Origin of the sequence: Psychromonas sp. 14N.309.X.WAT.B.A12, from assembly GCF_030397575.1 — a bacterium.
Lineage (GTDB): Bacteria > Pseudomonadota > Gammaproteobacteria > Enterobacterales > Psychromonadaceae > Psychromonas.
This window is the reverse complement of sequence record NZ_JAPNXS010000015.1, coordinates 1-57671: the sequence shown is the minus strand read 5'-3', so window position 1 is coordinate 57671 and position 57671 is coordinate 1. Positions and strand designations below refer to the sequence as shown.

Below are 57671 nucleotides of genomic sequence, written 5' to 3'. Positions count from 1 at the left end.
TACGCTCACTTAGCGCTTATCAGATGTACCGTCAAGAGATGAGCGTGCGAGTACAGCGTTCTGATGTTATTGAATTTATCATGCACAGTGAGGTGTTCCCTCGCTCGATATTGTTCTGTTTACAAGAGTTAAAAGTATTAATCCAACCTTTACCGAATGCATCGGAGATTAATCAATCCATCGACCATGCGATTGATGAGTTAAAAAGCGAAGACGTACGTGAGTTGGAAAAAGGTTATCTACATGACTATATTGATAACATTCAAGTTGAATTAGCAGCTATTCATAATGGTTTAGCTGAGCTTTATTTCTTGAAGCCTGCAGAGTAACTACCTCCACATCAATAAGTTTGGTGAAGTGTTACGTGATATGACGTTCGCTTCATCTTTTTAAGCTTTTTTCACTATGGCCATTATTCACTTTTTAGATGAGTAAATTTTACAGGGTTATTTCAGGTTACTGTAAAAACTACATTACTCATTAACTATAATTACATGAGCCAAAACAATTAATATGTCTTAAAATCAATATCTTATATTTTTATTGATTAGTTGGCATGACTTTCGCAATAGTTATATTGAACAATCGAGAATAGGGGAATATAAACCCTCTATTATTTTTAACATGATAGAAAGCGACATACTCTATTATTAAGGAGATTGAAAAATGGCTACTACAACTACCAAAGCAAAAACTCAAGAGACTCAAAACAAAGTAGAAGATGCTTATCATTCAGCTGAAGAAGCTGCGACTGAAGCTGTTCACTCTTTAAAAAATAAAGCACAAGAATCATTAGCGGAAGGTTCAGAAAAAATTAAAACGACAACAGCTCAGGTTGAAAACGTTATTAAAGAGCGTCCGCTGTTAAGTGTTGGTTGCGCATTCTTAGCAGGTTGGGCTATATCTAAATTAATTAAGTAATTTAATAATCGGAGATTTTATGACAAACAACACCGAACCAGTTTGCGATGAAAATAAGATCTCTGATGATGCTAAGCCAGATAACTTATTAGATACTGAAAAAATTAATCAAAAAATCGACGAAGTAAGTAGTTTATTTAATAAGTTATCAGACACAATAGATACACTTGGTAAATGGTCTGAATCGACGATACAAGTGTTCTTTATGGAGCTGCTACGTAGCGTTAATGCTAGTAAGCAGTTCTTGCTCTGCCAAGTCCTATTTATTCCTTTATTAATCCTGTTTGTTTTTAGTACATGTATTGCTGTTGGTATCGTTTTTTATAGTTTAACAGGCCAGCTATTGATTGGAGTAGGTACATTTTTATTATCAATGATCGCCGTACTTGGTGCATTAGCTTATTGGCAAAAACGTTTAATGAAAATGATTGGATTTAAAGAAACAATTGCACAAATAAAGGAGGGGGTAGATGTCGTCTCTAAAGCGTCTAAATCACTCGATTAAATTAAAAAGATTAGAGGGTAAGGATAATATAAGACAGGTTGATTTATCCTTAAAGCTACTTTTAAATGACGTAAATAAACATACCCAAAAACACCCACTAGTCGTGACTATCGGTGGTGTATTGACTGGTTTTATCTTAAGCAAATATAGACGAAAAATAAAAACCTTTTATCCACTTGCCTCATTAGGCTTTAACTATATTAAACGCAATAATCAGTAAAAAATTCAATAGAAAAGCAATGTAAATACAGGTCTTTTTTGTCTGCCAGTACTCTCAATGGAGTTAAAACCTTGAACGATGGAATAGAAAAAACATCCACAGAAGCCACCCCTAATACTACTGAACAGCCTATTTACGTTAATGAAAGCGCAGACTTAAGTAAATTATACTCAATGGGGTTTGGTTTTATATTTTTCATCGTGCTGATGGTTAGTATCTATTTTGCTAAATCTATTCTGTTGCCGATTATCGCGAGTACTTTTATCGCTTTATTGTGTAGCCCAGTAGTTAATTACTTAGTTAAAATTGGTTTACCAAGATTAATTGGTGTATTGGCGGTTATTTTTGTGATTGTGGGGCTAATATTTGGTGGGTTAAGTCTATTGAGCGGACCCGCACAAGAATGGTGGGTTAAACTACCGACTTTGGTAAAAGATGTTTCTCAAGAGATCAGTACTGCAGCCAATAATACCAGCTTTAATAGTGCGGCTAATCAGGCCATTGTGAATGACAGTAATGTTGGTGAATTTAAAAGTGATACCATGGTGTCTTTAGTGAAAAGTATTGCCATGGCAACACCCACTATGCTTACTCAATTTATGATGGCTTTGTTCATGGCTTATTTCATGCTGAGTTATGGCCGATCGTTGTTTACTGGTTTATTAATGCAATTTGATAGTTTTGAGAATAAACGCAAAACTGTTGAGCTAGTTAGAACTATTCAGCATGATTTATCTCGGTATATAGGGACCGTCACACTCATCAACATATTATTAGGTGTGGTGGTTGGTATTGTATTTTCAATACTAGGCGTGGATGACCCATTTTTATGGGGAGCTTTAGCCGGCATTATGAATTTTGCCCCTTATTTAGGGCCGCTGATTTCGATGATCTGTTTTGCCGTTGTGACTTATGTTCAGTTTGACTCCATGAGCTATGCCTTTATCGTTATTTCAATATATCTGTTTATTAATATGCTAGAAAGTCAGTTTGTGACTCCTACTTTATTAGGTAAAAGCTTTAATCTTAATCCATTAATTATTTTTATGTGGCTGATTTTATGGGGATGGTTATGGGGTAGTATGGGGATGCTAATTGGGGTTCCGTTATTGGTTTGTGTTAGTACAGTATTAGAAAGGTTGGACATATTTGGCCGCATTCATCTTATTTTAAAAGAGAGATAATATGCTTAAATATTATCTCTCAATCTTTTTATACTGCAGATTCAAATTATAAGAGCTATTAAAGGTTATGTTTTAACATTTTACTGTTATTACATAACCAAGAGCTTAAGGAACTTCATATTTATCTAGCTTATTATATAAGGTCTTAACACTGATCCCTAAATCTTGAGCTGTTTTAGTTTTATTGCCTGCATTGTTATTCAATGTATTTACTATTGCCGTTTTTTCTATTTCAGTTAAAGGAATTCCAATTGGAACCAATCTTTCAACGGCATTTTGCGTTTCTAAAGAAGGCGTTTCTGAAATAATATGCTCCGCTTTAATCACTTCATCGGCGAGAATAAAAGCTCTTTCAATGGTATGTTTTAATTCTCGAACATTACCAGGCCAATCATAATTCGCAATTTTTTCTATGGCAGAATCTAAAATGGTTTTTGCTTTTGTTTCTTGCGCATTTTGATGAGCAATAAAGTGTTTTGCTAAGCCAACAATATCCGAACCTCGATCTTTTAAAGGAGGTACTGTAATTGGAAAGTGTGCAAGGCGAAAATATAGATCTTCACGTAATGTATGTTCTTCAATCGCTGTTTGCGGATCGCGGTTTGTCGCTGCAATAATTCGTACATCAGATAAATGAGCGGTTTGTCCACCAACACGACGGTATTCACCTGTTTCCAATACACGTAATAATTTAACTTGATGCTCAATAGGCATTTCAGTGACTTCATCAAGAAATAAAGTACCACCTTGTGCTTGTTTAAATACACCTTGGTGCGGCTTATCAGCACCTGTAAAAGCACCTTTATCATGACCAAATAATTCACTATCAATAAGGTCGGGGCTAATAGCTCCACAGTTAATAGCAACAAAAGGTTGATTACTTCGCTCACTCGCTTGGTGAATAGTTTGTGCGACTAATTCTTTACCTGAGCCACTTTCACCAATGATTAAAACGGACGCCTCGGTTTTGGCAACACGTCTAATAATACGATAAAGCTTGTGCATTGGACTAGAGGAGCCAATTAATTGGCCAAACTGGTCTAAATCGCTAGTGGCTACTTTTTGTCCCACCGGGCTTTTTAACAGATGTGATTGTCTTACATCTTGTAATGTTTCTGACAATATATCTAGATCTAAGGGCATACGGTAATGAAAAATAGCCCCCAATTGCATTAATTTATCTAGGTTTATATTGGGTAAGCCAGAACTTATTAGGATAAGATCCATTTCATTTAGTATTTCAAGCTCAGATAAAGCTTGGTAATCGGCTTCACTAAATTCATTAACGCCTATCACAGCAACAGCAGGGCAGGTTTTTTTTAGTTGTGATATCCAATCCTGGTGTGTTGGCAATTTGATAACATCGAATTGATTTAATTCGTTATTATTTAATATAGATTGGCGTAATGATTCGTTCTGTACGCTTAGTAATAAGCTTAATTTATTCATTAATTTGATCTCACGATAACGAATCAACTCTTGATAGGGGATTCTTATCATCGCGATGCAAAGTAAATTTGTCAAATTTTATAATGATTTCATTTTTCACAGAGGCGTGAAAGTTGTGTCATTGTATTAGTTAAATAAAGGCGTTAATGTTTGAAGAGAGCTCGAAAAAGTAGAGCAGGTATAAATAACCTGCTCAATAAAAAGGGAAAATGTGGGGGATTAAGATTTTACGACGGCTTTTACTTTTAAAGATGAAGGTAAAATACTGAAAGAAATATGTGAAGCAGAATATTGTTCACCATCTACAACGTAGTTTATTTCATGTTTAGCAAAAATATCGATATGGTTACCTGAGCGATATTCAAATTCAGTAGACTTATCTTGCATGCCTAAACTTGAAAATGCTAAGTCAGATAACGCCAGTACTCTTTCCGAAATACTATTTCTATAATCCAAATAAGTGACATGTAATTTGCCATCATCTGGTTCAGGTACATCGCCACCATGTGCTAATACCGTACTGAACGGGGCGATGTTAGCAACAACTAAACTTTGTACATCTACCTCTGTTAATGGTTGGTCATCTATTTTAATCGTTAATTTTTGCGGGTTATCAGAGGCAATAGCATTAAAAAATCCGCTTAAATAAGCCATTTGACCATATTGGTTTTTATTTTCACGATTCGCCGATTCAATCATCTGCTGCTCGAAACCTATGCCCATTACTAACAACATCAATTTATCATTACAACGTGCTGTATCAATCGTACGAACTTGATCTGATAAAATTGCCTTACAGGCACTTTCGACGGGAGAAAATTTAGCTTCAAGCCCGTACAGTACATGGCATAGCGCATTAGCAGTACCAAAAGGTACAATACCTAATACAATATCTGTCTCTATAATTTGCTCAGCAACCTCTGTTACTGTGCCATCTCCACCACAAACAATGATCTGTTTAGCATTTTCTTTGACGGCTTGTTTTGCTAAGGCTGTCGCCGTTGTTTGTCGGCTGGTTTCTATAATATTTAAACAGTATTTTTTGGTGAGTTCTCTGATCAACTGTTGTTGATGTTGTTGCCATTTTCTAGATCCAGATACCGGGTTAACTATCATCCAAGTCGGTGTTGGTAACAGTAGCTTTTGTTTTTGATGTATCGAGGTGAGTACTTTGTATTGCCGTTTATTTAAATTAGCCGATGAACGAATAGAGTGAATATCCGCTAAAGCCTGGTCGACAGTTAACTCTGGGTCTTGACTTAATAGGTAAGCTGCCATCACAAATACTGAGCGGCCGCGGCCTAATGCGCAGTGGATCACAACGGATCGTGACTGTGAACGCTGTGCATCAATCCAACAAAGTGCATGTCGTAATTTGTTTAATGATGGTGCTTTATGGTCTAAAACAGGCAGTGTTAAATATTGAAAATGTTTATCCGTCATAGCGCTTTCAAGTCCAGCGAATTCAGCCGTTAAATCTAAAATACAATCAATATTCTGGGATTTTAAATAATCGAGATCAGAGGGAAGCAAGCGTCTTGAAAGATATAGGTCATCACTTATTTTTTGGATGGCAGGGACTGAGTCATATTTTCTTGCCCAAGCGTTATAACCTCGAATTCCCAACATAAAAGGGATAAAGGCCCATTGTATCCAGTAGACAATTTTTCCATCACTATTTTTTCTAAAAACAGAAGGGATATTAAAAAGATATGCGAAGCTAACAATGGCTAAAGATAGGGCTACCCATGTAAATAATAATTTCAATACTAACCAAGGTGTAAACCAGGCTAGTGCTGCGCTTAGTAAAACGCCGAGTAAATAATATTTAGTAATAAACATGGGCTCCCTCACTGATATCTAGGTTATAGATATTAATTATCATAGGTTAGATAATGAAAATTGTGACCATAAAAGGATGACTAGCTAACCATCTCTTTGTGGTATTGGGCCGCTAAATTGAGTTTTTGATCTTCAGTAAAGACCTTACCTGCCATTTGGAAAAAACGATGTTCTTCTTCTTCTAAATGATGCAGTACTTTATGTTGTAACGATTGCATAATGGTTAACCAAGCTGGTGAATTAAACTCTGTATTGTCCAATCGCTCAATAATTTTATCGATGGAATGATGTTCGGCAATGCCATGTCGAGATAACTCAACGGTTTTATCTTTTTGAATTAAAGGGGCATAAAAATAACGCTCTTCAGCAATAGCATGTTGCTGTAATTCTTCTTTTAAATCTGCATAAAAAATTTGACGAGTTGCAGAGTCACCTTTTGTGCTAGTTAATGCATCCATTAATAGGCGTTGTTTTTCGTGGCTTTCGCGTAGTTCTTCAAAAATATTACTCATTGTTTATTCCTTGTGTGTATATGAATGGGAATAGTGGGCTCAATGTAAAAAGTAGGCGTACGTTAGTACGCCACTAATGAGTAACAGTTATTAACAATCTTTATCTTCTGTATTCAGTGAATCTTTTACATCTTCACATGTATCTTCAATACTATTTTGTACATCTGTTACAGCATCATCTACTTTTTCACCTGTTTTTTCAGCAGGCCCTTCACTACATGCACTCAATAGCATGAATGCGGCACCGATTGCGGCGAATGATCTATATGTGTTTGAATTATTCATTGTGTCTCCTATTTCTTCGGACTAATTAAGTTAAAAACGACTGATACAACAAACAGTATTGCGAATAGATAAAATATAATTTTAGCAATACTCGCAGCTGCACCTGCAATACCGCCAAAACCCAGTACAGCTGAGATTAAAGCGATTATTAGGAATATAAATACCCAGCGAATCATGTTGTAGCTCCTAGTTATATAAGGTTGTTGGTTAACTTATGGTTAATGGAAAGTTAATAAATGGTTAAGAAATATGAGTCTACTGAGTGACTTCAAGTTTATCGATAACTGATGTTACGTCGTCGGTATTACGAGCTAGGTTCATTGCTAAATCATGCTCTGCATCTGTTTTTACATTACCTGCTAACAACACCACATTGTCAGTTGTTGTTACTTCAATATCCATGGCACTGATATCATCAGCCATTAATAAGCGTGTTTTCACGACAGTAGTGATTTTGGTATCAGTTAATGCTGATAGTGCTTTATCATCGATATCTGCATCAGCATCTTCATTTAAAATGGTTAAGTTATTATCAACACTTTTAACACCTTCTAATCCAGTTACTAATTCGCCAGCTAACGCTTTTTCAATGCCGCTATTAACATCACCTGTTAATGTCACTACACCGCCTTCTACTTCGGTATCTATATCAAAAGAGTTGAGATTGGTATTAAGTAGTAAAGTGGTTTCAGCTTTACCATCTATCCATGCATCAAGTGATTCATCTTTCCAATCTTGTTGGCCTGCTAATGCAAGTGTTGATGAAGTAAGTAGTACAGTCGAAAGTGCAATAGTTGTCATGCGCTTCATATTTTGTCTCCTTTAATTGATGTGTATTGATAATATAGCGAATACTGTGCCAGTTTTTTATCTATTTGTTTTTAAAGGCTTTTTGTTTTTCATAGGGACTGTTGAAGCGGTTAGGTATGAACTATTTACAGGGTCAGATGTAATAGTTATCAGGTTTAATTGAAATGAAAAAAGTTCAATATAAATTATTGTTTTTTATATAAATGAAGACAACAATATCATGCATATTCCTAGGAATGATATTGTTGTTAAAAGTGAGTTACTGTTGATATAACTGTTCAAAATTTGGAATAGATTGTTCCCAAATTGGTACTTCTTTACCAATGTGTTCACGAACGGCATCAAAGAATAAACGTGTTCTTACGGGTAAATCACGATGGGGATAAACAGCATACATTGGGTGATAGTTTTCTAATATTAAATCAGGTAATAACGGCACTAGTAAGCCATCCTTAATTTCATTATTGATCATAAAGGCAGGGGTAACTGAATAAGCACTACCCGATAATACTTTCATCAACAGTGTTTCAGGATCGTTACTACGAAAAATACTGTTAATTTTTTGTTCCTTAGAAAGTCCATCTTTATCAATATATTTAATATCTCTGACACGAATGGTTGCATTCGCAAAGCTGGCCGCGGGTAAAGGTAACAAATCTTCAATTTTTTCTGGTTTACCATAATGCTGAATAAACTCCGGTGCAGCTAGAATAAGTAAACGATTACGTGCTAATGGACGAGAAATTAGCGAAGAGTCTTTAGGTTTACCGATACGAAAGGCCAAATCAAAGCCTTCTGCAATAATATCCACTACGCGATCGTCTAAACGTAATTCAACTTCAACCTGTGGAAAGCGTTTTTGAAAGTCATTAATAACAGGTTGTAAATAACGTCTGCCAATAATAGATGAGCTAGTAATTTTTAAGATGCCTCGTGGCTCTTGGTGAAAGTTTTCAGCTAGACGTAGTGTTTCACCTAATAGTTCACGTATTTCTACTGCTTTTTTGGTCATTTCAGCTCCAGCTGCAGTCAGCGAGAAAGAGCGGGTTGAACGATTTAATAAACGTACTCCTAATTCATCCTCTAAACGACTGATCTGTTTGGATATTACGGAGCGGTCTATGTTTCTGATTTCCGCTGCTTTGGCAAACGATCCTTGTTCTACTACTTCGAGAAAAATTAAAAGGCGACTGGTAATATCCATTTTGAACTCCTACATGTTTATTGTTGTCATTTTGGCACTAATGAATTTAAAAAACGATGCTTTTTGTGCACTAATTTATTCCGTATTATGCGTCCATCAGAAAAGGAGCATCGTTATGCGCAAATATTTCATTACAGCAATGATCGCTGTTACAACTCTTACACTCATTGGCTGTGGTGAAGCACCTAGTCAAGCCGCAACTAAACAACCTTTACAACCAATTGATGTAGCTGAAGTCTTAGTTAAACCAGTTCAAAAATGGCACACCTATACGACACGTTTAGAAGCACCTGAACAGGTCTCTTTAATGCCACGTGTATCTGGTGTGATAGAGCAAGTTTCTTTTCATGAAGGTGACCATGTTGAGCAAGGGGATCTGTTGTTTAAAATCGATGCTCGACCATTTGCAGCAGTGGTTGCAGGTTTAAAAGCACAAGTACAGAGTTCTGAAGCATCATTACAACAAGTGCGTAGTGAAGCAAAACGTGCATCACGTTTGATTGAAAAGAAAGCTATTTCCACTGAATTAGCAGAATCAAGAGCATCTGCTTTAACACAAGGGGAGGCGCAACTGGCTGCATTAAAAGCACAATTAGTTGCTGCTCAGCTTGATTTAGACTTTGCCACTATTCGTTCTCCTATCGACGGTATTATTTCACGTACCAACGTGACTAAAGGTAATAATATTCTTGCTGGGCAAACGGTTTTAACATCAATCGTTTCTAATAAAAGCATGTATGGTTACTTTGATGTGGATGAGCGTACTTGGAATCGTTCATTTAATGATGTGACTGCGGCAAGCCAACAAAAAGTAGTGATGCAAAAAGTTGGACAAGAAGACTTCCCATATTCTGGTTATATCAATTTTATCGATAACCGCATTAATGCAGCCACGGGTACATTGCGTGTACGTGCTGTATTTGAAGCACAAGATGATAGTTTACGTGCGGGGTCATTTGCACGTATCAGATTAGCTGCAAACAATATTACCGACCAAATTGTTATTCCAGATAGAGCGATTGGCACTGATTTGAATAACCGTTTTGTATTAACGGTAGGTGAAGATAACGTACTGCAATATAAACTAGTAGAAGTGGGGGATCGTTATGGCCATTTACGCGTGATCACATCAGGCCTTACGGCAACGGATAAAATTGCTGTTAACGGTCCTGCACGTGTGGGGCCAGGTATGCCAATTGATCCTAACCTAGTTAACATCGATACTAAGGATGTGACTTTTACTCTGTCTGCATCAACTAAGCATTTGACCGCAAGTACTAAGGAACTGTAATGAAGTTTTCTCATTTCTTTATTCAGCGCCCTATCTTTGCGGCGATGTTATCGCTAGTTATTTTAATTGCTGGTGGGATTTCATTATTCCAATTACCAGTGAGTGAGTATCCTGAAGTTGTACCACCAACGGTTGTTGTATCTGCAAGTTATCCTGGTGCAAACCCTACTGTTATCGCTGAAACCGTGGCAACGCCATTAGAGCAAGAAATCAATGGTACAGAGAATATGTTGTACATGTTCTCACAGGCAACCAGTGATGGTGCAATGACACTAACAGTGACCTTTGCTTTGGGTACAGATTTAGACCGTGCACAAGTACAAGTTCAAAACCGTGTGAATAGTGCTTTGCCACGTTTACCTGAAGAAGTTCAACGTTTAGGTGTTGTTGCTGAAAAATCTTCTCCAGATTTGACAATGGTTGTGCACCTTTATTCACCAGAAAATACATTAGATACCGCATACTTATCGAACTATGCTGACCTTAATATTAAAGATGAAATTGCACGTTTACCGGGGGTAGGTGACGTGCGTTTATTTGGTGGTGGTCAATATGCTATGCGTGTGTGGTTGAATCCAGATGCATTAGCAGCAAGAAGCTTAACTGCAAGTGATGTAGTTAATGCATTAAGTGCACAGAATCAACAGGTTGCCGCAGGTAGCTTAGGCGCGCAACCAGTCCCTACAGATAGCCAGTTCCAAATATTATTAAATGTGAAAGGGCGTTTAAATAATATTGATGAATTTCGTGAAGTGGTTATTAAAGTTGGTGAAGAAGGTCAGTTAACACGCTTATCAGATGTTGCTCGTGTTGAATTAGGCCAAGATAGCTACTCTTTACGAGCAGAGTTAGACAACCAACCAGCACTCGCAATGCCAGTATTTCAACGTCCAGGTTCAAATGCCATTGAGTTATCGAACCAAGTACGTGAAACCATGGCTCGTTTGTCTGAAGATTTTCCAAATGGTGTTGAATACGACATCGTATACGATCCAACTGTGTTTGTACGTGGCTCTATTGATGCAGTTATTAGTACGTTATTAGAAGCGATTGTACTTGTTGTATTAGTCGTTATTGTGTTTCTACAAACATGGCGTGCATCTATCATTCCATTAATCGCTGTACCTATTTCTTTAATTGGTACCTTTGCTGTTATGCAGTGGTTAGGCGTGTCGATTAACACCTTGTCATTATTTGGTCTTGTACTGGCCATTGGTATTGTTGTCGATGATGCGATTGTTGTCGTTGAGAATGTAGAGAGAAATATCGAGAAAGGCTTATCTCCACTTGAAGCAACCCGTGTTGCTATGAGTGAAGTAACAGGGCCGATTATTGCGATTGCTTTAGTATTGTCTGCCGTATTTATTCCAACTGCTTTTATCAGCGGTTTATCAGGACAATTCTATAAACAGTTCGCTTTAACGATCACTATTTCAACAATCATTTCAGCCTTTAACTCATTAACGTTATCGCCAGCATTATCGGCACTATTACTGAAATCACACGATAGCAAGCCAGACTGGTTTACTCGTGTGTTAAATAAATTATTTGGACGTTTTCTGTTTAAACCGTTTAATCGAATTTTTGATAAAGGCGCAACTGGTTACGAAAAAATAGTCAAAAAACTGATCCGTTTAAGTGTGATTGTTATGGTTGCTTATGTCGCGTTAGTTGGGGGCACTGTTAAATTATTTGATGTAGTGCCGGGTGGATTTATCCCACAGCAAGACAAACAATATTTAGTTGCGATTGCCCAATTACCAGATGCGGCGAGCTTAGATCGTACACAAGATGTATTATCGGAAATGCAAAAAATCGCCTTAGAAGTGCCGGGTGTTGCACATACCGTTGCTTTCCCTGGTCTATCAGTAAATGGTTTTACCAACAGTCCAAATAGCGGGATTGTATTTACAACGCTGGAAGGCTTTGATAAACGTACTGATCCAAGTGAATCAGCAATGGCAATCGCGGCACAATTAAATCAACGTTTTGCCTCTATTGATGAAGCCTTTGTAGGGGTCTTCCCACCTCCACCAATTCAAGGTTTAGGCACAACTGGCGGCTTTAAACTACAAATTGAAGATAGATCAAATCGAGGCTTTGATGCGTTGTTTGGTAGTTTACAAGCGGTGATTGCTGAAGCACGTAAAAACCCTGCATTAGTTGGGCTTTACTCAAGTTTCCGTATTCAAGTACCACAGATGGATATTAACGTTGACCGTGAGCAAGCACTAATACAAGGAATACCACTGGATGAAGTGTTTAACGCATTACAGATCTACTTAGGCTCTGTGTATGTGAATGACTTCAATCTATTTGGCCGAACTTATCAAGTGAATGCGCAGGCTGATGCTCAATATCGTCAAGATCCTGAACAGATTCTTAACCTGCAAGTACGCAATAATACAGGACAAATGGTGCCACTGGGCTCTGTGTTAACTGTTGTGCCGAGTATTGGGCCTGACCGCGTCATGCATTACAACGGTTACCCAAGTGCTGAGCTAAATGGTAGTCCTGCACCAGGTTATAGTTCTGACCAAGCGCAAGCTGCCATTGAGAAAGTATTAGCAGATACGTTACCAAAAGGCATTGAATATGAATGGACTGAAGTAACTTATCAGCAAGTACTTGCTGGTAATACCATGGTCTATGTATTCCCGCTGGTGGTCTTATTGGTCTTCATGGTGTTAGCTGCGCAATATGAAAGCTTACGTTTACCATTAGCGATTATATTGATTGTGCCTATGACTATTTTTTCTGCCTTGTTAGGTGTGTGGTTAGTGGGTTCAGACAATAATATTTTCACCCAAATCGCCTTGATTGTTTTAGTGGCATTAGCGTCTAAAAATGCCATCCTAATGGTCGAGTTTGCAAAAGATCAAAATGATAATGGGTTATCTCATATCGAAGCGATTTTAGCAGCTTGTCGCATGCGTTTACGTCCGATATTGATGACGTCAATCGCCTTTACCGCTGGGGTTGTCCCATTGGTATTAGCGACTGGTGCGGGGTCTGAAATGCGCCACGCTATGGGGAATGCAGTATTCTCTGGGATGATTGGGGTAACCGTATTTGGTTTGTTACTAACACCAGTGTTTTATATGCTAGTCAGTAAAACCAAAAAAGAGGCTAATGGCTCTGTAAAGCAAGTTGAGTCCCTAGATAAATAATCTACTCCTTATCTTGATATCTCCTTCTGTGAACTTGCTAACGTCACAGAGGGAGAATTCAATCAAAATAGCTGTACAATATTCTTATTATTCACATAGACATGGTTGTCATACTTAGAGGTAGACATGCCTAATTTCGACACATCAACGCAACAAACTATTCCTAATACAATGCAGGCTCTAGCGATAAATGAGGCAAGTGATCTATTTACGTTATCAGAAATGAACTTCCCCGTTCCGCAATGTGAACCTGACGAGATCTTAGTAAAAATCGAATACGTAGGTCTAAATCAAATAGATGGGATGTTTGCTAAACAAGGTTTTGCACCATGGCAATACCCACATATTTTGGGGCTGGATGCGGTTGGTGTGGTAGTGAAAGCGGCAAAAGGAATATATCCAAATGTCGGTGAGCGAGTGATGTGGCATGCCAATATTGCACAACAAGGTGTATTAAGTGAATATGCTAAAGTGCCTAACTATGCGGTCTCAGTTGTGCCAGATAATATTTCAGCACAGCAGGCAGCGACCTTACCTTGTGCTGGTATGTTAGCTTTGATCTGTTTAGATAAATTACATTTAAAAGAAGGTGAAAACATCTTAATTGAAGCAGGGGCTGGCGCTATTGGCCAGTTCGCCATTCAGTTTGCTAAACAACGCGGTGCAGATGTTTTTACAACTGCTTCTAAATGTAATCATAAGCTGGTTAAGCAATTGGGCGCTGACTTTGTATTTGATTATCAAGATAAAAAACTGCGTGAAAAAATCTGTAAAGAACTTGGGCCAATAGGGTTTGATGCGGTATTGGATTCCGTAGGTGGTGACGCGACAAATCGTAATATTGAATTGATGCGGTTTTGTGGACGTATTGCCTGTTTGAAGCCATTACCAGTGCTTGACCATGGATTAATGTTCTTAAAAGCCCCTACTATTAGCATTGTCTCACTAGGTGGAGCATGGTTAGCTAAAAGTCTATGCGCACAACAAAAGATGAGCTTTCTATGTAAGTTGTTATTAGAAAATTTAGCAGAAAATAAGATTCAATTACCGCACATTTCTGAGGTTGAATTTGATCAAAGATCAGTAACAGAAGCCTTACATCGTCAGCTTAATGGCCGCTTTACAGGTAAGCAGATCGTCAAGTTTTAATCGCTTTTTCTATTGTTGACACTCCCTTTCTAGAACTGTGTTAACAGAGCTTAACTATGCTCTATGCTGTCGATGCTGATCATTACTGCATCGGGGCGCCAATATTCAAACTCACAGTCGATGATTTTCCCCTGTTGATTATAATTTACTCGGCATATTTTTAGCACTTGTTGCCCTGCGCTAATATTTAAAGCTTTTGCTACATGGGCAGGCGCAGCCGCGGGAATAACATCAAAACGTGAACGACTGGTAGTGAATTGGTATTTATCTTGATATAACTGGGTTAATGATTGAGTCAGGTTTTCTTCAATGATTCCAGGGAAAAAATGGCTAATTAAGCAGTTCTCAACAAACAACACTACTCTGCCATCGATATAACGTAACCGTTCTATCACATGAATTTCAGTTAATTCCTTTAATTCTAATACTTTGGCGTAATCACTAGGTGCCATAATAGTGCTGATATTAATTAATTGTGTTTCAGCAATACGATCTTGTTCATTGATCATTTGATTAAAGTGGCAGCGTGATAATGGGTTGTAACGAATACGCGGTGGTGAAACAAACCAACCTCTCCGATCTTCTCGATAAATAAGCCCTTCGGTTTCTAATGCGCCTAATGCATCTTTAACGCTGATCCGCGTAGTAGAAAATAGTTCGCTTAACTCGCGTTCCGAAGGTAATTTTTGCAGGGGTAATAACGCTCGACCAAAAATTTGTTCACGTAAAACATCTTTCATTTTAGGATTGTCAGCGTTTTTTTTCATAATTGAACTAGTCCAGTTTGTTTTGCTATTTTTTTGTTTACTATACATTAATATTAGTAAACTTGGTGTTTAAAGGATGAATTTCAAAAATAGTTCACAATAAATTGCAAAAAAAGTTTTAACTTACTGTAAAAAAAATGTAATGTTTCTCTTGTAGTATGAAAAATGAACTCACTGAACTAGTCCAGAGGATGGAAGTAAAATGAATACATTTAAAGTTACAACAACACTAATCGCACTATCTTTATCACAATCACTTTATGCCGCTGAATCAGCTAACATCGATTCTCTCGTGGCAGCCGCTCAAAAGGAAGGTCAAGTTTACAGCGTCGGTATGCCTGATAGCTGGGCAAACTGGAAAGACACTTGGGCAGATTTAAAAACACAATATGGTATCGAACATCAAGATACTGATATGAGCTCCGCACAAGAAATTGCTAAATTCGATGCAGAAAAATCTAATGCAACTGCTGATATCGGTGATGTTGGTTTTGCATTTGCACGTGTTGCAGTGAAAAAAGGGGTGACTCAGCCATATAAACCAAGCACATGGGATGATGTACCAAATTGGGCAAAAGATGAAGATGGCCATTGGGCATTAGCTTATACTGGCACTATCTCATTTATCTCTAATAACAACTTAGTAAAAGATGCTCCCAAAACATGGGCGGATTTATTAACGGGTTCTTATAAAGTGACTGTCGGTGATGTCGGGGTCGCTTCACAAGCCAATAATGCAGTGTTAGCCGCTGCGATCGCAAATGGTGGTGATGAAGGAAACTTAGATCCTGCTATTGAATTCTTTGGCAAGCTAGCAAAACAAGGGCGTTTATCATATACCAACCCAAGTGTTGCCAACTTGGAAAAAGGTGAAATTGAAGTGGCTATTTTATGGGACTTTAATGCACTTAACTACCGTGACCAAATTGACCGCTCTCGCTTTACAGTAAGCATTCCACAAGACGGTTCAGTTATCTCTGGTTACACAACTATTATCAATAAATGGGCTAAAAACCCGAATGCTGCAAAATTAGCGCGTGAACATATCTTCAGTGATGCTGGTCAAATTAACTTAGCCGATGGTTATGCTCGTCCAATTCGTACTAGCGTGACATTACCTGATGAAATCCAAGCGAAATTGATTCCAAATGAGCAGTACAAATCAGTTCATCCAATCAAAGACTTTGCTGCATGGGAAAAATCTGCACGCAAACTACCTCGTCAATGGCAAGAAGGTGTGTTAATTCACCAAAACTAAAAAAGGGGCTCAAATGAACGATAAGGTTATTCTTGTTGTTCTTGACGGCTTAAACCTAAAAGTAGCCCAAGATTGTTTGGGCTACTTAAATGGTTTAGTGGAGTACAAGAAAGCAACTCAATACTCGCTGTACAGCGAACTACCATCACTTTCTCGCCCGTTATACGAATGTATATTAACTGGCGTGACACCGATTGAAAGTGGCATTGTGCATAATAATGTAACGCGTCGATCTCTGTTTGAATCTGTATTTAGTTTGGCTCAAGCTCAAGGTAAAACAACGGCAGCAGCAGCCTATCATTGGGTCAGTGAGCTATATAATCGATCACCCTATGATGCAATTCGAGACCGTCATACACATAATGAAAGTCTACAAATTCAACATGGTGTTTTTTATCATTGGGATCATTATCCCGATCAAGCATTGATGTTAGATGCCGAGTATTTACGCCAAGAGTTTGACCCTGATTTTTTGTTAGTGCATTCCATGAATATCGATGATGCAGGTCATAAATTTGGGTTAGATTCTCCAGAATATAGAAACAGTGCTCGCCATGCAGATATTCTTTTATCTGACTTCTTACCTACTTGGATTGAAGAAGGTTACCAAATTTTGATCACCAGTGACCATGGTATGAATAATGATAAATCACATGGTGGCACTCTAGTGGAAGAGCGTGAAGTACCTCTCTATTTAATAGGAGATCGCTTTAGCCATCTTGATGTTGCTATTAAACAAACTGAGCTTTGTGGATTGGTCTGTGAGTTATTAGAGTTAGAGCACCAGAAAGCATTTAGTGAAGATGCGTTGGCTTAATTGAAGGATCGTTTATGAGCATTACAAAGCCCACGCAACAAGGGACTTTTACATTGAGTAAATACAAACCAGTATTATGGTTACTGCCTTTTATTGCTTTCTTTTATCTATTTCAGATCGCCCCTATGATCTGGGTATTAATCAATAGTTTTATCTACGATGGCGAATGGACCATTGAAAACTATAGTGAGATATTTGATTCTGCTTTTATTTTACAGGGTTTTAGTAACAGCCTTTGGATCTCTTTTTGGTCGAGTTTTATTGGTTTAATTTTAGCTGCGATATTAGTGTCATCATTACGCCATCTCAATAGCAGAATACGTGATGCGATTGTCGCTTTTACTAATATGAGCAGTAACTTCTCAGGCGTGCCATTGGCTTTTGCCTTTATTATTATTTTAGGCACTAATGGTGCTGTCACCCTATTATTACGACAGTGGGGATTGCTAGGAGACTTTGATTTATATAGTAAATCTGGTTTGTTAGCACTTTATATCTATTTTCAAATCCCATTAGGTGCATTACTACTTTATCCTGCTTTTGATGCGTTGAAAAAAGATGCCTATGAAGCGTCACAGCTATTAGGGGCAAGTTCTCGTCAATATTGGATGAAAATAGGCTTACCCATTCTTTCACCTGCTTTGTTAGGTACTTTTATTATCTTATTTGCCAATGCCATTGGTGCCTACGCCAGTGTTTATGCGTTAACAAATGGTAACTACAACATGGTGACTATTCGTATTGCGAGTTTGGTGTCAGGGGATCTGTTTTTAGAGCCAAATTTAGCAGCGGCTATTTCGGCCTTATTAATGTTATTACTCGCGGTGATCACAGCGGTTAATCAATGGTTAATTGCAAGGAGTTACCATGGATAACAATAATTTATTTTTCCATAAAAGTGTTGTTTATGGACTATCGGGACTACTGTTTATTCCCATTTTAGCGACCTTAATTTATTCCTTTTCCTCTAGTTGGGGCGCGACTATGTTGCCCGATGGTTTTACCTTTAAATGGTATACGCAGTTATTAACTGACCCACGATTCTTAGAAGCGTTTGGGCGCTCGCTATTTATCTGTATTTCATCGTTGATTTTAGCCATGGTGCTAGTGTTACCTATGATTTTTGTGGTGTTTTACTATTACCCTGCACTAGATAAGGTGATGAATATTTTAATTTTATTACCTTTTGCGGTGCCACCAGTGGTTTCTTCAGTAGGGTTATTACAGCTGTATGCAGATAGTTCGGTACAACTGGTTGGTACGCCGTGGATCTTAATCGGTACCTATTTCACTATTGCCTTGCCATTTATGTATCGAGCTATCTCTAATAGCTTTACCTCAATTAACTTAAGGGATTTAGTGGATGCTGCACATTTATTAGGAGCGAGTACCACAAAAGCGTATTTGTTGATTATCTTACCTAATTTGAAGAAAGGCTTATTAGCTTCGACATTCTTATCTTTCTCATTTTTATTAGGTGAGTTTGTGTTCGCGAATATTCTGGTTGGAACACGTTACGAAACCTTACAAATCTACCTCTATAACATGCGCCAAACCAGTGGCCATTTTACCTCGGCTTTAGTGATGACCTATTTTGCTTTTATTTTTGTGTGCACTTGGCTAGCCACCCGTTTCAGTAAAGGGAATGAATAATGAGTTATGTAAAAGTTAGCCAATTGGCTAAACACTTTGGTGATGTTACTGTCTTTGAAGAGATTGATTTCACTATTGAAAAAGGTGAGTTTATTACCTTATTAGGGCCAAGCGGCTGTGGTAAATCGACTTTGCTACGTAGTTTAGCGGGCTTAAATCAGGTTGATGCTGGTGAAATTTGGGTTGATCAAGAAAATATTACTGATACTGCACCGCAATCCCGAGAAATAGGCATGGTGTTTCAGTCTTATGCGTTATTTCCGAATATGACAGTATTAGACAATGTTGCCTTTGGCCTAAAAATGAAAGGAATTAATAAAGCTAAAGCACGTGCTGAAGCAAAAAGCATGATTGAGCTTGTTGAATTAGACGGTAAAGAGCAGTTTTATCCTCGTGAACTATCTGGTGGGCAAAGACAACGTGTTGCCCTCGCTCGAGCCTTGGTAGTGAAGCCTCGTATTTTGTTATTGGATGAGCCACTATCTGCGTTGGACGCAAAAATCCGTAAAAGCTTACGCCTGCAAATATTAAAAATTCAAAGAGAGTTAAACCTCACCACAGTGTTTGTTACTCATGATCAAGAAGAAGCAATGTTATTATCAGACCGCATCTTTTTGATGAATGAAGGGGCGATAGTGCAACAAGGCAAACCCGAGGATATTTACACTAAACCGGTTAATGAATTTGTTGCTTCTTTTATGGGGCATTACAACTTGATTGAGGCTGAAACAGCGAATCAGTGGTTTAATCTTGATAGTCAACAGAAGGTCGCGATTCGCCCTGAGTCTATTTATATCAGAGAAGCGGGGCGCCAATATGGCGATCATATATCAGTAGCTAAACAAGGCACTGTATTATCCCATCAGTTATTAGGTAATGTCATTCGTTACAGCATTGAAGTAGAGCAGAAAGCCTTAACGGTTGATCTGCTTAATCGTTCTTCAGAGCGATTAATGGCAGCTGGTAGTTCCCTCGAACTGATGTTTAACTTAAATGAAATACAACCGGTGAGAGCATAATATGAGTAAACCACTACATATCTTTGATATGGATGAAACTCTAGTGAACGGAGATTGCGCTAGTCTCTGGAGTGCATTCCTAGTGAAAAAAGGTGTTGTAACTGAGCCTGATTATATAGAAAACGATAAAGCCTTGATGGAACAGTATGCTAAAGGCGAGCTAGATATGGAGGAGTATATTGTTTATACCCTAGCGCCTATCACTCATATCCCACAGGATGAGATAGATAGTTTAGTCGATGAATTTGTTTGCTCTGATATCTTACCTTTAGTTTTCCCAGAGGCACTAGCCTTAGTTAAATCCCTAAAAGAGAATGGAATTAATTGCCTAGTGATTTCAGCGACAGTGACTTTTATTGTGAAAAAAGTGGCACAAGCGATTGGGATAGAGGATGCGTTAGGGATTGAGCTTGTGAGTAAAGATGGCTGCTATTTGAATCAAGTCACCGGTATCGCAACCTATCGCGAAGGGAAAATATTACGCTTACAGGCATGGCTAACAGAGCAGGCTAATACCTTTGATGAAATACACTTTTATAGTGATTCAATTAATGATTTACCATTATGTGAATATGCCGATTACGCGTATTTAGTGAACCCTTGTGAACGCTTATCCGCAGAAGCACTTAAACATCCTGAATGGCAGATCTTTGAGTGGGGTAAATAAAGATAGTTAATCATTTTCTGAATATTAACCACTGTGAAGATTGGATAACCACCACAGTGGTTATGGTTCGTTATTAAATAAAATCTATGTCGTTCCGTGTAGGAATATCAAAGGATTGAGTTGCCATAGCTACAACCCGCTTCTAAATTTTATGCCCCTACTACTCCCTGAATCTTGACTAGAAACAATCACAGTCGCGCTGTCTGGTGTGATTACAAAGTGCCTAGGAAACTTTCCTTCAGTAGGTATTAGGTCAATTCGTTTCAGTTTACCACCCTATAGTACTTTGAGAATTAGCTCATTATTAGCCAAGTTTTAAGCAAGAAATATAACCTTCCCCATTAAGGGAAAATATTTTTTATATATCATATTAGCCTTCAACAAGCTTCTTGATTTACCTTCTTCTGATTGAATATCACCCGCAAACATTGACATAAATCATTAATCTTTTTGTCTCACACATCACACCTAGAAAGCTCAATTTGTGCTCAATGTCTAAAATTTATTCTTTATTGGATGATCTAAAATGGAATTGAGGGTAGCTTGTATTTCGCATTGTGGAATTTAAAACTGGAGGCTGAAATGGCATTAGTAGCAATAGAAAGATTACAAGCAGAGTACGAACGCATTTTATTAGCGAGAAAAATGGATGGTGAAATGGCATCTAAATTAGCCGCTGGTTTTGTAGAAATGGCAAATGAAGGTACTTATTCACATGGCATTAATCGCTTCCCTGTTTTTATTGAACAGGTAGATAAAGGGCAAATTAAACTTAATGAAGTACCTAAGTGTGTTAATAGCATGGGGGCGCTTGAGCAGTGGGATTGTAACTTCGGGCCTGGTGTTTTAAATGGCTTGATTTGTTCTGAGCGAGCAATGGAGTTAGCCCGTGAATACGGTATTGGTATGGTTGGTATGCGTAACTCTAACCATTGGATGCGTGGCGGAGCTTACGTATTAAAAATGGCTAGACAGGGTTTTGCTGGTATTGCATCGACAAATTCGATTGCTGTTATGCCTGCTTGGGGTGGTAAGGATCATCGTGTTGGTTCTAACCCTCTTATTATGGCGATTGCGGGCGATCCACCTGTTGTTGTTGATTGTTCTATGAGTCAATTCTCTTATGGTCAATTACAAAACTTTGTATTAGCAGATAAACCTCTGCCTGTTGTTGGTGGTTTTGATGATAACGGTGAACTGACTCGTGACCCACATGTGTTATGGGAAAACAAACGCTTGTTACCAATGGGATTCTGGAAAGGGTCATCAATGTCTATTGTGTTAGACATGATGTTAACGGCAATCACTGGCGGTAACTCTGTACCTGCATTGACTGATGATATGGGGGGAGAATTTGGTGTTTCTCAATTCTTAATCGCTATCGATTTAAGTCGCACTATGGACAAAGACCAATTCTCAGCTGAGATGAAACGTATCCGCGATTATGTTTTAGCATCAGAGCCTGCAGAAACAGGTTCAGTGATGATTGCGGGTTCAGAGATTGATAATTTCATTGCCAAGCATAAACAAGCCGGCGGTATTGAGATTCATGATGAAATCTGGAATCAAATCACAGCACTGTAGTTGATATGTAGGTGAGGAGAATGTTATGCGAAGCGCACTTAAGTGGATTTGGAATAGTATCGATATTTTAATGGCAGCTATTTTGTCTTTTATGATCGTACTGGTTTTTACTAACGTTGTTTTACGTTATGGATTTTCCTCGGGTCTACGTCCTTCGGTCGAGCTTTCTCGTTTAGGTCTAGTATGGGTGGTTATGTTAGGTGCAGTAGTCGTACTGCGTCGCGGTGAACACCTTGCTGTGACCGAGTTTTCAGAAAAGTTATTTCCTAAATTAGTACCTATCTTGAGACGTTTATGTTGGGCAATTATTTTAGTTGCAGTGGGAATGTTGTACCTAGGTTCATTTAATCAAATGATGGCGAACTGGAATGACATCTCTCAAATTACCGGCTTACCTTCTGCTCTATTTTACTTAGCTGGTGTTATATCTGGCGGGTTAATGGGATTGATTGCAATGGTTCGTATCATCAATCCAGATTGGTTAAGTGACCTTCAAGATAGTGGAGAATAAATAATGGTTTTAGCAATATTTTTATCAGTATTAATTATCTCGATTCTATTAGGTCTACCTGTTGCATTTGCCTTGTTATTGTCATCGATAGCACTGATGTTTCATATGGATTTATTTAGTGCAGACATTCTTGCTCAGGGCCTGATTAACGGCGTAGATAGCTTTACTCTATTAGCTATTCCGTTCTTTTTAGTTGCAGGCGAAGTGATGTCGGCTGGTGGTTTATCTAAAAGAATAGTAAGGCTCGCAACCACTTATGTTGGACATAGAAAGGGTGGTTTAGGGTACGTAGCTATCTTAACCTCAGTGCTACTTGCTGGTTTATCGGGGTCTGCTGTTGCAGATGCGGCTGCATTGGTAAGTATTTTATACCCAATGATGAAAGCAGCTAAATACCCTGAAGGATCTTCGATGGGGTTGTTAGCGTCAGGTGGCATTATTGCACCGGTTATTCCGCCTTCATTACCACTTATTCTAGTGGGAGTTGCAGGTGGTATTTCCATTAAAAATCTGTTCTTAGGCGGTATTGTACCTGGCTTATTAATGGGGTTAACCCTAATGCTGGTATGGAGCCTACTGGTTAGAAAAGAAGATTTAGAAATTAAAGAAAGAGCAAGTAAAGCTGAGAAGCGTGCCGCATTAAAAGATGGCATCTGGGCTCTGTTCCTTCCAATCATCATTATTGGTGGTATTCGTTTTGGTATCTTTACTCCTACAGAGGCCGCTGTTGTTGCTGCTGTGTATGCGATTTTTGTATCAACGGTTATCTACCGTGAAATCTCTCTAAAAGGTTTCTACAAAGTACTACTTAGTGCAGGCCGCTCAACGGCTATGGTGATGTTCTTAGTAGGTTGTGCAATGGTGGCTGCTTGGTTAATCACTGTCGCTCAATTACCTCAACAACTAGCGGGCATGTTAGGGCCGCTAGTTGATAGCCCTCGATTATTGATGGCTGTGATCATGTTACTGGTGTTATGTGTAGGTATGGTGATGGATCTAAGCCCAACCATTCTTATCTTAGTACCGCTACTTATGCCAATTGTAAAAATGGCTGGCATTGATACCACTTATTTCGGCCTGATGTTTGTTATTAATTGTTCTATTGGCCTGATTACTCCTCCCGTCGGCACCGTGTTAAACGTGGTGTGTGGAGTTGCTAAAGTCCCTATGTCGACATCGGTAAAAGGTGTATTACCTTTCATCGCTGCATATATGGCCCTATTAACTTTATTCGTAATATTCCCAAGTATTATCACTGTGCCAATGGCTTTTGTTATTGGTTAAAAACACTCAAGGAGAAGAAAATGAAAAACTTTTTTAAAATGGTAGGGATTGCATCAACGATTGCTTTTTGTTCATCGGTAAGTGCACAAACCACATTAAAGCTTGCGCATGCAGCCCCTGAATCAGACTTACAACAAACGATGTCATTATTCTTTAAAAAAGAGGTAGAAGCGCGCACTAATGGTGATATTAAAATTAATATCTTCCCACAAGGTCAACTAGGTAATGACAAACAAATGATTGATGGAACGCGCTCTGGAATCCTAGATTTCTCTATGGTCGGTGTTAACAACTATTCCGGTTTTTTACCTGAATCAGCAGCATTCACACTACCGTTTATGTTCCCTAACCGTGAAACGGCTTATAAAGTGTTGGATGGTGGCCCTGGTAAAGAGGTCCTAACGTCAATGGAAAAATTAGGCGTGAAAGGTTTAGGTTACCCTGAAAGTGGTTACCGTAATGTGACCAATAATCGCCAACCAATTCACACCCCAAAAGACCTAGTTGGGTTACAAATGAGGGTGAATAGTTCTAAAGCACTAAACGATATGTTTAATGAACTTAAAGCAAATCCTCAGCAAATTCCTGTAGCTGAACTTTACAGTGCATTAGAAACAGGTGTTGTTGATGCACAAGATCATCCTATTGGTGTAACGCTGTCATTCAAATTTTACGAAGTACAAAAATACTTAAGTCTGACACAGCATGCTTACTCACCTTTAGTACTAACTATGAATCTTAAAAAATTCAATAAGCTAAGTGCTGAAAACCAAAAAGTCATTATGGATGTTTCTAAAGAAGCCGTTGATATGCAAAGAAAGCTAAGCATTGCTAAAGAAGACGAAATGATTGCAGAACTAGAGTCTCATGGCATGAAAGTTAACCGAGATGTGGATAGTGATGCCTTCTTAGAGGCAGTTAAACCAGTATGGGCATCATTTATTGAAGAAAATGGTGATTCAATGATTAAGAAAATAGAAGCTGCTGAAAAATAAGTGGTTGGTGCCTAACAAGTTGCTTGTTAGGCACGATTATTTGGTCTGTTAGTGTTAAATAGAGGCAATAGACATGAGTCAATTTAAAGCATTAAAAAAACGCGTTTTAGACGCTAATTTACAACTTCCTAAATACGGATTAGTGACCTTTACTTGGGGTAATGTGTCTGAAATTGATAGAGAAAATGGCGTTATCGCAATTAAACCTTCAGGCGTGGAATACGATGTAATAGCCGAAGAGCATATCGTGATTATTGACCTGGAAGGTAATCGTCTTGAAGGTGAGCTTAATCCATCGAGTGATACGGCAACACATATCGAACTTTACAAAGCCTTTCCCGAGGTTGGTGGCATTGTTCATACCCATTCTAGAAATGCCACTATCTGGGCACAAGCTGGAATCGATATCCCTGCATTAGGTACCACCCACGCGGATTACTTCTATGGCAATGTACCTTGTACTCGACAATTAAGTGATCAAGAGATCGCCGAAGAGTACGAGAAGAATACAGGCACGGTAATTATCGAAGAGTTTGCTAGACGTGAACTTGATCCTAATGCAATCCCAGGGGTTATCGTCGCTGGCCACGCACCATTCTCATGGGGAAAAGATGCATTCGATGCAGTACATAACGCCGTTGTATTAGAAGAGATATCAGCTATGGCAGTGGGCACTAGAGTATTAAATGCAGATATTATGATTAACCCTGCCTTATTAAATAAACATTATTCTCGTAAGCATGGCGCTAACTCATATTACGGTCAGAAATAGAGGTTAACTGCTATGTATAAACTATTAGCACTGGATTTAGATGGCACTGTTTTAAACTCAGCACATACGATTAACCCGAGATTAAAGCAGGCGATTCAAACCATTTCGCAAACCCATCATGTGATGATTGTTACTGGGCGTCATCATGTTGCCGCACAGCCTTACCATGCAGAATTAGGGTTAACGACTCCGATTATTTGCTGTAACGGTACTTATATTTATGACTATCAGGCACAGCAAGTGTTGAGTGAAAACTCAATTGATAAAGCGAATGCGTTGAAGTTTATCAGGTTAGCCGATCAATTTAAGTTGAAGTTAGTAATGTATAGCCGTGACTCTATGCTGTATTCGAGACAACAGCCTGTTATGTATATGGAAAAACTATTGGAATGGGCTAATAGCTACCCAGTTGAAGACCGACCTAGCATCGTTAAAGTGGATAGTTTTATTGATGCACTGAAAGATGCTGAATATATCTGGAAGTTTGTTGTTGAAGGTAATGACTTGGAAAATTTTTTACAGACAGAGTTAGTACAAGCGCACTTTAATGGTGAGCAATCCTGGGTAGATAGATTCGACTTTGCCAATAAAGGTAATAGCAAAGGCAATGCGCTCTCACGCTATGCAGCTGACTTAAAAATCGATGTTAAAGCAATGGTGGCCGTTGGTGATAATCATAATGATATCTCCATGCTAAAGCTAGCTGGCTTAGGTGTTGCTATGGGAAATGCAGAGCCGGAAGTACAGCAACATGCGCAATTGATTACCGCAGACAATGATGATCAGGATGCGTTAGCAGACTTGTTATTAAGTACATTTTCATAGGGAGTAGTGATGCTAATTGGACATATTAAACAAAATAAGATCACTGCTAGCTACCCTTCTATTGTTGGCAAAATTTTAACTGAACTCGAGCAATTAGATTTACATGCGTTAGCACTGGGGCGACATCATTTCAGCAACTTAGATAGTAATAAAGTGTGGTTTGTTATTTTAGAGTACAACAAATCACCACTGGCTGATTTTAAACCAGAAGTGCATCAATATCATTCTGATTTACAGATCGTTTTAGCTGGTCAAGAGACAATGGCTTGGTCCTTGGATAGTGGCGAACATCAAGTCCATGAAGCCTATAATGAGACTCGAGATATTCTATTTTATGAGTATCAAGGTATTGATTTAAATTACATTAAAGCAATACCTGGCTGTTTTTATCTATTTACTCCTAACACTGTGCATATCACCAATATCCAAGATGGCGATCAGCAAACGGTACGTAAGCTGGTGGTTAAAATTCATAACGATTTATTGGAAATAACATCATGAATTATTACATAGGATTAGATTCAGGCGGCACGTTTATGAAGGCTGCTCTTTACGATAATAAAGGTATTCAAATCGGCTTGAGCAGAACCTCTGCGAGTGTGATTAATGAACAGCAAGGTTGGGTGGAAAGAGACTTAGATGCACTGTGGCAAGATGCAGTAGTGGTGATTAAAGATCTGTTAAGGATAACAAGAGTTAATGCTATACATATTCAAGGCATCAGCATTTCCGCACAGGGAAAGGGTGTCTATTTATTAGATAAACAGGGAGAGAATTTAGGACATGGAATTATGTCTTCCGATTCACGTTCACTGAGCATTGTTAAGGAATGGTTAGCATTAGGTTTACCGGAAAAAATCTACCCTAAGACCCTGCAAACCTTATGGACGGGGCATCCTGTTTCAATCATTAATTGGATAAAACAAAACCAGCCAGAAGTGTATTCAAATATCGGTAGTATCATGATGGCGCATGATTATCTTCGCTATCGCTTTACTGGGGAAGTTGGCGCTGAAATTACTAACATGTCAGAAAGTAATTTCTTTAATGCTCAAACTGGGTCTTATGACATGGGTCTGCTGAAACTGTTTGATATCGAAGAAGTGTGGGATGCCTTACCTAAGATAATTCAGTCAGACCAATTAGCCGGCAGAGTCACTGAAAAAGTAGCAGCTGAAACGGGGTTAGTACTTGGAACGCCTGTTTTTGGAGGGTTATTTGATGTGGTATCTACCGCATTATGTTCAGGTATTGATGCAAAAGAGCAGTCACTGAATTATGTAATGGGAACCTGGGCGGTCACCTCAGGCATCACTAAACAAATTACACAAGCTGAGCATAATTTTGTGTATGGCCATTATGCCATTGAAGGTGAATATATTATTCATGAAGCAAGCCCAACTTCTGCGGGTAATTACGAGTGGTTTGCTGAATATTTAAATGCAGATGGTGAGTTACAACATGAAGAAAATGAAGCGCTAGTAGCTGGTTTAGAAGTAGCAGAAAGTAGCGTCTATTTTGTACCTTTTTTATATGGCTCTAATCAGGGCTTAGGCTTGAAGTCTGGGTTTTATGGATTACAAGCTCATCATAGTAAAGCGCATATTATTCAAGCAATTTGGGAAGGTATCATTTTTTGCCACAATATCCACTTACAAAGAATGCGAGCAAGATTCCCACAAGCCAATACCCTCAAAGTTACTGGAGGCCCAGCTTCCTGTTCCACTTGGATGCAAATGTTAGCTGACTTAACTGGGATGCAAGTTGAAATCTCTGATATCGATGAAACAGGATCATTAGGGGCCGCCATTGTCGCCATGGTAGGCGCGGGTGAATATTCATCTAGCCGTGAGTGTATGGATAATATTATTACCGATACCAAGCACATTAATCCCAATCCAAAAAATTATCAGGCTTTACAGAAAAAATTCGAAAATTATCAAACATTAGTAGGCCTATTTAAAACGTTTGAGGAGCAAATTAATGACTAAACCCTTATTACAAATGGCATTAGATGCAACAGAGTTAGAAGTTGCCTTAGCATCAGTTGAAGATGTCGCAGCCCATTTAGATGTCATTGAAGTGGGCACTATTTTAGCTTTTGCACATGGTGTGGAAAGTGTTCAAGCATTACGTAATAAATACCCTGAGCATATTATTGTATGTGATATGAAAATCACTGATGCCAGTGCGATTTTAGCGAAGTTGGCAATGCAAGCGGGTGCAAATTGGGTGACAGTGAGTGCAGCTGCACACATAGAAACCATTCGCTCAGCTAAAAAAGTCACCGATCAGTTTAATGGTGAAGTACAAATTGAATTATATGGTCATTGGACACTAGATGATGCTAAAGATTGGGTCGAGATGGGGATCACACAAGCTATCTACCATCGTTCTCGTGATGCTGAGTTGGCAGGCGTAAATTGGACGGAAGCCGACTTGAAAAAAATGCAAAGCCTATCAGACCTCGGAATCGAGCTGTCTATTACAGGTGGCATTGTGCCAGAAGATGTACATCTATTTCAGGAAATATCGGTAAAAGCCTTTATTGCAGGGCGCGCCTTAGCAGGTGAGAACGGTGTTGAAATAGCTGGGCAATTTGCACGTCAAATCACTAAATATTGGGCGTAAGCGTATGAGCGAGCAAATTAAATCCTTATCAAAAGCATTAGTCGTTTTAGAGTTTTTAGGGCAGTTTCCAAATGGCACTTCTTTGCAAAATATTGCAGAAGGCACTGGGTTTAACAAATCCTCTACTCATCGCATATTAGCGACCTTTGAAGAAGCAGGATATGTTGCTCAACTTAGTTCAGGTAAAGAGTATCGATTAACCATGAAGTTAGTTCACCTTGGTCATTCGGCGATGAATTCAGATGTCACAGGGATAGTGAAACCCTATTTATCTGAGTTGTTAGGTGAGGTTAATGAAACCGTTAACTTCCTCTCTTTTGATGCTGACAATATTGTTTTTAAAGATAAATTTGAACCAGAAAATGCCTCTTTCAGAACCAGAACCTACGTTGGATTACATTCACCAATGTATTGCTCTGCGGCAGGGAAGTGCTACTTAGCCTTTAGTTCTGACATGGTAAGGGAAGCATATTGGCAACGTAATGCGAGCACTATGAAAGCATTAACAGAGAATACTATCTTAGAAAAAGACCTGTTTTTTGAGGCGTTAGATAAAGTTAAAGCATTAGGTTATGCCATTGATGATGAAGAAAATGAAGCGGGTATCTCCTGCGTTGCAGTGCCTATCTTTGATAAGTTCAACACGCCTGTATATGCCATTAGTATCTCTTCATTAACACCAAAAATGAAGCAAATAAGCTACCCAACTTTAGCGCAAAAAATTCAATCCTTTACTGCCCGTATAGAGCAGCAACTTTATTAAGGACCTAGTATGTTTAATGTAAATAATAAGTTTCGTTTAGGCATTTATGAAAAAGCAATGCCAACCTCATTAACGTGGGAAGAGCGTTTAGTGAATGCTAAACAAGCTGGCTTTGACTTTGTAGAAATATCGGTTGATGAAACGGATGAACGTCGTGCTCGTTTAGATTGGAGTGATGAAGAGATCTACGCTCTACGTCACCTTTGTGAAAAACATGAGATGCCTTTGCAATCTATGTGTTTAAGTGCACATCGTAAATTCCCATTTGGTTCAATGGATGAAGCGATTCGAAGCGAGTCCCTTGTGATCATGGAAAAAGCCATTGCGCTTGCTTATAAGCTCGGTATTCGCTGTATCCAAATGGCTGGTTATGACGTGTATTATGAAGCGCAATCGGAACAAACCCACCTACGTTTTATTGATGGTATGCAGCAAGCAACTAAGATGGCGGAGCGAGCTGGAATAATGTTGGGTGTTGAAATCATGGATACTCCTTACTTAAATTCTTTGAGTAAATTCGAAGTGTTAAAGCGTGAAATTCCTTCTCCTTACTTTATGGCTTACCCAGATGTAGGAAATATCACTGGCTGGAATCATGATGTGTGCACCGAATTAAAACTATCTCGTGACCATATTGTACAAGTACATTTAAAAGATACTTTACGTGTTTCTGAAACCTGTAAAGGGCAGTTTAGAGATTTGGTGATTGGTGAAGGACAAGTGGACTTTACTGCGATCTTTAAAACCCTAGCAGAAATTGATTATAGCGCGCCATTAGTGATTGAAATGTGGGCGCAAAACGAACAGTGGTTAGAAGATATTAAAGCCGCAAGAAGTAAATTAAAAGAGATTGCCAATGCCGCAGGTTTTGCACTTTAACATAGTCGATGGAAGATCAATGATGAATAAATTAGAACAGCTCAAAAAATTAACCGTGGTCGTTGCTGATACAGGTGATATTCAAGCAATTCAAAAATACCAGCCTCAAGATGCAACTACCAACCCTTCTCTAATCTTAAAAGCAGCACAGTTAACTGACTATGCCGCACTGATGGACCAAGCCATTAGTTATGCTAAAACACAGTCGGATGACAAACAAAGCCAAATTCAAGCCGCTGGTGATATGTTAGCAGTGAGTATTGGTAGAGAGATCCTTAAAGTGATCCCAGGGCGTATCTCAACGGAAGTGGATGCACGCCTATCTTATGATACTGAAGGCAGTATTTTAAAAGCACGCCAGTTAATGAAAATGTATAACGATGCAGGCATTAATAATGATCGTATCTTAATTAAATTAGCCTCCACATGGCAGGGGATTCGTGCCGCTGAACAATTAGAGAAAGAAGGTATAAATTGCAATTTAACGCTGTTGTTTTCATTTGCTCAAGCACGTGCTTGTGCTGAAGCAGGAGTATTTTTAATCTCCCCCTTCGTTGGACGTATTATGGATTGGTACAAAGCAAAACAAGGACAAGACTTTGCTGCGAATGAAGACCCTGGCGTGTTATCTGTGAGTAAAATTTACGACTACTACAAGGCGCATGACTACAAAACTGTAGTGATGGGCGCAAGCTTTAGAAATACCGGTGAAATTTTAGAGTTAGCAGGCTGCGACCGATTAACTATTAGCCCAGATCTATTACAACAATTGGAACAAGCTGAAGGTGAAGTGGTTGTGAAATTAAAGCCCGCATCATCACAACAAGATCGTCCAGCAGCAATGAGTGAATCTGACTTCCTATGGGAGCATAACCAAGACCCAATGGCAGTTGAAAAGCTCGCTGAGGGTATTCGTAATTTTGCCATTGACCAGGGCAAGCTTGAAGCCATGATTTCAGAAAGATTATGATCTAAAAAAAATAGTTAAAGGGAATCATTGATTCCCTTTTTTAATGCTAATGATATGAACAACAGGGCTACGTTTTTACCGAAAATAGCGCTAACTCTTAAAGGTGTAAATAAAATGGATCGTAAACAACTTTCTAATGCCATTCGTGCGTTAAGTATGGATGCAGTACAACAAGCTAATTCAGGGCACCCTGGTGCGCCAATGGGCATGGCAGATATTGCTGAAGTTTTATGGCGTTCGCACTTAAACCATAACCCACAGAATCCCCAGTGGAGTAATCGTGATCGTTTTGTTTTATCAAATGGTCATGGCTCTATGCTGATCTATTCACTACTTCATTTAACCGGATACTCCTTACCCATTGAAGAGTTGAAAAATTTTCGTCAATTGCACTCAAAAACCCCTGGCCACCCTGAATATGGTTACGCGCCAGGTATTGAAACAACCACCGGACCATTAGGGCAGGGAATTGCTAATGCCGTTGGTATGGCAATAGCTGAAAAATCACTGGCAGCACAATTTAACCAACCTGATTACGATATTGTTGACCATTTTACCTACGTTTTTTTAGGTGATGGTTGCATGATGGAAGGTATTTCTCATGAAGCTTGTTCATTGGCTGGAGTGTTAGGTTTAAGTAAGTTAATTGCCTTTTGGGATGATAATGGTATCTCCATTGATGGTGAGGTGGAAGGCTGGTTTACCGATGATACGGTTAAACGTTTTGAAGCTTACGGCTGGCATGTGTTCGCAGACGTTGATGGCCACAATAGTGAAGCAATCGATGCGGCTATTCAAGCTGCTAAACTGGATCCGCGTCCGACTTTAATTTGTACTAAAACTATTATCGGTTTTGGCTCACCTAATAAAGCAGGAACACATGACTGTCATGGTGCACCACTTGGGGCGGAAGAAGTTGCAGCAAGTAAAGCACAGTTAGGTTGGCAGCATGGCCCATTTGAAATACCATCTGATATCTATTCTGAATGGAATGCTAAGCAAGCAGGATGTGATAAAGAAGCACAGTGGAATGAACAGTTTGCAGCTTATGCTGCTCAATACCCTGAGCTTGCCAGTGTGTTTAAACGTCGTATCGCAGGGGATTTACCAGAGAACTGGCAACAAGCAACGAATGACTTTATTAATGGTTTACAAGCGAACCCTGCCAATATCGCTTCACGTAAAGCCTCGCAAAATACCTTGGAAGTATATGCCAAGATGTTACCGGAATTAACTGGTGGATCCGCTGATTTAGCACCTTCAAACTTAACAATGTGGTCACAATCAAAAGCATTAACCAGTGATGATGCTTCAGGTAACTATATCCATTATGGTGTGCGTGAATTTGCGATGACTGCAATCATTAATGGTATTGCATTACATGGTGGTTTTATTGCTTATGGAGCGACCTTTTTAATGTTTATGGAGTATGCGCGTAACGCAATGCGTATGGCTGCATTAATGAAGGTACAAAACATTCAAGTATATACCCACGATTCGATTGGTTTAGGTGAAGATGGTCCAACACATCAACCCGTTGAGCAAATCGCATCATTGCGTATGACTCCCAATATGAGCACATGGAGACCCTGTGATCAGGTGGAATCTGCTGTGGCATGGAAGTTAGCGATTGAACGTAAAGATGCTCCCTCTGCATTGATCTTCTCTCGACAAAACTTAGTACAACAATCCCGAACTGCAGAGCAAGTCGCTAACATCGCAAAGGGGGCTTATATATTGAAAGATTGTACAGGCACACCTGACTTAATTCTGATTGCAACAGGATCTGAAGTGCAGCTTGCGGTAGATGCTGCTACTGAATTGTCTGAAGCAGGCAAAAATGTCCGTGTTGTATCAATGCCATCTACGGATGTTTTTGATCAACAGTCAATTGCATATAGAGAGGAGGTATTACCATCAAACATATCTGCGCGCATTGCCATTGAAGCTGGTATTGCTGACTACTGGTATAAGTATGTTGGGTTGAATGGACAAGTGATCGGCATGATAAGCTTTGGTGAGTCGGCACCTGCAGAGCAACTTTTTGAGATGTTTGGTTTTACGGTGAGCAATATCGTTAATACTGCGACACAATTATTAGAGAAAGGAGTTCAGTAATGACTATTTTAAGAACAGCATTTTTTGAAGCTAAATTAACAACGGCTGAAAAAGAAGATTTTTATCAATATATGCAAAATGTCGTAGTACCTATTATTGCTACCTTTCCAAATAGCCTTGGCGTGGTGTTAAGTAAGCCTGAATTCATAGAAAGTGAAGATCATCAAAATGTACTGCTTATTATGCAACATAGCTATAGCGATAAAGCTATGATGAAAGAGGCTTTAGATTCAGAACAAAGGATCGCCAGTATGAATGCGACTAAAAAGATTATTGAAAAGTACGGTATTAAAGTACATCACATGAATCTTGTGCAAGCACCCTAGTCGATTTTATAAGTTAATTAAGGTGTTGTTATGAAGCGTCAGTAGTGAAAATAACTGGCGTTTTTTTATTGGCTACTTTGGGATTTATTTTAGATGGGTGTCCCATTATGGGATGTTACTTATCTTAACGTTATTTAATATATTTTTCTTTCTTGCCGGGGCCTTTTAGATCCAAGCTGATACTTCTACTAAAATAATTGCACTGATAGCAATCGCCATTTTTACAAAGAAAAATGCTTTATCAGCAAAAGCTGAAACATTGTTATTTGCGGTTTTTGGAGCATGATCTAAAGTTGTAGTATTCATACGTAATTTCCTTACTTAAATAGTGAATCTGTACATATTATGCTCAATTGTGTGACGAGAGTCAAATTTATGATGTGATATTATTACTATTATGGCACTTTCATAAACCTAAATAAGATCAATAACCTAGTTGTTATTTGGCAAATATAAGTGCTTTTTTATGCGAAATTTAGTTGTTTATTTTTACTTTTTTATTGCAAATACAGCATAAATTCCTCTGTTCAATTTTATTTACTCACCTATTTTTTCTTTATCCCTGCCTATTCACGTTGAAAGTCTGTATTACGCAATTTCACTGTATTATTTATCTTTTACCTTAAGTCACTTTTAACTCTCTGATATATAAATAGTTGTCTTACAAAAACAATAAAATTCTTTAAATAAATGAAAATCTACTCAATGTAAGGTTATGAGATAGAGATCAATAAATAGCACCTCAAATAGCCAATCGAATTAAAGTCGGACTTGAATCACACAATAATTCGAAAACTACAAGTATTATAATGTGGAATTTAATTGTATATTATTCCGCTATGTGGAATTTTATCCTTATATTAAAAAATAATATACGAGGATAGTATGAGATTTATTGATACTCCTGAGGGCAGTTTGCTTTCAATTAATAATCTTACAAAGCGTTTCTTTAATTTTGTAGCTTTGGAGTCTGCTTCTTTTAATGTTCATCCAGGTCGATGTGTGGCTTTATTAGGAGAGAATGGCGCAGGTAAGTCTACTTTAATTAAAACGTTGGCTGGTATTAATAAAAAAACCAGTGGAGAGATTATTTTTAAAAATGAATCGATAGAAGACGCAACTGCTCTTAATCGTTCTAACAAGTCACCTATTGCATTCATTCACCAAGATTTAGGCTTAGTTGAATGGATGACTGTCACTGAAAACATTGGGTTAACTTTAGGTTTTCCTAAAAGATGGGGAATTATTAATTGGAAGGCTGCTGAACAAAAGGCAGAAGAAGTACTTAATTTAGTGGGGTTAGATGCTAAGGCTTCAGAACGAATTTTTAATCTGAGTGCTGCTGAAAAAGCGTTATTAACGATTGCCCGTGCACTAATTGCAGATGCCGAAGTATTAATACTTGATGAGCCTACCGCATCTTTAGTCGCTAGTGATGTAGGACGTATGTTCGATGTATTAAAAGGTTTAAAAGCCAGAGGCGTAGGCATGATTTACGTTTCGCATCGCTTAGATGAAATACACGATATTTGTGATGATGTTGTTGTGTTACGCGACGGGAAGATGGTTGGCTCGGGTTTAGTAAAGGATTTTTCATTAGACGATCTAGTCACCTTAATCGTTGGTATGAAAAAAGAGATGAGTTACAGAACGCCCTTAAACCCAACTTCACCAGTTGTTTTGAATATTGAGAATTTACAAATTGGAGATCTTGATCCATTTAATATGAACTTAAGAAAAGGCGAGTTAGTGTCTTTAGTTGGCTTAAGAAATGCTGGTCAGGAAGCGATAGGGCAGTCCTTGTTTGGCCGCTTGAATATCAAAAATGGTGACGTGCTAATTAATGGCAAAAAAGCAAATATCTCTTCACCTGCTAAAAGCATTGCAAGCGGTATTGCGATGGTCGCCGCAGACCGTGTTAAAGAAAGTATTTGTGGGTCTATGAGTGCATTAGAAAACTTAAATCTTAATCCAAGCAATTTGGGAAAAGGGGAATTATCAAACCTTTCTAAATTGGAAGAGGAAGCTTCTACCTTTCAAGCGATACGCGAGTATTCAGTTAGGCCAAGAGACCCCAATATATCAATCAGTTCAATGAGCGGTGGTAACCAACAAAAAATTATTTTGGCGAGATGGTTCAATATGAACAAGCCGATCATGATTTTAGATAATCCTACAGCGGGAGTTGATATTGGTGCTCGATCTGAGATTTATAAAATCATGCAAAGAGCGATTGAGAATGGATTGTCCGTCATTGTTATCTCAAGTGATTTTGAAGAGGTAGTGAATATATCAAATCGAGCATTAGTATTTAATCGTGGTCGAGTTGTTAAAGAATTAATGGAAGACGATGTGACTTTATCCAATTTATTGAAATATGCGTCAGGGTCAAAAGTAGAAGAGGTACAACATGTCAACATCGAATATTAAATCGACCGCATTGGAAACAGAAGTGTCGATGAAGTTAGGCCTAGGAAATATGATCACGCAAGTATTGATGCGCTACGGTTTATTAATACTAACGTTGTTATTGATCGTGGTGTTTAGTGCAACAACTGACACCTTCTTTTCGATGCTAACACTGCAGGCAATCCTCAGTGAAAAAAGTGTTGTGGCAATTTTAGCCCTCGCTGCAATGGTCACAATGGTCACCGGTAAAATGAACTTAAATGTAGGATTTGGCGTGACTTTTTGGCATGTATTAGTGATCACCTTACAGCAACGTTATGGATTTTCATGGGAAGCTGCCGCATTAACCGTCGTATTATGCGGGTGTTTGTACGGTGCGTTAAATGGCATGTTGGTCGCTTTAGCTGATATTGATTCATTTGTTGCAACCTTAGGCACAGGTACGGTGATTTATGCCGTTTCGCTTTGGCATACCGATGGTCGTCAAATTGTAGGTGCCTTACCTGAAAGTTTTTATAACTTAAGTGGTTATGAACTATTTGGCTTACCTGTTGTGGTCTTTTACCTAGCTGCAATCACTTTTGCATTGTGGTTATTAACTGAATATACCGCCCTGGGTAGAAAGCTTTATGCAGTAGGAGCAAATCCAAATACAGCAACGTTAAATGGAATTAATACTAAGGCTTGTTATATCGGTTCTTATGTTGTTTCTGATGGCTTAATTGCATTTGCAAGTGTGCTATTGGCATCACATATAGGTATTGGCTCATCTTCTGTAGGGCAAGATTTCATGTTACCTGCATTAGTCGGTGCTTTTTTAGGATCTACAACCTTTAGAGCAGGGAGAGTAAATGTATGGGGCACCATTATTGGTGTGTCGTTAGTGAGTGTCGGTATTTCTGGTTTACAACAACTGGGAACGCCATTTTTTGTTGAGCCATTATTCAATGGAGCGATTTTATTGGTGGCTATTACCTTGGCAGGGTTTAGTCAAAAACGAAAACAGACTGCAACTAAAAACAACATAAAGGTGAAATGATGAAAAATCCAATCAAATACATGAGTTTAATAGCCGCGGCGACCCTATCAACGTATTCATATGCTGATGCAACCAGTGCTCAACAATATGTTGATATGGCAAAACAAGTAGTTGCCGAGGCTTCTGGCGAAACAAATGTTGCCTTTTCTTTACCTGCAGGCCCTAAAGCCGTGCAGGATAAAACCGTTATTTTTGTTGCCTCTGACCTGAAAAACAGTGGTGTTGCTGGTGTTGTTAAGGGCTTTGAGGAAGCGGCAAAAGCAATTGGTTGGAATGTGCGAGTACTCGATGGTGCTGGTAGCGTTCCCTCTCAATCATCGGCGATGAAACAAGCGTTAGCATTACAGCCAGACGGTATTGTGGTGGGTGGTTTTACACCGAATACAATGGTACCAACTTTACGTAAAGCCAATAAATTGGGCATAAAACTCGTTAGTTGGCATGCAACACCTAACCCAGGTCCAATTGAAGATTTGTTCATTGAAACGAATATTACTAGTTCAGCTGATGATGTTGCTCGTGTCTCTGCTATGTACGCCATTGCAAAATCAGAAGGCAAAGCCAATGTAGTTATTTTAACTGATGGCCTTTATAGCATCGCGGTACATAAAGCTGATGTAATGAAGTCTTATATTGAAAAATGTGAGGGGTGTTCTGTACTAGGTTATGAAGATACGCCTTTAGCTAACACTTCTGCCCGCATACCACAGTTAACTTACTCACTAGTACAAAAACATGGTGATAAATATAACTATACATTAGCGATAAATGACCTTTATTTTGATTACATGTCACCTGCACTTCGATCTGCAGGCAAAAAGAAAGGCGATGCACCTTATAACATCTCTGCTGGTGACGGTAGTGAATCAGCATTTGAAAGAATCAGAAATGGTGATTTTCAAGTTGCAACTGTTGCAGAGCCATTAAGCTTACATGGTTGGCAGGTTATCGATGAATTTAATCGCCTATTTCAAGATCAACCAATTAGCGGTTACGTAACACCAGTTCATTTAGTGACTGCTGAAAATATCCATAGTAATGGTGGTGATCAAAACCTTTATGACCCAGAGAACAATTACCGTGAATATTACTCAGCGTCTTGGAATGGTAAATAAAGGAGGCAAGTATGTCATTTTCTTCAGCAATGTTATCTGAATTAACATTGATTAGTGGAGGGCATATTTGGTGTGAAGGTGCGGCGTGGTTGCCGCACACTAAGCAACTCTTGTTCTCAGATGTTAAAAAAGGGGCGTTGTATCTGTTTGATAATAACACCCAGGAAACGATTTTAGTTACTGAACAATCGAATTACGCCAACGGCAATTATACCTTGAGTAATGGTGATGTTATTACCTGTGAACACGGGCGTCGATGTATCTCTTTACGCAGTAAAGATAACCTAGCGATTGCTAAGGTGATGATTGAAAAGCTTGATGGTAAACGATTAAACTCACCAAATGATCTTGTTGAACGTAAATCCGATGGGACAATCTGGTTTACTGATCCACCCTATGGCATTACCAGTGATGAAGAAGGGTATAAGGCAGAGAGCCAAATTATAGGGTGTTATGTTTATTGTTATGACCCAAGTAGTGACACGTTAAGTATAGCGACTAGCGATATCCAACGACCTAATGGATTAGTTTTTTCTCCTGATGAATCAACTTTATACGTTGCTGATATGTCGATTGTTGATTTTCCAACGCACGGGCTAAAGCATCTAAAAGCCTTTGATGTTGATGGCTGTAGCTTATCGAATGGACGATTAGTATATGAGGTTGAATGTGGTATCCCAGATGGCATGACAGCGGATAAGTTTGGTACCTTGTATTTAAGCTCTGGAGAAGGGATTATTATACTTAACAAAAATATGCAATTACTGGGAAAGATATTGCTCCCTGAAACCGTGTCTAATTGCACCTTTGATGAACAGGAAAAAACACTTTATATTACTGCCTCGTCATCGGTTTATGCGATTGATATAAATACTAAACAGTTAAGTTTATTATGAAGCGTGTAGGAATTTAAATAGGTGGGCTCGTTGTTACAGTTGAAGTATGTTTAGCAGCTCATTAAAAGTTATTAAATATACCTTGTAAAGAATACTATAATATCGCTTATAAGGTATCATTATTAGCTATGCTGAGTTAATCGTACTAGATTTAACATTAAAATTGTCAATGAGAAATTATGCAATCTGTAAATAAAACTTTCGAAGTGCTTGAAGTCATTGCAAACTGCTCTAATGGTATTACCTTAGAGCAGCTTGCAAATGTACTGCCTTATCCAAAACCAACATTGCATCGTATATGTAAATGTTTGACAAATAATGGTTATGTCAGTCAAAGAGGCAGTAGCTCTTATCAGTTAACCACTAAAATGTTATCACTAGGTTATAACGTGATTCATGATGACTCATTATTAGCCGATATTACGCCACATATGTCTGAATTAGCGAATCGAGTCGGTTTTACCATTAATCTTCAGCGACGTGATTTTGATAATGTCATCTTATTAAAAAAAGAAGAGTCACGCTCTTCGATATTCCACACCAATGCTCATACAGGGCTAACATCTTCACTATACAATGCCGCTTGCGGCAAAGTTATTTTGGCGAACTTCTCAGAAGAAGATAAAGATAAGTACTGGGATGTACATGGTAACGATTTAACGCGTTTTGATCATTTCTGTGATGTGAAAATTAAAGATAAAGCGACATTCCTAGAAGCATTAGAGTCTGTTAAGGCACAAAAATTTGCGCTTGATGGTGAAGGTAATGAATCAGGTATCACGTGTATAGGTGTACCATTAGTGTTAAATGGGGCTGTCTCTTATGCGATCAGTGTTTCAGGTTTAACTCCTGAAATAAATCGTCATGGACAAAAACAATTAGTTAATGAATTACATCGATTTTCTGAGTTTTTATCTGAAAAATTGGCAAAAACTAAGTAGAAATTAATAGTTAGTATTGTAGACGTTTTATCAATTGAACAATGGAAATGTACATAACAGAAGGCTATACACCGCCTCCTGTTATGTCTTGCTTAATGTCTTTTCGGTAACAAAATACTACCAATAAATAAGATACAACCGGCGACCACGATAGTAGGGCCTGATGGTGTGTCGTATTGGAATGATCCTAATAAGCCTAAACCGACACTTACAGCTCCAATTAGCATGGCAATTAGTGCCATACTCTCAGGTGTATTAGCAAAGCGTCTAGCGGTTGCTGCTGGAATAATGAGTAGTGCAGTTACTAGTAACATCCCAACCACTTTCATCATAATCGCTACAATTAATGCGATTAAGCCTAAGAATAACCAGTTGATTCGATCAACAGGAATACCTTCCACACGTGCTAAATCTTCATGAATGGTTATCGATAAAAGTGGTTTCCAGATCCAAATTAAACCAAGCAATGCTACCCCGCCTGCACCATAGATCCAAAACAGATCACTGTAGCCAATCGCTAAAATATCACCGAACAGATAACTGACTAAATCGATTCTGACATTGTCCATAAAAGCCAATGCCACTAATCCGAGAGACAATGCGCCATGAGAAAATATTCCCAGTAATGTATCACTGGCTAGTTGGCGTTGATATTGGCTAACAAACAGCAAAATCGCTAACATTTGGCAAATAAGGAAAATACCTAAAGTTAGATTGATATGTAATAGGAAGCCTAAGGCAACACCAAGTAAAGCAGAGTGTGCCAATGTGTCACCAAAATAAGCTAAGCGTCGCCACACTACAAAAGAGCCAAAAGGACCTGCAACTAGTGCGACACCTAATCCGCCTAACAGCGCTCTTAATAAAAAATCATCCATTGTGATTATGTTCCTCATCACCACAGCATTCATGATGGTCATGATCATGCTGATGTTCTTTGTCATGTACGTAAATTGCTAAATGTCGAGCTGCGTATGGCCCAAACAGTGCAGTATAAGCAGGGTCATTCACCACTACTTCTGGGGTACCGCTACAACAAATATGTTTATTTAAACAGAATACTCGGTCCGTAGAAGCCATTACTAAATGTAGGTCATGGGATACCATCAAAATAGCGCAACCTCGTTCAGTACGTACACGACTGATCAAATCATATAATTCAACTTGGCCATGCACATCAACACCTTGAACCGGTTCATCCAATACTAAAATATCTGGGTCACGCATTAATGCTCTGGCCATTAATACGCGCTGTAACTCACCGCCTGATAGGTTTTGTAATGGAGAGTCGATGACATGTTCTGCCCCCACATCATTTAATAAACTTTCGAATGAATGTTTATTGTGAGCTTTAGCTAAGGCTAAAAATCGTCTCACAGTGATTGGAAAGGTTGGGTCAATATGTAGTTTTTGAGGTACATAGCCAATGGTGACGTTCGACGCAACACTCACTGAACCAGACGTTGGCTTTTGTAAACCTAGTGCAACACGTAATAAAGTGGTTTTACCTGCACCGTTAGGCCCAACGACGGTAACGATTTCGCCTCGGTGCAATTCTAAGTCGACGGACTCAAGTAAAGAACGTTCACCTATTGTTAAATTAACATTGGTTAACGTGAGGAGCGGTTGGCTCGTATCCTGTTTTTTTGAGGTTAGCATGTTTTGCAAAATACCATTGTTTAAAGTGTTCCTGATCGGTGTTTTGTCATGATCTAAACAGAGTATGTTTAAGTAGATAGTTGACAATAAAAAATGTTATATTATAACATTAACCATATCAACTATATTAAAGGACTAAACATGAAAAAACTATTATTTATTTGTCTATCTATATTTGTACTGCCATTGCAGACATTGATGGCAGATGAAACGCCTAAAGTGGTTGTTAGTATTAAACCACTTCATTCATTAGTGAGTGCCGTGATGGAAGGCGTGGCAACACCTACCTTGTTAGTCAAAAAAGGTTCTCCTCATGCTTATTCTCTTCGTCCTTCAGAAGCAAGAGCACTCGCGAATGCAGATCTTGTGGTTTGGATTGGTCATGAGATGGAAAGCTTTCTTGAAAAACCATTAGAGACTGTTGCAGATAATGCAATGCAATTAGAATTAGCTGAAGTACTGGAATCATCATTATTAAAGACACGTGATGGTGCTGAGTGGGATGAACATGAGCATCACGATGAACATGGTGATGTTCATGAAGGCCACGATAAAGATCACGAAGGTCATGAAGAGCACGCAGTACATGATGACCACGATGAAGATCACGAAGGTCATGAAGAGCACGCAGCACATGATGACCATGATGAAGATCACGAAGGCCATGAAGAGCATGCTGCACATGATGATCACGAAGGACATGAAGATCATGCTGACCACGAAGAGCATCATCATGGAGTAAACGATATGCACCTTTGGTTAGATCCTAAAATGGCTCAGAGAGTGGTTATTGAGACAGCTAAAGCATTAATTGCAATCGATCCTGCACATGCAGCTCAATACCAAGAAAATGCAACTAAATTAGAAGAAAAACTAGTGTTGTTAGATCAACAGTTAGTACAAAAATTAGCACCAGTTAAAACCGTTCCTTACCTAGCTTTCCACTCTGCATATCAGTACTTTGAAGTTGCTTATGATTTGAATGCAGTAGGTTCTGTAACGATTGATCCAGATAGAAAGCCTGGCGCTAAAGGTATTAGTGAAATCCGTGAACGCGTAAAAAGAACCGGGGCACGAGCTGTATTTAGTGAGCCACAATTTGAATCAAGCCTAGTAGAAACGATTATCGAAGGCTCTGGTGCTAAAACAGGCGTTTTAGATCCATTGGGTTCTGATATTGAGCAAGGTCCAGAAGCTTATTTCATCTTATTGAACAACTTAGCGAACAATTTAGTAACAAGTTTAAAATAAACTAACGATTTAAATTCCTTTAATTAAAAGGCCTAGTATTTCAATTTACTAGGCCTTTTTCTTATTGAGCGACTGCTAACTGACTAGGAGCTGCTGGATATTTTATTTTTATCCATGCCTTGGATATTGAGAAAATAGACTTGGTGATCACTGATGCTAATTTATCTGATAACGCAACATCAGACTTGCAAGAGAAAGGTGTTGAGGTTATCCGCTCTGAGGACTAGTGTATCAATCTAAATAAATCGAATTGATACACTCGTTTCATTTAAACAATTCCACTATTACGCTCTGACCAAGTACTTAGAAAACTTTTTAAGTTATCTGATTTAGGTGCTGTGAATAAGATTTTTGGTGGGCCCTGTTCTTCGATGAAGCCTTTAGCTAAAAACACTACTTTATCTGAGACTTGTGCAGCAAACCCCATCTCATGCGTTACGATAACCATGGTCATGCCATCATTTGCTAAAGACTTCATCACTTTCAATACTTCACCGACTAATTCAGGGTCTAGTGCTGAAGTTGGTTCATCAAAAAGCATTATTTTGGGGTCTGTACCCAATGAGCGTGCTATGGCAACACGTTGTTGTTGCCCTCCTGATAGTTGTCCTGGATAGGCATCAATTTTATGTGCCATATCCACTTTTTCTAACACAGCTATTGCCTTCTCTCGTGCAGCTTGTTTGCCCAGTTTATGCACTCGTAATAAGGGCGACATAACATTATCTAACACATTCATGTGTGGCCACAAATTAAATTGTTGGAATACCATACACACTTCTGATAAATCGTTTTGTGTGATGTGACTAGGTGCTAATTGTAAGTTGCCTTGGGCATCTGAACCATACCCTAATAATTTGCCATTAATTTGCACTTCACCACTGTCGTATTGTTCAAGAAAGTTCATACACCTTAACATAGTACTTTTGCCTGATCCTGACCCGCCAATAATACAAACGACTTGCCCGTAATCAATCTCTAGGTTAATGCCTTTTAAGACTTGGTTTTCACCGTAATGCTTTTTTAAATCAATTAACTTGATTGCTTTATGTGGTTGTTTTTCCATAACTCCTCCAGAGTCTCTAATTAGCTTCGCACTAGGTGAACAGTGGCTCGGTTTTCGCACCATTGACCTATTTTGGCAACCAAGAAAGTAATCGCCCAATAAGCTACCGCTAAAAATAGGTAAGGCTCAATAACACTAAATGTCTGTGTTGACATAGTGACAGCCGCGGTGGTCAGCTCTGGTACGGTGATAATAGAAAGAATCGCTGATTCTTTAATTAAAATAATTGTTTGATTAATGCCAGGAGGAATAATCAACCCTAACATTTGTGGTAATTGAATTGAGACTAAAGTTTGTCGACGTGAGTAACCTAAATCATAGGCTGCTTCAATATGACCTTTGGGGACACTGGCAAAACCAGAACGATATATCTCAGCAAAGTAAGCTGAGCCATATAATCCCAATCCTAAAATACCCACTTGTTCGGCACTCAGTTCAATGCCAACAAATGGACCGCCGTAATACATTAGATAAACTTGTACCAATAAAGGCGTACCACGGAAAATGGTTAAATAAGTGGTGTATAACAAGTCTATAAAAGGAACTGCTAACCGACTGATAAGGTGCAGTATTAACCCTCCAACTAAGGCAATAATGACACCCACAGAACAAACATAAAGAGTGTATATCAACCCTTTTAACAGTATTGGCCAGTAGGTTATAAAGAGGCTTAAATCCATTTTAATATCTCCTAATATGGCGTTAATCGAGCTTCGAGATAGCGGCCGAGCACACTAATACAAGAAGTCAGTAATAAGTACAGCAATCCTGCACTCACAAAGAACTCAATGGGACGATAGGTGGTAGATGAATAAGTTTGAGTGATACGCATTAAGTCAGTAACAGCAATGGTTGAAATTAATGCTGAATTTTTAATGATATCTATCGTCTCATTGGTTAAAGAGGGCAGAGTATTTCTTAATACCTGTGGTAGCTCGATATAGCGAAAACATTGCCAAGCACTATAACCATAACTCCAGGCTGTCTCTTTTTGACCATTCGGGATCACTTGAAAGCCACCACGTAATATTTCAGCTTGAAAGGCCGCTGTATTTAACGAAAGTGCAATGATCGCTGCTGCGATAGGCGGTATATTGATGCCCCAATAGGGCAAAAAATAAAAAACAATAGCTAATTGAACGAGTAAGGGGGCACCACGCACGGCACTAATATAAAAACGACAGCAGTATTGAATAACAGAGTGGGAAGATAATCTCCCCAAACACAGCACAATACCTAACACAAAACCGATTAGAATAGATAAAAGAGAGATCCAAGCTGTTGTCCATAAACCATTTAATAATGAGTCGCTATATTTTAAAACAACGCTGAAATCGAACATATCAATCTCCTAAAGGCTGACGTTTAGCAAGTGATTCCGCGGCCACACATAATATTTCATACATCATAGTGGCACCGACTAATGCTGTTGCCCCTGAAGGATCGAAGGGAGGAGCCACTTCAACCACGTCTCCGCCTATAATGTTTAAACCAGATAAACCACGAATCATTTGCAATGCTTCAAAAGTGGTAAAACCACCCACTTCAGGTGTACCTGTGCCTACAGCAAAAGCTGGATCTAAACCATCGACATCAAAGGTGACATAGGCTGGTGTATCACCTACTAATTTGTGTACTTCTGCTAAAATTCCTTCAACGCCTAACTTATAAAACTCATCCATATAGATAACGCGCATACCACTGTCATGGCTAAACTTCCAAATATCTTTATGATTTACTGAACCTCTAATACCAATTTGAATAGTTTTTTTAGGATCAATTAAACCTTCTTCAGCAGCGACTCTGAAAGGAGAGCCATGGTGAAATTTTGACCCTAAATAATGACCGCCCGTATCACAGTGAGCATCAAAATGAACCAATGCAACCGGGCCATCTTTAGCTAGTGCTCTGAGAATGGGGAGCGATATGGAATGATCACCGCCTGCAGAAATAGGCAGGATACCAGCACCGACAATATCGTTAAAAAAGGCTTCGATAGAACGATGGCTTTTTTCCAGTTCAAAAGGACTCTCTGGCAATGCATCACCTACATCTGCGACTTTACATAGCGTAAAAGGATCAATTCCCGTACTTTGGTTGACCGAGCGCATTAAGCTAGATTGATTACGAATCTCTCTGGGGCCATGGCGTGTTCCAGTTCGGTTGGTTACACCACCGTCAAAAGGCACACCAATCAAGCCTATTTCCACATTATTTAATTGTGGTTGATAAGGACAGCGCATAAAGGTGGCAATACCGCTATAACGAGGTAATTGTTGGGGATCTTGAGTCATATTTCTTCCTAAATAATCACGTTATTTTTGATGTGTTAGTTAATAAAATGGAGATAAAGGGTTAGTTACCCTTATTTATATTAGTGTTGGGGAGTAGGTAGCTCGCCAACTGGTAAGTCCATAGTGAAACCAAACCACTTTTGTTGTAATTCAGCTAACTTTCCACTTTTTTGTAACTTCTCGATGCCATCACTAAAAAATTGTACTAAAGAAGTTGAATCTGCATCCTTTCTGCCTACCCACCCATAGTAAGTTTCTGGGCCAAAAGCAGGTTGTACAATTTCAAATATATCAGGACGTTGTTTTACGATTGGTGCTAGGTTGGGTAAAGCTTGTGGCACAATATCAATGCGTCTTGATGCTAATGCTGCATAGGCTTCGTTGTAATCAGTAAAGTGTTTAATAGATTTGTAACCTTCTCCTTGCGGTAGCAATACTTCTTTTTCGAAGTTTTCAATCACTGTAAGTTGTGAAGATCCTGCTTGTGTACCGATACGCATACCACCCATATCTTCGGGTTTGGTAATGCGGTCATCGCCTTTACGTTTTAGAATAGCGATAGCGGCTGTAGAAATTGGGTAAGAGAAGGCATATTTATCCATACGCTTTTGGGTAATAGTGAGTGAAGTGGCAACAAAGTCATAACGTTTAGCACTTAACCCAGCCAAAATACCTTGAAAGGGCAAATCTAATTGGGTTAATTTAACTCCTGGTAAATCTTTTAATATCTCATCAAGAATGTCTTTTCCATAACCAACAATTTTACCATCTTCTAACATCTCAAATGGTGCGTAGCGGGCTTCAGTCGCAATGACTATCTCACCTTTTTGCTTAATATCATCAAGTAAGTCCGCTTGTGCTATTTGAGTGAAAGTAGCACACAGTAAACTCGCAGTGAGTAATGTTTTCTTTAACGGTAGTAGTAGAGTTTTCATAACGATTATCCTTGATCATTAAGTGAATTAAGAGCTAAGTGAGCGAACAGCTTGAGTATTATATTGCTTGAATAATGAGCTATCTGACAAACGATGATTTCTAATCACTATCCATAAGTATTTGTAATGCTATATTTTGGTGCGAATGATGCGCGCAAGAGGCGCTAAGGGAATGTTCTTCAAAAAACAAAGTGTTTAAAGCCTCCCGTGCCTAGTGTTATTTAAAGTCTTTAGCACCACCGCTTGAATTTGATTTTTATTATTCTTATGCATTGCTTTTTATGGCTTGGCGTAAAATTTGCTTTTACTATGTTGTCTGTCTGGATTTATGGAAAATGTGTAATAAGGGATTAACTTGGGGACTCGTTTACCGCCATTGGAAGCATTACGCTATTTTGAGTGTGCTGCCCGCCATTTAAATTTTACTGCTGCAGCGAAAGAGTTATGTGTTTCTCAAAGTGCGGTAAGCCAAAAAATAATCTTACTGGAAGCGCATCTACAGTATAAGGTTTTTGACCGAAAGCCACGGCAACTACATTTAACTGAAAATGGCGAAGAGTTATTTAAATCAGTGCATCAGGCGTTAAATCAGATACGTGACACAGTCAATCATATTGAGTCTCATAAACAGGTCAGGCAGTTAGAAGTATACTCTATGCCTGCTTTTGCTAGCCGTTGGCTAATGCCTTGTATTCATGAATTTTATGATGCTCATCCTAATATTGATTTGAATCTTGCTGCTAATTTTGCTGAGCCTATATATCGTAATGAAGAGGTGGATATTGGTATTTGCCATGGTAAATGCGATCAAACAGATATGCAGCAAGAGCTACTATTTAGAGATTATATTTACCCCGTTGCTAGTCCTGAATTATTAAAAAAGATCACGTTAAATACACCGGAAGATTTAAATAAAACCACTTTATTACATGATTCATTACCGAATGCTAAGTTTGGCACCTCTTGGTCGCGTTGGTTGTCAGAGCTAAATATTGAAGGGATTAGTTGTAATAGTGGTTATAGTTTTAATCAAGTGGATTTGATTGTACAAGCTGCGTTAAATGGACAAGGTGTTGCATTAGGGCGTCATGCCTTAGTGGCGAAAGAGATTGAGAATGGTCGACTTGTGCCGTTATTTGGCCACTCAGTAGAGGATGGAGGTATTTATGTTATGTATCTGAAAAAGTTAGCAGATAGGCCGCAAGTCTCTGATTTTATAAGCTGGATAAAAGGGCAATCTGTCACTTTTGAGCAACAGTTTAATGTTAATAAACTATTGCACCGTTCACGCTAGTGTCGTTTTCGGATGGTGTTAACATACACTTCTAGCTCTTCAATGTTTAATGGCTTTGATATGTAATAACCTTGAAAAAGATCACAACCATATTTAGATAAGATTTTTGCATGCTCTAATGTTTCAATTCCTTCTGCTAATACTCGCATATTCAAGTTTTTACCCATACTGATAATACTTTTTACCATCGCCTTATCCACGTTATTTTCAGTGATATGGTCTACGAAGCTTTTATCTATTTTTAGTTCATCAATTGGCGCTTCACGGAGCATGCTTAATGAAGAGTAGCCGGTACCAAAGTCATCAAGAGCAAGAGAGATTTGGTGTTGTTTCATTTTTTCAAATACTGGTAATAATACGTCCACGCTTTCTATAAACAGGCTTTCTGTGATTTCGATGGTTAACGGTAAGCTTTTATCTCCAAAGTCTTCGATACTTTGTGTTAATACATCAAAGAAGTTGAGCTGAATAAACTGCTTAACCGATACATTAATTGCTAATGAAAAACGTGTGTTTAATTTTTTTTGTAATGCAGTTATTTCATACATGGATTTATTTAAAATATATTGGCCAAGCTTAGGCATTAAACCTGTTTGCTCAGCAATTGGGATGAATACTTCTGGAGGGATAAAGCCAAGATCGCTACTTTGCCAACGCACTAAAGCTTCGACACCACATAGTTTAGATTGGCTGTTTAATTGTGGCTGATAAGCAAGACTAATTTCATTATTTTCAATTGCATGGTGTAAGGCTTGTTCTATTTTTGCTTGCTTCAATAACTGTTGATGCACCTCTTGCGAGAAGAATATATATTGGTTTTTGGTACTTTTTGCCATCGCCATGCTGTTTTCGGCATAACTAATTAAGGTATCTAAACTTTTAGCATCATTAGGGTAACGAGTAATACCAATAGAGCTAGTAATATAAAAGGAGTTATTATTAATAGAGTAGGGTTTGGCCATATTACGTAAAAGTAGCTTGGCAAAGCCTCGGATCACATCTTCGTTATTATTTTCTAATAGTAAAACAAATTCATCACCACTGTAGCGTACTAAATTACCTGGGATAGTTCTCAGGCTCTCTTGTATTTTACGGCTCACCTCTTGCAATAAAATATCGCCATATTTGTGACCAAATGAATCATTTATATTTTTGAAGTTATCTAGGTCAATATATAAAAGTGAAAAGGGTTGTTGATGTCTTTTGAGTCGCCCCACTAACCTTCCTAATACCGTTCGATTAAAGCAGCCGGTTAAATCATCATGTTCGGTGATATAAGTGAGCGCGGTTAATTTACTTTTTTCAGTGTTTAATATCCATTTAAAGAGTAAGAAAGTGAGGGAGAGGAATAATAGATATAGCGCAAAATAATAGATGGCCGTATATAACAAAGGCTGGTTGATATCGCTCAATGGACGACTAGTATGCACCCAAAATTTATATTTACTGTCATAGCTTAAACTATGTAGTAGTGGAATATCACTGGGGGACATCATCACTTGTGCGACGGCATTATTCGCTCTTAATTTGTTAAAACTGAGATTCTGTGCTTTTAGTGCCGTTTCCGTTTCTGTAATTTGCTCTTCAGTGAGTGGGTGGGCAAAGGTTGCATTGTATCTTTCTGGTGGCATTCCGGTATGTAAGAATTGATAAAAATTATGGTCGAGAGTCAACATGATGCTATTGCCAAAAGCTTGCGCATGTGACCATTTATTCTTTAAGTTATCTAAGATAATCGCTGATGCAATAAACCCCCTTACTTCACCGTTATTGTCCAGTAAGGTTTTGCGGATTGGAATAATCCATTTGTTAGTCACTGGCGATAGGATGGCACTGCTTATCATCAACCTGTCTTTTTCTAAGCTGCCGTGGAAACCATTATCGAAATAATCACTGGAGCGTGTTTTATATAAGCTGTCGGGGAGATTGTCGCTTTTAGCTAATAAGGTGCCATCAAGGTTAAAGATAACAAAGCCAATTAATAGTTCTGATTTTTGTAAAATCCGTTCTAGAATAAATTGATTAAAATGCTCGTCTTCAGTGAAGTCTTCATTGATCAAATCGAGCATAGTTTCATAGTGAGTAAGGATCCCATGAATATCTGATTTAACGATTTTAGTGACGTAGAATTGCTCATCTTGCCTTTTAGACAGTAATTCATCATAACGCGCATTAATACTGGTGATCAGCAATAAACTACTGATAGCAATCAAGCAGTAATAGATTAACCAGGTGTTTTTATTTAACGAAAAAATTTTCAATACAAGTACTCTTGTTTATCTTAATTTTATTGATAACAGAATAAAACTAAGAGAATAAATTCGTTTATATTGTTTTATACCGATTCCATCATTTAGCTGAGTGTTTTCCGCGTAAATTTATTAATCATAATCAATGAAATAGTTATTAGGCTAACGTAAATCGCCTGTTTTGTAAGATCAAATTATTAGTCTATTTCACATTATTAACAATAAAAAATAAGTATAGCTTTGTTTTAATGAGCGATTGATTAAAAAAAGCGTGATATATAATGATGCAAATCAAACCATTACCCTTGATTAAAAAGGTAAATTACACTGCAATGTTATTTGTGATCGATGTAACAAACAGTTTGGTTTATAATGCGCTCGGTATTAAAGGAAAGCTCGATGATATTACACTGTAGAAGGGTGTAAATACTGAGCCTATAAACATGTAGACAGAAATAAGAATTCTATAGTTTTTAAAAATGAGAGGACACATCATGTCAGTAAAAAAAATGGTTGATCTAGATTTAGCCGGTAAACGAGTATTTATCCGTCAAGATCTTAATGTTCCAATTAAGGATGGCAAAGTTACATCTGATGCGCGTATTCGTGCTTCTATTCCAACAATTAAATTAGCACTAGAAAAAGGTGCTAAGTTGATGATCACGTCGCACTTAGGTCGTCCTACTGAAGGCGCTTCTGCAGAAGAAAATGCAGCGTTCTCTCTACAACCTGTTGTTGATTACTTAAATGAAGCTCTAGATGTACCTGTTCGCCTAGCAACTGACTACCTAAACGGTTTAGAAGTAAATGCTGGTGAAGTAGTAGTACTTGAAAACGTTCGCTTTAACAAAGGTGAAAAGAAAAACGACGAAACATTATCTAAGCAGTTAGCAGCATTATGTGATGTTTACGTAATGGATGCATTTGGTACAGCTCACCGTGCTCAATCTTCTACTAACGGTGCTGGCCTATTTGCTCCTGTAGCATGTGCTGGTCCACTTTTAGCTGCTGAATTAGAAGCACTAGGCAAAGCGATGGATAATCCAGCTCGCCCACTAGTTGCTATTGTTGGTGGTTCTAAAGTATCTACTAAATTAACTGTATTAGAGTCTCTATCTAAAATTGCTGACCAACTAGTTGTTGGTGGTGGTATTGCTAATACATTTATCGCAGCACAAGGTCACAATGTTGGTAAATCATTATATGAAGCAGATTTAGTTGATACAGCTAAAAAGCTAATGGTTGACTGTGCAATTCCTGTTGCAACTGATGTTGCATGTGCAAAAGCATTTGATGAAAATGCTGAAGCTGAAATTAAAAACGTTGCAGATGTGCAAGATGACGACATGATCTTCGATCTAGGTCCTGAATCAACAGCAGCATTAGCAACTATCCTAAAAGAAGCAAAAACAATTCTTTGGAATGGTCCTGTTGGCGTATTTGAGTTTAAAAACTTTGAAGCAGGTACTGCAGGTATCTCTAAAGCAATCGCTGAATCAGACGCATTCTCTGTTGCTGGTGGCGGTGACACACTTGCTGCGATTGATAAATTTAATATCACAGCAGATGTATCTTACATCTCAACGGGTGGCGGTGCTTTCCTTGAGTTTGTTGAAGGTAAAGAGTTACCAGCTGTAGCAATGTTAGAGCTACGTGCCAACGATTAATCAAATGTTTATAGTGAGATCTTGATCTCGCTTTTTAATGCGTATTCTTTGTGCCATAATTGCCACATTAATACGCAGAATTAAACTTATTCAAATTACAAACAATAGATAGGATATATCTCATGACTAAGATTTTAGACGTTGTACAACCTGGTGTTATCACTGGTGATGATGTTCAAAAAGTTTTTGCAGTAGCAAAAGAACATAAATTTGCACTACCAGCGGTAAACGTTGTTGGTTCTGACTCAATCAATGCTGTACTTGAAGCTGCTGCTAAAGTTAAAGCACCAGTTGTAATCCAGTTCTCTAACGGCGGTGCTGTATTTAACGCTGGTAAAGGTCTTAAACTTGAAGGTCAAGAAGCTGCAATCTTAGGTGCTGTTTCTGGTGCTAAGCACGTTCACGCAATGGCTGCTGCTTACGGTGTTCCAGTTATTTTACATACTGACCATGCTGCTAAAAAATTACTACCATGGATTGACGGACTACTAGACGCTTCTGAAGCTCACTTCGCAGAAACTGGTAAGCCACTATTCTCTTCACACATGATCGATCTTTCTGAAGAGCCACTAGAAGAAAACATTGAAATCTGTGCTAAATACCTAGCTCGTATGGAAAAAATGGGTATGACGCTAGAAATCGAATTAGGTTGTACTGGTGGTGAAGAAGACGGTGTTGATAACTCTGATATGGATGAGTCTTTACTTTACACTCAACCATCTGAAGTTGATTACGCATACGTTGAACTATCAAAAATCAGCCCACGTTTTACTATCGCTGCTTCTTTCGGTAACGTACACGGTGTATACAAGCCAGGTAACGTTAAACTGACTCCAACAATCCTACGTGATTCACAAGCATACGTTTCTGAAAAGCACGGCATTGCTGCTGACGCACTAAACTTCGTATTCCACGGTGGTTCTGGTTCTTCTGAAGCAGAAATCCAAGAGTCTATCGGTTACGGTGTTATCAAAATGAACATCGATACAGATACACAGTGGGCATGTTGGGATGGCGTTCGTGTTTACGAAGCTGCTAACCGCGATTTCTTACAAGGTCAAATTGGTAACCCAACTGGTCCTGACGCACCTAACAAAAAATACTACGATCCACGTGTTTGGTTACGCGCAGGTCAAGCATCAATGGTAACTCGTCTAGAGAAAGCATTTGCTGACCTTAACGCTGTAGACGTACTATAATTTTACTGACTTTTCAGTAGAATAAAGAGCCAGCTTAATCGCTGGCTTTTTTATACCCAAAATTTAATCTCTCATTAAGTTTTTGATGCTTCATAGATTGGGGCTATCGTTGCTGCCAATGCAGCATTAAACTCTGCATCAGGTTGCCCGTTATAAAGATTATCGGTTAATACACGAGAGAAGCTCGCTATCACACCTTTATTATCCGTTAAACGACGGTTAGCTTCTGCGATAGGATAACCACCTGATAACGCCACTACTTTGACTACATTCGGGTGACTGATACAACTATCATAAAAGTTTGCAGACTCAGGTAATGAGATTTTCAGCATGACTAATTCATTAGCATCAAGTAAATCTAGCTGTTTTAATAATTGCTCTTTTAATAAGGCTTCAGCGGCTGCTTTTTCTGGGCTATTAATATCAACTTCTGGCTCGATTATGGGCACTAATCCTGCGGCACAGATTTGTTTAGCGACTTTAAACTGTTGTTTAACCAATGCTTCTATTCCTTCTGCATTAGCGAGTTTAATAACAGAACGCATTTTTGTACCAAATACATCTTTTGCTTTAGCTTTTTTTAATAACTCATCTAATCCAGGGATTGGTTTCATTAATTGCACGCCATTTGCTTCTGCTTCTAGCCCTTTGTCGACTTTAAGAAACGGCACTATGTTTTTTTCTTCCCATAAATATAATGATGAGGCTTTGCCTTCAATGTCACGATCTAATGTATTTTCAAATAAGATAGACCCTAATACTCGGTCACCTGTAAAAGAAGGGCTGGTGATAATGCGAGAGCGCATGGCATGGACCAAATCAAACATTTCTTGATCACTAGTATACGCATCTTCATTTATGCCGTAAGTCTTAAGTGCAGTGGGCGTACTACCCCCACTTTGATCAAGCGCGGCGATAAAGCCTAACTCTTCTTTAAATCTATTAAGCTGTTTTTCAAATATTTGCATAATTATCTCCAACAAGTTGAATAGTACATATCAACATACATTCCTTGTGTGTTAATGCAAGTAATTCTCATTAACTTAATTTTTTGGTAGGTAATTGACAATGATAAAATAATTTAAAATCAGCAAGTTAAATTACTGGATTAAGATTGAGTAATTAAAATATTTTCTTTTCTATTTTTGTAAAAAAAAGATGAACTTTCACGGTCTCAATGGGTCGATTAATTATTACTATATTCCTTTATTCTTAATTCGAGAGTCCCATGAAAAAATCAAATCTTGCGTTGTTGATCTGCCTACTTACCCCTTTTTCTTGGGCTAACGCTAATAGTTTACCTGCTCAGCCTCATATCTCCGTATCAGGTCAAGCAAAGTTAGAAGTGAAACCTGATACCGTTAACATTAAGTTTCAATCTATTGCTGTAGAAAATGATAGTGATAACGCTAAGCAAGTTGTTGATAAACAAGTTGATAATATATTAATTGCTTTAAAAGAGGGGGGGTTCTCTCAAGCGCTATTAAAACGTGCTGATATTCAAATTCGTCCTGAATTTGAATACATCGAAAAGCAGCGAACACAAATTGGTGTGAAAGCTATTCGTAACCTTAGTTATCAGTTAGATGATGTCACTAAAGTAAATCAGTTTTTACAGGTGTTAGTGAAAAGTGATATCTCTAATATTGGACAAATTAACTACGCTTTAAAAGACCCAAAACAATGGCAAGAAAAAGCACGTAACTTAGCGGTGCAAGACTCAATTGATAAAGCTAAAGGGTTAGCGAATAACTATCAAGCAACGCTAGGCGATATCTTCTCTATCAACTACCAAGCTAGTAGTGCTCGTCCTGTTTTGATGCGAGCAATGGAAAGTGACCAAATACCTTCAAGTTACCAAAATAATCAAATTACTATTACAGACAGTGTTGATGCCGTGTTCTTATTAGAGCCTTAACAAGTAATGAGTTTTAACTGTTTATTGTCAGACTGGAAATGAACTCGTTTAACGCTAAGTGGTAAAAAAAGCGTCACCAAGTAAGCGATAAAAGGGGCGCTTTGTGTTTCAGATAAACTGGTTTCAATACTCAAATAGGTACTTAGCTTTTCTGGCGTTAAGTGGATAGTTAGGTAATCTTGCTGGCTAATTGCATTTAATGAATAACCTTTAGGTTTAAAGCTGAAATGATCAATCATAAAATCATTAAAAAATTCCGACAACCTTAACTTCTTCAAAATAGACGTTTTATCTATATGCTGACTTTGTAAATTCTCTGCAAACTCGCCACGTAAGCCATGTAGCATATAAATACCCTGGGTGGAGATAGTTTGTGTTGATATTTCGCCAAACACAAAGAGATCACCTTGATAATCTTCCCTCCAGTGCAACTGCTGGCCATTAAACTGCTTTTCTAGCAATATCCTATCTTGCTGAAAGTTTGTTGGCTGTAATTGCGGTTTAAGCGCTTGATGGCGTTGAAAGATAAGTGTCTTTATTTTCTCTTTACTCAATTGTTGCTGAATAAATAAAGCTGCTTTGACTAATTGCGTATTACCGCAGGTGATGAGTAGTAGTTTATCTTCCCAGATAAATAAACTGGATTCAGATAATAGAAAGGCTGTAAGCTGTGTATTGTTGATACTAGAGATAATTTCAGCACCGGCATAAGAGACTAAATCATGCCAAAAACTTTGCTCAAACGTTAGAAGGTTGAGATCTTTAGTGCAAATGAATAATCGTTTTTCAGTACCTTCGTAAAACACTCAATAAACCTTATAACCAAAATAAATGATGAGCTTACCTGTTAGTTTGCCGTAAGGCTAAAATTTTATGTCGATATTTCAAAGAGAATGGTTATACCTAGCTGGTTAATTAACGGTTCTATTCAGGTGTAGGAAAAGTGAATGAAAGAAGCGTACTAGTTGCAGTAGCTAGTTATTCTAATGACAAAACCAAAATTTTTTTTAGCAAGCATCAATGAATAAATCATTATCGAAATTGCTATTTACAAGGAAAGCAAAATCAAAGAAAGCAGGATAAATCCAGCGCCAAGGTCAAAAACATTGAATTTGGGTTATCAGTTATCTTAAGTAAGGAAACAAAAAACACAACTAAAAAATAGTTGTGGTTTGAACGGAGGTGCTTCGTCTCGCTGGTTTTTAAACAAAGTGTTAACCAAGGACATTTCGAGCAGATACAAAAAAGCCACAACTAAATGAGTAGTTGTGGCTTAAATGATGGTGCTTCGTCTCGGAATTGAACCAAGGACACGAGGATTTTCAATCCTCTGCTCTACCGACTGAGCTAACGAAGCA

The 57671-nt window shown here is 38.4% G+C and carries 58 protein-coding genes and 1 tRNA gene (1 of these 59 running past the window's edge); 38 read left to right on the top strand and 21 right to left on the bottom strand.

Annotated features, from left to right (window positions below; all coding sequences use genetic code 11):
- From OW492_RS16025 to OW492_RS16005, 5 genes are all read left to right on the top strand, one after another.
- On the top strand, positions 1 to 329 hold the end of the coding sequence (locus OW492_RS16025) for an alpha-E domain-containing protein (protein WP_290041442.1). 601 nt of this gene lie to the left of the window's left edge; only the last 329 of its 930 coding nucleotides appear in the window; the start codon falls outside the window, past its left edge; it ends in the stop codon at positions 327 to 329.
- Between the two features lie 337 nt (positions 330 to 666).
- Positions 667 to 921, top strand: coding sequence for a hypothetical protein (locus OW492_RS16020; RefSeq protein WP_290041441.1), 255 nt, complete (start codon positions 667 to 669; stop codon positions 919 to 921).
- A gap of 19 nt (positions 922 to 940) precedes the next feature.
- Positions 941 to 1426, top strand: a complete 486-nt coding sequence (locus OW492_RS16015) for a hypothetical protein (protein WP_290041439.1) — start codon at positions 941 to 943, stop codon at positions 1424 to 1426.
- Positions 1392 to 1646 carry a hypothetical protein gene (locus tag OW492_RS16010; protein ID WP_290041437.1) on the top strand — a complete coding sequence of 85 codons (255 nt, stop codon included), beginning with the start codon at positions 1392 to 1394 and terminating at the stop codon, positions 1644 to 1646. The genes OW492_RS16015 and OW492_RS16010 overlap by 35 nt, the downstream gene beginning before the upstream one ends.
- Positions 1647 to 1717: 71 nt before the next feature.
- Positions 1718 to 2830, top strand: coding sequence for an AI-2E family transporter (locus OW492_RS16005; protein ID WP_290041436.1), 1113 nt, complete (start codon positions 1718 to 1720; stop codon positions 2828 to 2830).
- A 105-nt stretch (positions 2831 to 2935) separates the two neighbouring features.
- Here the strand turns inward: OW492_RS16005 and OW492_RS16000 are convergent, their stop codons facing one another.
- The 7 genes from OW492_RS16000 to OW492_RS15970 all read right to left on the bottom strand — a co-directional run bounded on the left by OW492_RS16000 (position 2936) and on the right by OW492_RS15970 (position 8932).
- The gene (locus OW492_RS16000; RefSeq protein WP_290041434.1) at positions 2936 to 4279 is read right to left on the bottom strand and encodes a sigma-54 dependent transcriptional regulator; all 1344 of its coding nucleotides are present in this window, start codon (positions 4277 to 4279) and stop codon (positions 2936 to 2938) included.
- Positions 4280 to 4498: 219 nt separating this feature from the next.
- A complete protein-coding gene (locus OW492_RS15995) occupies positions 4499 to 6121 on the bottom strand; it encodes a diacylglycerol kinase family protein (protein WP_290041432.1) in 1623 nt (540 codons plus the stop codon).
- Positions 6122 to 6201: 80 nt separating this feature from the next.
- On the bottom strand, positions 6202 to 6633 hold the full coding sequence (locus OW492_RS15990; RefSeq protein WP_290041430.1) for a hemerythrin domain-containing protein: 432 nt from the start codon (positions 6631 to 6633) through the stop codon (positions 6202 to 6204).
- Positions 6634 to 6723: 90 nt separating this feature from the next.
- Positions 6724 to 6918 (bottom strand): hypothetical protein, encoded by a 195-nt coding sequence (locus tag OW492_RS15985; protein WP_290041429.1) that lies wholly within the window; start codon positions 6916 to 6918, stop codon positions 6724 to 6726.
- An 8-nt stretch (positions 6919 to 6926) separates the two neighbouring features.
- On the bottom strand, positions 6927 to 7094 hold the full coding sequence (locus OW492_RS15980; RefSeq protein WP_290041428.1) for a DUF1328 family protein: 168 nt from the start codon (positions 7092 to 7094) through the stop codon (positions 6927 to 6929).
- Between the two features lie 79 nt (positions 7095 to 7173).
- Positions 7174 to 7728, bottom strand: coding sequence for a BON domain-containing protein (locus tag OW492_RS15975; RefSeq protein WP_290041425.1), 555 nt, complete (start codon positions 7726 to 7728; stop codon positions 7174 to 7176).
- A gap of 259 nt (positions 7729 to 7987) precedes the next feature.
- Positions 7988 to 8932 carry a LysR family transcriptional regulator gene (locus OW492_RS15970; protein WP_290041424.1) on the bottom strand — a complete coding sequence of 315 codons (945 nt, stop codon included), beginning with the start codon at positions 8930 to 8932 and terminating at the stop codon, positions 7988 to 7990.
- A 115-nt stretch (positions 8933 to 9047) separates the two neighbouring features.
- On the opposite strand from OW492_RS15970, the gene OW492_RS15965 reads away from it, so the two are divergent.
- The 3 genes from OW492_RS15965 to OW492_RS15955 all read left to right on the top strand — a co-directional run bounded on the left by OW492_RS15965 (position 9048) and on the right by OW492_RS15955 (position 14542).
- A complete protein-coding gene (locus tag OW492_RS15965; protein ID WP_290041422.1) occupies positions 9048 to 10223 on the top strand; it encodes an efflux RND transporter periplasmic adaptor subunit in 1176 nt (391 codons plus the stop codon).
- Complete coding sequence (locus OW492_RS15960; protein ID WP_290041421.1) at positions 10223 to 13393, top strand: multidrug efflux RND transporter permease subunit; 3171 nt, start codon at positions 10223 to 10225, stop codon at positions 13391 to 13393. Before OW492_RS15965 ends, OW492_RS15960 begins: the two co-directional genes overlap by 1 nt.
- 126 nt (positions 13394 to 13519) lie before the next feature.
- Positions 13520 to 14542, top strand: a complete 1023-nt coding sequence (locus tag OW492_RS15955; protein ID WP_290041420.1) for a zinc-binding dehydrogenase — start codon at positions 13520 to 13522, stop codon at positions 14540 to 14542.
- 50 nt (positions 14543 to 14592) lie between these two features.
- Here OW492_RS15955 and OW492_RS15950 read toward each other — a convergent pair whose 3' ends face one another.
- A complete protein-coding gene (locus OW492_RS15950) occupies positions 14593 to 15309 on the bottom strand; it encodes a UTRA domain-containing protein (RefSeq protein WP_290041419.1) in 717 nt (238 codons plus the stop codon).
- A gap of 202 nt (positions 15310 to 15511) precedes the next feature.
- Between OW492_RS15950 and OW492_RS15945 the strand changes: the two genes are divergently transcribed.
- Genes OW492_RS15945 through OW492_RS15920 form a run of 6 tightly spaced genes read left to right on the top strand, consistent with a single transcriptional unit; the run spans position 15512 to position 20723 of the window.
- Complete coding sequence (locus tag OW492_RS15945) at positions 15512 to 16567, top strand: ABC transporter substrate-binding protein (RefSeq protein WP_290041418.1); 1056 nt, start codon at positions 15512 to 15514, stop codon at positions 16565 to 16567.
- A 13-nt stretch (positions 16568 to 16580) separates the two neighbouring features.
- Complete coding sequence (locus OW492_RS15940; RefSeq protein ID WP_290041417.1) at positions 16581 to 17384, top strand: alkaline phosphatase family protein; 804 nt, start codon at positions 16581 to 16583, stop codon at positions 17382 to 17384.
- 14 nt (positions 17385 to 17398) lie between these two features.
- Positions 17399 to 18259: an ABC transporter permease subunit gene (locus OW492_RS15935; RefSeq protein ID WP_290041415.1), complete on the top strand. Its 861-nt coding sequence runs from the start codon at positions 17399 to 17401 to the stop codon at positions 18257 to 18259.
- Positions 18252 to 19037, top strand: a complete 786-nt coding sequence (locus tag OW492_RS15930) for an ABC transporter permease (RefSeq protein ID WP_290041413.1) — start codon at positions 18252 to 18254, stop codon at positions 19035 to 19037. Before OW492_RS15935 ends, OW492_RS15930 begins: the two co-directional genes overlap by 8 nt.
- Positions 19037 to 20056, top strand: a complete 1020-nt coding sequence (locus OW492_RS15925) for an ABC transporter ATP-binding protein (protein WP_290041412.1) — start codon at positions 19037 to 19039, stop codon at positions 20054 to 20056. Before OW492_RS15930 ends, OW492_RS15925 begins: the two co-directional genes overlap by 1 nt.
- A 1-nt stretch (position 20057) precedes the next feature.
- A complete protein-coding gene (locus OW492_RS15920) occupies positions 20058 to 20723 on the top strand; it encodes an HAD family hydrolase (protein ID WP_290041410.1) in 666 nt (221 codons plus the stop codon).
- Positions 20724 to 20852: 129 nt separating this feature from the next.
- Here the strand turns inward: OW492_RS15920 and OW492_RS17065 are convergent, their stop codons facing one another.
- Complete coding sequence (locus OW492_RS17065; protein WP_354669239.1) at positions 20853 to 20990, bottom strand: beta-propeller fold lactonase family protein; 138 nt, start codon at positions 20988 to 20990, stop codon at positions 20853 to 20855.
- Between the two features lie 315 nt (positions 20991 to 21305).
- On the opposite strand from OW492_RS17065, the gene yiaK reads away from it, so the two are divergent.
- From yiaK to OW492_RS15850, 14 genes are all read left to right on the top strand, one after another.
- A complete protein-coding gene (gene yiaK / locus OW492_RS15915) occupies positions 21306 to 22307 on the top strand; it encodes a 3-dehydro-L-gulonate 2-dehydrogenase (RefSeq protein WP_290041409.1) in 1002 nt (333 codons plus the stop codon).
- 25 nt (positions 22308 to 22332) lie between these two features.
- Positions 22333 to 22818 (top strand): TRAP transporter small permease, encoded by a 486-nt coding sequence (locus OW492_RS15910; protein ID WP_290041407.1) that lies wholly within the window; start codon positions 22333 to 22335, stop codon positions 22816 to 22818.
- Between the two features lie 3 nt (positions 22819 to 22821).
- The gene (locus OW492_RS15905; protein WP_290041405.1) at positions 22822 to 24102 is read left to right on the top strand and encodes a TRAP transporter large permease subunit; all 1281 of its coding nucleotides are present in this window, start codon (positions 22822 to 22824) and stop codon (positions 24100 to 24102) included.
- Positions 24103 to 24122: 20 nt separating this feature from the next.
- A complete protein-coding gene (locus OW492_RS15900; protein WP_290041403.1) occupies positions 24123 to 25097 on the top strand; it encodes a DctP family TRAP transporter solute-binding subunit in 975 nt (324 codons plus the stop codon).
- A gap of 73 nt (positions 25098 to 25170) precedes the next feature.
- A complete protein-coding gene (locus OW492_RS15895; RefSeq protein ID WP_290041401.1) occupies positions 25171 to 25869 on the top strand; it encodes an L-ribulose-5-phosphate 4-epimerase in 699 nt (232 codons plus the stop codon).
- 12 nt (positions 25870 to 25881) lie between these two features.
- Positions 25882 to 26694: a Cof-type HAD-IIB family hydrolase gene (locus tag OW492_RS15890; protein WP_290041400.1), complete on the top strand. Its 813-nt coding sequence runs from the start codon at positions 25882 to 25884 to the stop codon at positions 26692 to 26694.
- 9 nt (positions 26695 to 26703) lie between these two features.
- Positions 26704 to 27195, top strand: coding sequence for a YhcH/YjgK/YiaL family protein (locus OW492_RS15885; protein WP_290041399.1), 492 nt, complete (start codon positions 26704 to 26706; stop codon positions 27193 to 27195).
- Positions 27192 to 28685 (top strand): FGGY-family carbohydrate kinase, encoded by a 1494-nt coding sequence (locus OW492_RS15880; RefSeq protein ID WP_290041397.1) that lies wholly within the window; start codon positions 27192 to 27194, stop codon positions 28683 to 28685. Before OW492_RS15885 ends, OW492_RS15880 begins: the two co-directional genes overlap by 4 nt.
- The gene (locus OW492_RS15875; RefSeq protein ID WP_290041395.1) at positions 28678 to 29325 is read left to right on the top strand and encodes a 3-keto-L-gulonate-6-phosphate decarboxylase UlaD; all 648 of its coding nucleotides are present in this window, start codon (positions 28678 to 28680) and stop codon (positions 29323 to 29325) included. Before OW492_RS15880 ends, OW492_RS15875 begins: the two co-directional genes overlap by 8 nt.
- A 4-nt stretch (positions 29326 to 29329) precedes the next feature.
- A complete protein-coding gene (locus OW492_RS15870) occupies positions 29330 to 30088 on the top strand; it encodes an IclR family transcriptional regulator (RefSeq protein WP_113817460.1) in 759 nt (252 codons plus the stop codon).
- Between the two features lie 9 nt (positions 30089 to 30097).
- On the top strand, positions 30098 to 30967 hold the full coding sequence (locus tag OW492_RS15865; protein WP_290041393.1) for an L-ribulose-5-phosphate 3-epimerase: 870 nt from the start codon (positions 30098 to 30100) through the stop codon (positions 30965 to 30967).
- Positions 30968 to 30986: 19 nt separating this feature from the next.
- Positions 30987 to 31937, top strand: coding sequence for a transaldolase (gene tal, locus OW492_RS15860; protein WP_290041391.1), 951 nt, complete (start codon positions 30987 to 30989; stop codon positions 31935 to 31937).
- A 114-nt stretch (positions 31938 to 32051) separates the two neighbouring features.
- A complete protein-coding gene (gene tkt / locus OW492_RS15855; RefSeq protein WP_290041390.1) occupies positions 32052 to 34055 on the top strand; it encodes a transketolase in 2004 nt (667 codons plus the stop codon).
- Positions 34055 to 34381, top strand: coding sequence for a hypothetical protein (locus tag OW492_RS15850; RefSeq protein WP_290041389.1), 327 nt, complete (start codon positions 34055 to 34057; stop codon positions 34379 to 34381). Before tkt ends, OW492_RS15850 begins: the two co-directional genes overlap by 1 nt.
- A gap of 165 nt (positions 34382 to 34546) precedes the next feature.
- Here OW492_RS15850 and OW492_RS15845 read toward each other — a convergent pair whose 3' ends face one another.
- Positions 34547 to 34687 (bottom strand): hypothetical protein, encoded by a 141-nt coding sequence (locus tag OW492_RS15845; protein ID WP_290041388.1) that lies wholly within the window; start codon positions 34685 to 34687, stop codon positions 34547 to 34549.
- Between the two features lie 579 nt (positions 34688 to 35266).
- Here OW492_RS15845 and OW492_RS15840 point away from each other — a divergent pair.
- The 5 genes from OW492_RS15840 (at position 35267) to OW492_RS15820 (ending at position 40781) form a co-directional block, all read left to right on the top strand.
- Entirely contained in the window at positions 35267 to 36811 is a 1545-nt protein-coding gene (locus OW492_RS15840) for a sugar ABC transporter ATP-binding protein (protein WP_290041387.1), read from the top strand.
- Positions 36792 to 37829 (top strand): ABC transporter permease, encoded by a 1038-nt coding sequence (locus OW492_RS15835; protein ID WP_290041386.1) that lies wholly within the window; start codon positions 36792 to 36794, stop codon positions 37827 to 37829. Before OW492_RS15840 ends, OW492_RS15835 begins: the two co-directional genes overlap by 20 nt.
- Entirely contained in the window at positions 37829 to 38944 is a 1116-nt protein-coding gene (locus OW492_RS15830; protein ID WP_290041385.1) for a substrate-binding domain-containing protein, read from the top strand. Before OW492_RS15835 ends, OW492_RS15830 begins: the two co-directional genes overlap by 1 nt.
- Positions 38945 to 38955: 11 nt before the next feature.
- Positions 38956 to 39840 (top strand): SMP-30/gluconolactonase/LRE family protein, encoded by an 885-nt coding sequence (locus tag OW492_RS15825; RefSeq protein ID WP_290041383.1) that lies wholly within the window; start codon positions 38956 to 38958, stop codon positions 39838 to 39840.
- Positions 39841 to 40019: 179 nt separating this feature from the next.
- Positions 40020 to 40781: an IclR family transcriptional regulator gene (locus OW492_RS15820; RefSeq protein ID WP_290041382.1), complete on the top strand. Its 762-nt coding sequence runs from the start codon at positions 40020 to 40022 to the stop codon at positions 40779 to 40781.
- Positions 40782 to 40873: 92 nt separating this feature from the next.
- Here OW492_RS15820 and OW492_RS15815 read toward each other — a convergent pair whose 3' ends face one another.
- Both OW492_RS15815 and znuC read right to left on the bottom strand, forming a co-directional pair.
- A complete protein-coding gene (locus OW492_RS15815; protein WP_290041381.1) occupies positions 40874 to 41659 on the bottom strand; it encodes an iron chelate uptake ABC transporter family permease subunit in 786 nt (261 codons plus the stop codon).
- Entirely contained in the window at positions 41652 to 42440 is a 789-nt protein-coding gene (znuC, locus tag OW492_RS15810) for a zinc ABC transporter ATP-binding protein ZnuC (protein WP_290041380.1), read from the bottom strand. Before znuC ends, OW492_RS15815 begins: the two co-directional genes overlap by 8 nt.
- 141 nt (positions 42441 to 42581) lie before the next feature.
- On the opposite strand from znuC, the gene OW492_RS15805 reads away from it, so the two are divergent.
- Complete coding sequence (locus OW492_RS15805) at positions 42582 to 43691, top strand: zinc ABC transporter substrate-binding protein (RefSeq protein ID WP_290041379.1); 1110 nt, start codon at positions 42582 to 42584, stop codon at positions 43689 to 43691.
- 268 nt (positions 43692 to 43959) lie between these two features.
- On the opposite strand, the gene OW492_RS15800 is transcribed toward OW492_RS15805, so the two are convergent.
- From OW492_RS15800 to OW492_RS15780, 5 genes are all read right to left on the bottom strand, one after another.
- Positions 43960 to 44757 carry an amino acid ABC transporter ATP-binding protein gene (locus tag OW492_RS15800; protein ID WP_290041378.1) on the bottom strand — a complete coding sequence of 266 codons (798 nt, stop codon included), beginning with the start codon at positions 44755 to 44757 and terminating at the stop codon, positions 43960 to 43962.
- 20 nt (positions 44758 to 44777) lie between these two features.
- Entirely contained in the window at positions 44778 to 45437 is a 660-nt protein-coding gene (locus tag OW492_RS15795) for an amino acid ABC transporter permease (protein ID WP_290041377.1), read from the bottom strand.
- A gap of 11 nt (positions 45438 to 45448) precedes the next feature.
- Positions 45449 to 46099 (bottom strand): amino acid ABC transporter permease, encoded by a 651-nt coding sequence (locus OW492_RS15790; RefSeq protein ID WP_290041375.1) that lies wholly within the window; start codon positions 46097 to 46099, stop codon positions 45449 to 45451.
- Between the two features lies 1 nt (position 46100).
- On the bottom strand, positions 46101 to 47051 hold the full coding sequence (gene speB, locus OW492_RS15785; RefSeq protein ID WP_290041374.1) for an agmatinase: 951 nt from the start codon (positions 47049 to 47051) through the stop codon (positions 46101 to 46103).
- Between the two features lie 80 nt (positions 47052 to 47131).
- A complete protein-coding gene (locus tag OW492_RS15780; protein WP_290041373.1) occupies positions 47132 to 47986 on the bottom strand; it encodes a transporter substrate-binding domain-containing protein in 855 nt (284 codons plus the stop codon).
- Positions 47987 to 48341: 355 nt separating this feature from the next.
- Between OW492_RS15780 and gcvA the strand changes: the two genes are divergently transcribed.
- On the top strand, positions 48342 to 49280 hold the full coding sequence (gene gcvA / locus OW492_RS15775) for a transcriptional regulator GcvA (RefSeq protein WP_290041372.1): 939 nt from the start codon (positions 48342 to 48344) through the stop codon (positions 49278 to 49280).
- Here gcvA and OW492_RS15770 read toward each other — a convergent pair.
- A complete protein-coding gene (locus OW492_RS15770; protein WP_290041371.1) occupies positions 49277 to 51541 on the bottom strand; it encodes an EAL domain-containing protein in 2265 nt (754 codons plus the stop codon). The two genes, gcvA and OW492_RS15770, sit on opposite strands and share 4 nt — an antisense overlap.
- Before the next feature lie 482 nt (positions 51542 to 52023).
- On the opposite strand from OW492_RS15770, the gene OW492_RS15765 reads away from it, so the two are divergent.
- Together OW492_RS15765 and fbaA are read left to right on the top strand one after the other, a co-directional pair.
- Entirely contained in the window at positions 52024 to 53196 is a 1173-nt protein-coding gene (locus OW492_RS15765) for a phosphoglycerate kinase (protein ID WP_290041370.1), read from the top strand.
- 122 nt (positions 53197 to 53318) lie between these two features.
- Entirely contained in the window at positions 53319 to 54395 is a 1077-nt protein-coding gene (fbaA, locus tag OW492_RS15760; RefSeq protein WP_290041368.1) for a class II fructose-bisphosphate aldolase, read from the top strand.
- Positions 54396 to 54469: 74 nt separating this feature from the next.
- Here fbaA and OW492_RS15755 read toward each other — a convergent pair whose 3' ends face one another.
- The gene (locus OW492_RS15755) at positions 54470 to 55363 is read right to left on the bottom strand and encodes a fructose bisphosphate aldolase (protein WP_290041366.1); all 894 of its coding nucleotides are present in this window, start codon (positions 55361 to 55363) and stop codon (positions 54470 to 54472) included.
- Between the two features lie 260 nt (positions 55364 to 55623).
- On the opposite strand from OW492_RS15755, the gene OW492_RS15750 reads away from it, so the two are divergent.
- Positions 55624 to 56313 carry an SIMPL domain-containing protein gene (locus tag OW492_RS15750; protein ID WP_290041365.1) on the top strand — a complete coding sequence of 230 codons (690 nt, stop codon included), beginning with the start codon at positions 55624 to 55626 and terminating at the stop codon, positions 56311 to 56313.
- Here the strand turns inward: OW492_RS15750 and OW492_RS15745 are convergent.
- On the bottom strand, positions 56310 to 57119 hold the full coding sequence (locus tag OW492_RS15745) for an S-adenosylmethionine decarboxylase (protein ID WP_290041363.1): 810 nt from the start codon (positions 57117 to 57119) through the stop codon (positions 56310 to 56312). The genes OW492_RS15750 and OW492_RS15745 overlap by 4 nt on opposite strands.
- Before the next feature lie 475 nt (positions 57120 to 57594).
- A tRNA-Phe gene (locus OW492_RS15740) sits at positions 57595 to 57670 on the bottom strand.
- Position 57671: the final 1 nt, after the last annotated feature.

Bases quoted from the DNA above. Each gene is read 5' to 3' on its own strand.
- OW492_RS15765 (WP_290041370.1), top strand. From the start codon at position 52,024: ATGTCAGTAAAAAAAATGGTTGATCTAGATTTAGCCGGTAAACGAGTA.
- OW492_RS15910 (WP_290041407.1), top strand. From the start codon at position 22,333: ATGCGAAGCGCACTTAAGTGGATTTGGAATAGTATCGATATTTTAATG.
- znuC (WP_290041380.1), bottom strand. From the start codon at position 42,440: ATGCTAACCTCAAAAAAACAGGATACGAGCCAACCGCTCCTCACGTTA.
- OW492_RS15940 (WP_290041417.1), top strand. From the start codon at position 16,581: ATGAACGATAAGGTTATTCTTGTTGTTCTTGACGGCTTAAACCTAAAA.
- OW492_RS15750 (WP_290041365.1), top strand. From the start codon at position 55,624: ATGAAAAAATCAAATCTTGCGTTGTTGATCTGCCTACTTACCCCTTTT.
- OW492_RS15930 (WP_290041413.1), top strand. From the start codon at position 18,252: ATGGATAACAATAATTTATTTTTCCATAAAAGTGTTGTTTATGGACTA.
- tal (WP_290041391.1), top strand. From the start codon at position 30,987: ATGATGAATAAATTAGAACAGCTCAAAAAATTAACCGTGGTCGTTGCT.
- OW492_RS15795 (WP_290041377.1), bottom strand. From the start codon at position 45,437: ATGGATTTAAGCCTCTTTATAACCTACTGGCCAATACTGTTAAAAGGG.
- OW492_RS15895 (WP_290041401.1), top strand. From the start codon at position 25,171: ATGAGTCAATTTAAAGCATTAAAAAAACGCGTTTTAGACGCTAATTTA.
- OW492_RS15975 (WP_290041425.1), bottom strand. From the start codon at position 7,728: ATGAAGCGCATGACAACTATTGCACTTTCGACTGTACTACTTACTTCA.
- OW492_RS15990 (WP_290041430.1), bottom strand. From the start codon at position 6,633: ATGAGTAATATTTTTGAAGAACTACGCGAAAGCCACGAAAAACAACGC.
- OW492_RS15935 (WP_290041415.1), top strand. From the start codon at position 17,399: ATGAGCATTACAAAGCCCACGCAACAAGGGACTTTTACATTGAGTAAA.
- OW492_RS15985 (WP_290041429.1), bottom strand. From the start codon at position 6,918: ATGAATAATTCAAACACATATAGATCATTCGCCGCAATCGGTGCCGCA.
- OW492_RS15755 (WP_290041366.1), bottom strand. From the start codon at position 55,363: ATGCAAATATTTGAAAAACAGCTTAATAGATTTAAAGAAGAGTTAGGC.
- OW492_RS15920 (WP_290041410.1), top strand. From the start codon at position 20,058: ATGAGTAAACCACTACATATCTTTGATATGGATGAAACTCTAGTGAAC.
- OW492_RS15845 (WP_290041388.1), bottom strand. From the start codon at position 34,687: ATGAATACTACAACTTTAGATCATGCTCCAAAAACCGCAAATAACAAT.
- OW492_RS15955 (WP_290041420.1), top strand. From the start codon at position 13,520: ATGCCTAATTTCGACACATCAACGCAACAAACTATTCCTAATACAATG.
- OW492_RS15880 (WP_290041397.1), top strand. From the start codon at position 27,192: ATGAATTATTACATAGGATTAGATTCAGGCGGCACGTTTATGAAGGCT.
- OW492_RS15965 (WP_290041422.1), top strand. From the start codon at position 9,048: ATGCGCAAATATTTCATTACAGCAATGATCGCTGTTACAACTCTTACA.
- tkt (WP_290041390.1), top strand. From the start codon at position 32,052: ATGGATCGTAAACAACTTTCTAATGCCATTCGTGCGTTAAGTATGGAT.
- OW492_RS15800 (WP_290041378.1), bottom strand. From the start codon at position 44,757: ATGGAAAAACAACCACATAAAGCAATCAAGTTAATTGATTTAAAAAAG.
- OW492_RS16015 (WP_290041439.1), top strand. From the start codon at position 941: ATGACAAACAACACCGAACCAGTTTGCGATGAAAATAAGATCTCTGAT.
- OW492_RS15970 (WP_290041424.1), bottom strand. From the start codon at position 8,932: ATGGATATTACCAGTCGCCTTTTAATTTTTCTCGAAGTAGTAGAACAA.
- OW492_RS15805 (WP_290041379.1), top strand. From the start codon at position 42,582: ATGAAAAAACTATTATTTATTTGTCTATCTATATTTGTACTGCCATTG.
- OW492_RS15790 (WP_290041375.1), bottom strand. From the start codon at position 46,099: ATGTTCGATTTCAGCGTTGTTTTAAAATATAGCGACTCATTATTAAAT.
- OW492_RS15825 (WP_290041383.1), top strand. From the start codon at position 38,956: ATGTCATTTTCTTCAGCAATGTTATCTGAATTAACATTGATTAGTGGA.
- OW492_RS15995 (WP_290041432.1), bottom strand. From the start codon at position 6,121: ATGTTTATTACTAAATATTATTTACTCGGCGTTTTACTAAGCGCAGCA.
- OW492_RS16010 (WP_290041437.1), top strand. From the start codon at position 1,392: ATGTCGTCTCTAAAGCGTCTAAATCACTCGATTAAATTAAAAAGATTA.
- OW492_RS15900 (WP_290041403.1), top strand. From the start codon at position 24,123: ATGAAAAACTTTTTTAAAATGGTAGGGATTGCATCAACGATTGCTTTT.
- OW492_RS15850 (WP_290041389.1), top strand. From the start codon at position 34,055: ATGACTATTTTAAGAACAGCATTTTTTGAAGCTAAATTAACAACGGCT.
- OW492_RS15840 (WP_290041387.1), top strand. From the start codon at position 35,267: ATGAGATTTATTGATACTCCTGAGGGCAGTTTGCTTTCAATTAATAAT.
- OW492_RS15945 (WP_290041418.1), top strand. From the start codon at position 15,512: ATGAATACATTTAAAGTTACAACAACACTAATCGCACTATCTTTATCA.
- speB (WP_290041374.1), bottom strand. From the start codon at position 47,051: ATGACTCAAGATCCCCAACAATTACCTCGTTATAGCGGTATTGCCACC.
- OW492_RS15875 (WP_290041395.1), top strand. From the start codon at position 28,678: ATGACTAAACCCTTATTACAAATGGCATTAGATGCAACAGAGTTAGAA.
- OW492_RS15960 (WP_290041421.1), top strand. From the start codon at position 10,223: ATGAAGTTTTCTCATTTCTTTATTCAGCGCCCTATCTTTGCGGCGATG.
- OW492_RS15820 (WP_290041382.1), top strand. From the start codon at position 40,020: ATGCAATCTGTAAATAAAACTTTCGAAGTGCTTGAAGTCATTGCAAAC.
- OW492_RS15980 (WP_290041428.1), bottom strand. From the start codon at position 7,094: ATGATTCGCTGGGTATTTATATTCCTAATAATCGCTTTAATCTCAGCT.
- OW492_RS15885 (WP_290041399.1), top strand. From the start codon at position 26,704: ATGCTAATTGGACATATTAAACAAAATAAGATCACTGCTAGCTACCCT.
- OW492_RS15905 (WP_290041405.1), top strand. From the start codon at position 22,822: ATGGTTTTAGCAATATTTTTATCAGTATTAATTATCTCGATTCTATTA.
- fbaA (WP_290041368.1), top strand. From the start codon at position 53,319: ATGACTAAGATTTTAGACGTTGTACAACCTGGTGTTATCACTGGTGAT.
- OW492_RS15815 (WP_290041381.1), bottom strand. From the start codon at position 41,659: ATGGATGATTTTTTATTAAGAGCGCTGTTAGGCGGATTAGGTGTCGCA.
- OW492_RS16020 (WP_290041441.1), top strand. From the start codon at position 667: ATGGCTACTACAACTACCAAAGCAAAAACTCAAGAGACTCAAAACAAA.
- OW492_RS15835 (WP_290041386.1), top strand. From the start codon at position 36,792: ATGTCAACATCGAATATTAAATCGACCGCATTGGAAACAGAAGTGTCG.
- OW492_RS15780 (WP_290041373.1), bottom strand. From the start codon at position 47,986: ATGAAAACTCTACTACTACCGTTAAAGAAAACATTACTCACTGCGAGT.
- yiaK (WP_290041409.1), top strand. From the start codon at position 21,306: ATGGCATTAGTAGCAATAGAAAGATTACAAGCAGAGTACGAACGCATT.
- OW492_RS15865 (WP_290041393.1), top strand. From the start codon at position 30,098: ATGTTTAATGTAAATAATAAGTTTCGTTTAGGCATTTATGAAAAAGCA.
- OW492_RS16000 (WP_290041434.1), bottom strand. From the start codon at position 4,279: ATGAATAAATTAAGCTTATTACTAAGCGTACAGAACGAATCATTACGC.
- OW492_RS15830 (WP_290041385.1), top strand. From the start codon at position 37,829: ATGAAAAATCCAATCAAATACATGAGTTTAATAGCCGCGGCGACCCTA.
- OW492_RS15890 (WP_290041400.1), top strand. From the start codon at position 25,882: ATGTATAAACTATTAGCACTGGATTTAGATGGCACTGTTTTAAACTCA.
- OW492_RS15950 (WP_290041419.1), bottom strand. From the start codon at position 15,309: ATGAAAAAAAACGCTGACAATCCTAAAATGAAAGATGTTTTACGTGAA.
- OW492_RS15870 (WP_113817460.1), top strand. From the start codon at position 29,330: ATGAGCGAGCAAATTAAATCCTTATCAAAAGCATTAGTCGTTTTAGAG.
- OW492_RS15925 (WP_290041412.1), top strand. From the start codon at position 19,037: ATGAGTTATGTAAAAGTTAGCCAATTGGCTAAACACTTTGGTGATGTT.